General features: G+C 70.9%; 42 protein-coding genes and 1 pseudogene. 24 read left to right on the top strand and 19 right to left on the bottom strand.

Annotated features, from left to right (window positions below):
* Positions 1 to 291: 291 nt before the first annotated feature.
* From ABTU92_RS11850 to ABTU92_RS11840, 3 genes are read left to right on the top strand one after another with little or no spacing between them, the layout of a single operon-like run.
* Positions 292 to 1353 (top strand): FecCD family ABC transporter permease, encoded by a 1062-nt coding sequence (locus ABTU92_RS11850; protein WP_408090807.1) that lies wholly within the window; start codon positions 292 to 294, stop codon positions 1351 to 1353.
* Complete coding sequence (locus ABTU92_RS11845; RefSeq protein WP_408090797.1) at positions 1353 to 2189, top strand: ABC transporter ATP-binding protein; 837 nt, start codon at positions 1353 to 1355, stop codon at positions 2187 to 2189. Before ABTU92_RS11850 ends, ABTU92_RS11845 begins: the two co-directional genes overlap by 1 nt.
* 18 nt (positions 2190 to 2207) lie before the next feature.
* Positions 2208 to 3104: a siderophore-interacting protein gene (locus ABTU92_RS11840; protein ID WP_408090795.1), complete on the top strand. Its 897-nt coding sequence runs from the start codon at positions 2208 to 2210 to the stop codon at positions 3102 to 3104.
* 117 nt (positions 3105 to 3221) lie between these two features.
* Here the strand turns inward: ABTU92_RS11840 and ABTU92_RS11835 are convergent, their stop codons facing one another.
* The 8 genes from ABTU92_RS11835 to phnG are packed head-to-tail and all read right to left on the bottom strand — an operon-like array spanning position 3222 to position 9459.
* Positions 3222 to 4406 carry an alpha-D-ribose 1-methylphosphonate 5-triphosphate diphosphatase gene (locus tag ABTU92_RS11835; RefSeq protein WP_408090793.1) on the bottom strand — a complete coding sequence of 395 codons (1185 nt, stop codon included), beginning with the start codon at positions 4404 to 4406 and terminating at the stop codon, positions 3222 to 3224.
* Positions 4403 to 5113: a phosphonate C-P lyase system protein PhnL gene (phnL, locus tag ABTU92_RS11830; protein ID WP_408090791.1), complete on the bottom strand. Its 711-nt coding sequence runs from the start codon at positions 5111 to 5113 to the stop codon at positions 4403 to 4405. The genes ABTU92_RS11835 and phnL overlap by 4 nt, the downstream gene beginning before the upstream one ends.
* Positions 5114 to 5120: 7 nt before the next feature.
* Complete coding sequence (phnK, locus tag ABTU92_RS11825) at positions 5121 to 5909, bottom strand: phosphonate C-P lyase system protein PhnK (protein ID WP_408090789.1); 789 nt, start codon at positions 5907 to 5909, stop codon at positions 5121 to 5123.
* Positions 5906 to 6427: a GNAT family N-acetyltransferase gene (locus ABTU92_RS11820; protein WP_408090787.1), complete on the bottom strand. Its 522-nt coding sequence runs from the start codon at positions 6425 to 6427 to the stop codon at positions 5906 to 5908. Before ABTU92_RS11820 ends, phnK begins: the two co-directional genes overlap by 4 nt.
* The gene (locus ABTU92_RS11815; protein ID WP_408090785.1) at positions 6420 to 7295 is read right to left on the bottom strand and encodes an alpha-D-ribose 1-methylphosphonate 5-phosphate C-P-lyase PhnJ; all 876 of its coding nucleotides are present in this window, start codon (positions 7293 to 7295) and stop codon (positions 6420 to 6422) included. The genes ABTU92_RS11820 and ABTU92_RS11815 overlap by 8 nt, the downstream gene beginning before the upstream one ends.
* Positions 7292 to 8434 (bottom strand): carbon-phosphorus lyase complex subunit PhnI, encoded by a 1143-nt coding sequence (locus tag ABTU92_RS11810; protein ID WP_408090783.1) that lies wholly within the window; start codon positions 8432 to 8434, stop codon positions 7292 to 7294. The genes ABTU92_RS11815 and ABTU92_RS11810 overlap by 4 nt, the downstream gene beginning before the upstream one ends.
* A gap of 1 nt (position 8435) precedes the next feature.
* Positions 8436 to 9041: a phosphonate C-P lyase system protein PhnH gene (gene phnH / locus ABTU92_RS11805; protein WP_408090781.1), complete on the bottom strand. Its 606-nt coding sequence runs from the start codon at positions 9039 to 9041 to the stop codon at positions 8436 to 8438.
* Between the two features lies 1 nt (position 9042).
* Positions 9043 to 9459, bottom strand: a complete 417-nt coding sequence (gene phnG, locus ABTU92_RS11800; protein ID WP_408090805.1) for a phosphonate C-P lyase system protein PhnG — start codon at positions 9457 to 9459, stop codon at positions 9043 to 9045.
* Positions 9460 to 9645: 186 nt separating this feature from the next.
* On the opposite strand from phnG, the gene phnF reads away from it, so the two are divergent.
* Positions 9646 to 10422, top strand: coding sequence for a phosphonate metabolism transcriptional regulator PhnF (gene phnF / locus ABTU92_RS11795; RefSeq protein ID WP_408090779.1), 777 nt, complete (start codon positions 9646 to 9648; stop codon positions 10420 to 10422).
* A 172-nt stretch (positions 10423 to 10594) separates the two neighbouring features.
* Here phnF and phnE (ABTU92_RS11790) read toward each other — a convergent pair whose 3' ends face one another.
* The 4 genes from phnE (ABTU92_RS11790) to phnC all read right to left on the bottom strand — a co-directional run bounded on the left by phnE (ABTU92_RS11790) (position 10595) and on the right by phnC (position 14188).
* Positions 10595 to 11470, bottom strand: coding sequence for a phosphonate ABC transporter, permease protein PhnE (gene phnE, locus ABTU92_RS11790; RefSeq protein ID WP_408090777.1), 876 nt, complete (start codon positions 11468 to 11470; stop codon positions 10595 to 10597).
* Positions 11467 to 12351: a phosphonate ABC transporter, permease protein PhnE gene (phnE, locus tag ABTU92_RS11785; protein WP_408090775.1), complete on the bottom strand. Its 885-nt coding sequence runs from the start codon at positions 12349 to 12351 to the stop codon at positions 11467 to 11469. The genes phnE (ABTU92_RS11790) and phnE (ABTU92_RS11785) overlap by 4 nt, the downstream gene beginning before the upstream one ends.
* A gap of 65 nt (positions 12352 to 12416) precedes the next feature.
* Positions 12417 to 13331 carry a phosphonate ABC transporter substrate-binding protein gene (gene phnD / locus ABTU92_RS11780; RefSeq protein ID WP_408090773.1) on the bottom strand — a complete coding sequence of 305 codons (915 nt, stop codon included), beginning with the start codon at positions 13329 to 13331 and terminating at the stop codon, positions 12417 to 12419.
* A gap of 44 nt (positions 13332 to 13375) precedes the next feature.
* On the bottom strand, positions 13376 to 14188 hold the full coding sequence (gene phnC / locus ABTU92_RS11775; protein WP_408090803.1) for a phosphonate ABC transporter ATP-binding protein: 813 nt from the start codon (positions 14186 to 14188) through the stop codon (positions 13376 to 13378).
* Between the two features lie 250 nt (positions 14189 to 14438).
* On the opposite strand from phnC, the gene ABTU92_RS11770 reads away from it, so the two are divergent.
* From ABTU92_RS11770 to ABTU92_RS11755, 4 genes are read left to right on the top strand one after another with little or no spacing between them, the layout of a single operon-like run.
* Positions 14439 to 15137, top strand: coding sequence for a chloramphenicol acetyltransferase (locus ABTU92_RS11770; RefSeq protein ID WP_408090771.1), 699 nt, complete (start codon positions 14439 to 14441; stop codon positions 15135 to 15137).
* Complete coding sequence (locus tag ABTU92_RS11765; protein WP_408090769.1) at positions 15134 to 16360, top strand: alpha-D-ribose 1-methylphosphonate 5-triphosphate diphosphatase; 1227 nt, start codon at positions 15134 to 15136, stop codon at positions 16358 to 16360. The genes ABTU92_RS11770 and ABTU92_RS11765 overlap by 4 nt, the downstream gene beginning before the upstream one ends.
* Positions 16357 to 17136 carry a DUF1045 domain-containing protein gene (locus ABTU92_RS11760; protein ID WP_408090767.1) on the top strand — a complete coding sequence of 260 codons (780 nt, stop codon included), beginning with the start codon at positions 16357 to 16359 and terminating at the stop codon, positions 17134 to 17136. The genes ABTU92_RS11765 and ABTU92_RS11760 overlap by 4 nt, the downstream gene beginning before the upstream one ends.
* Positions 17133 to 17750 (top strand): pyridoxamine 5'-phosphate oxidase family protein, encoded by a 618-nt coding sequence (locus ABTU92_RS11755; RefSeq protein ID WP_408090765.1) that lies wholly within the window; start codon positions 17133 to 17135, stop codon positions 17748 to 17750. Before ABTU92_RS11760 ends, ABTU92_RS11755 begins: the two co-directional genes overlap by 4 nt.
* 53 nt (positions 17751 to 17803) lie before the next feature.
* On the opposite strand, the gene ABTU92_RS11750 is transcribed toward ABTU92_RS11755, so the two are convergent.
* The 7 genes and pseudogenes from ABTU92_RS11750 to ABTU92_RS11720 form a co-directional block, all read right to left on the bottom strand.
* Positions 17804 to 18532 carry a response regulator transcription factor gene (locus ABTU92_RS11750; protein ID WP_408090763.1) on the bottom strand — a complete coding sequence of 243 codons (729 nt, stop codon included), beginning with the start codon at positions 18530 to 18532 and terminating at the stop codon, positions 17804 to 17806.
* Positions 18533 to 18679: 147 nt separating this feature from the next.
* Entirely contained in the window at positions 18680 to 19759 is a 1080-nt protein-coding gene (locus tag ABTU92_RS11745) for an ATP-binding protein (protein ID WP_408090801.1), read from the bottom strand.
* Positions 19760 to 20091: 332 nt separating this feature from the next.
* Positions 20092 to 20211, bottom strand: a pseudogene (locus ABTU92_RS11740) (response regulator); the annotation flags it as partial.
* Positions 20212 to 20222: 11 nt separating this feature from the next.
* On the bottom strand, positions 20223 to 22544 hold the full coding sequence (locus ABTU92_RS11735; RefSeq protein WP_408090761.1) for an ATP-binding protein: 2322 nt from the start codon (positions 22542 to 22544) through the stop codon (positions 20223 to 20225).
* A gap of 2 nt (positions 22545 to 22546) precedes the next feature.
* Positions 22547 to 24883, bottom strand: a complete 2337-nt coding sequence (locus tag ABTU92_RS11730; protein ID WP_408090759.1) for an ATP-binding protein — start codon at positions 24881 to 24883, stop codon at positions 22547 to 22549.
* Between the two features lie 130 nt (positions 24884 to 25013).
* The gene (locus ABTU92_RS11725; RefSeq protein WP_408090757.1) at positions 25014 to 25682 is read right to left on the bottom strand and encodes a response regulator; all 669 of its coding nucleotides are present in this window, start codon (positions 25680 to 25682) and stop codon (positions 25014 to 25016) included.
* A 108-nt stretch (positions 25683 to 25790) separates the two neighbouring features.
* On the bottom strand, positions 25791 to 26420 hold the full coding sequence (locus ABTU92_RS11720; RefSeq protein WP_408090755.1) for a MarR family winged helix-turn-helix transcriptional regulator: 630 nt from the start codon (positions 26418 to 26420) through the stop codon (positions 25791 to 25793).
* A 255-nt stretch (positions 26421 to 26675) separates the two neighbouring features.
* Between ABTU92_RS11720 and ABTU92_RS11715 the strand changes: the two genes are divergently transcribed.
* The 16 genes from ABTU92_RS11715 to ABTU92_RS11640 all read left to right on the top strand — a co-directional run bounded on the left by ABTU92_RS11715 (position 26676) and on the right by ABTU92_RS11640 (position 42663).
* Positions 26676 to 27482, top strand: a complete 807-nt coding sequence (locus tag ABTU92_RS11715; protein WP_408090753.1) for an ABC transporter ATP-binding protein — start codon at positions 26676 to 26678, stop codon at positions 27480 to 27482.
* Entirely contained in the window at positions 27479 to 28378 is a 900-nt protein-coding gene (locus tag ABTU92_RS11710; protein WP_408090751.1) for an ABC transporter permease, read from the top strand. Before ABTU92_RS11715 ends, ABTU92_RS11710 begins: the two co-directional genes overlap by 4 nt.
* Positions 28379 to 28392: 14 nt before the next feature.
* On the top strand, positions 28393 to 29844 hold the full coding sequence (locus ABTU92_RS11705) for an amidohydrolase family protein (RefSeq protein WP_408090749.1): 1452 nt from the start codon (positions 28393 to 28395) through the stop codon (positions 29842 to 29844).
* A 37-nt stretch (positions 29845 to 29881) separates the two neighbouring features.
* Positions 29882 to 30934 (top strand): ABC transporter substrate-binding protein, encoded by a 1053-nt coding sequence (locus tag ABTU92_RS11700; protein ID WP_408090747.1) that lies wholly within the window; start codon positions 29882 to 29884, stop codon positions 30932 to 30934.
* A gap of 264 nt (positions 30935 to 31198) precedes the next feature.
* The gene (locus tag ABTU92_RS11695; RefSeq protein ID WP_408090745.1) at positions 31199 to 32407 is read left to right on the top strand and encodes a M24 family metallopeptidase; all 1209 of its coding nucleotides are present in this window, start codon (positions 31199 to 31201) and stop codon (positions 32405 to 32407) included.
* Between the two features lie 117 nt (positions 32408 to 32524).
* Positions 32525 to 33202, top strand: a complete 678-nt coding sequence (locus tag ABTU92_RS11690) for a GntR family transcriptional regulator (RefSeq protein WP_408090743.1) — start codon at positions 32525 to 32527, stop codon at positions 33200 to 33202.
* A gap of 244 nt (positions 33203 to 33446) precedes the next feature.
* Positions 33447 to 34532 carry an ABC transporter substrate-binding protein gene (locus ABTU92_RS11685; RefSeq protein ID WP_408090741.1) on the top strand — a complete coding sequence of 362 codons (1086 nt, stop codon included), beginning with the start codon at positions 33447 to 33449 and terminating at the stop codon, positions 34530 to 34532.
* A gap of 19 nt (positions 34533 to 34551) precedes the next feature.
* The gene (locus ABTU92_RS11680) at positions 34552 to 35385 is read left to right on the top strand and encodes an ABC transporter ATP-binding protein (RefSeq protein WP_408090799.1); all 834 of its coding nucleotides are present in this window, start codon (positions 34552 to 34554) and stop codon (positions 35383 to 35385) included.
* Positions 35386 to 35488: 103 nt separating this feature from the next.
* Positions 35489 to 36313 (top strand): ABC transporter permease, encoded by an 825-nt coding sequence (locus tag ABTU92_RS11675; RefSeq protein WP_408090739.1) that lies wholly within the window; start codon positions 35489 to 35491, stop codon positions 36311 to 36313.
* Positions 36314 to 36436: 123 nt separating this feature from the next.
* Entirely contained in the window at positions 36437 to 37219 is a 783-nt protein-coding gene (locus ABTU92_RS11670; protein WP_408090737.1) for an SDR family oxidoreductase, read from the top strand.
* Between the two features lie 37 nt (positions 37220 to 37256).
* The gene (locus ABTU92_RS11665; protein ID WP_408090735.1) at positions 37257 to 38387 is read left to right on the top strand and encodes a pyridoxal phosphate-dependent aminotransferase; all 1131 of its coding nucleotides are present in this window, start codon (positions 37257 to 37259) and stop codon (positions 38385 to 38387) included.
* Positions 38388 to 38413: 26 nt separating this feature from the next.
* On the top strand, positions 38414 to 39295 hold the full coding sequence (locus tag ABTU92_RS11660; RefSeq protein ID WP_408090733.1) for an alpha/beta fold hydrolase: 882 nt from the start codon (positions 38414 to 38416) through the stop codon (positions 39293 to 39295).
* A gap of 12 nt (positions 39296 to 39307) precedes the next feature.
* Positions 39308 to 40564, top strand: coding sequence for a M20 family metallo-hydrolase (locus tag ABTU92_RS11655; RefSeq protein WP_408090731.1), 1257 nt, complete (start codon positions 39308 to 39310; stop codon positions 40562 to 40564).
* 33 nt (positions 40565 to 40597) lie between these two features.
* Positions 40598 to 41380 (top strand): GNAT family N-acetyltransferase, encoded by a 783-nt coding sequence (locus ABTU92_RS11650; protein WP_408090729.1) that lies wholly within the window; start codon positions 40598 to 40600, stop codon positions 41378 to 41380.
* Positions 41377 to 42075, top strand: coding sequence for a GntR family transcriptional regulator (locus ABTU92_RS11645; protein ID WP_408090727.1), 699 nt, complete (start codon positions 41377 to 41379; stop codon positions 42073 to 42075). Before ABTU92_RS11650 ends, ABTU92_RS11645 begins: the two co-directional genes overlap by 4 nt.
* 300 nt (positions 42076 to 42375) lie before the next feature.
* A complete protein-coding gene (locus ABTU92_RS11640) occupies positions 42376 to 42663 on the top strand; it encodes a hypothetical protein (RefSeq protein WP_408090725.1) in 288 nt (95 codons plus the stop codon).
* The last annotated feature ends 32 nt before the right edge of the window (positions 42664 to 42695 follow it).

Below are 42695 nucleotides of genomic sequence, written 5' to 3'. Positions count from 1 at the left end.
CGATCAGACCAAGGGCTCACTCGCCGGAAAGCTCAGGCAGGCCGGATGGAACGACGACTTCCTCTTCAAGCTCCTCGTCCAAACGCGATAGCCCTGCCCACAAGGGGGGAGGGAGCAGGCCGAAGTGCGACGCGATGCTGTCGCGAAAAGCACGGTGGCCCGTCCGTTTGCCGAGAGGCTCCGGCTCCTGCGTTCCCTCCCCCCTTGTGGGGGAGGGACAGGGAGGGGGGTGAGCCCCGGCCTCGGAACTTTGCCGACATCCCGTGCCCGACTGGAACGCCGTCCGTGACCATGACCGGCACCGCGCCCCTCTCCGCCGTCGCCGAGGCGGCTCTCGCCGCGCATCGCCGGCGGCTGCGCCGGCGGGCCATGATCGTGGCGGCGCTGGCGCTGGCCGGCATTGCCGCCTTCGTGGTCGACCTCGGCACCGGCCCGTCGACCCTGACGGCCCTCGACGTGGTGCGCGGTCTCCTGTTTCCGGACACGCTCGGGCGCGCCGCCGCCGTGATCGTCTTCGACGTGCGGCTGCCGCAGGCCGTGATGGCGATCCTGGTCGGCACCGCGCTGGCGCTCGCCGGTGCCGAGATGCAGACCGTGCTGAACAATCCGATGGCGAGCCCGTTCACGCTCGGCCTGTCGGCCGCCGCGACCTTCGGGGCGGCGCTCGCCATCGTGCTCGGATTCGCGCTGCCCGGCGTGCCGGCCACCTGGAGCATCCCGGTCAACGCCTTCGTGTTCGCCTTCGGCTCGGCGATGCTGCTGCAGTCGCTCGGGCGGCTGCGGCGCAGCGGCGACAGCCTGGTGCTGTTCGGCATCGCGCTGTTCTTCACCTTCAACGCGCTGGTCGCCATCACCCAGTTCGTGGCGAGCGAGCAGGCCCTCCAGCAGCTCGTGTTCTGGACCATGGGCAGCCTGTCGCGGGCGACCCGGGAGAAGGTGACGATTCTCGCCCTTGTCATCGCCTGCGTGGTGCCGTTCTCGTTCCGGGCCGCCTGGACGCTCACGGCGCTGCGGCTCGGCACCGAGCGGGCGCAGAGCCTCGGCATCGATATCGCGCGGCTGCGGATGCTCTCGCTGATGCGGCTGAGCCTGCTCACCGGCGCCGCGGTCGCCTATGTCGGGGTGATCGCCTTCGTCGGCCTGGTCGGTCCGCACATCGCCCGCCTGCTGATCGGCGAGGACCATCGCTTCTTCCTGCCGGCGAGCGCGCTGTGCGGCGCCGTGCTGATGTCGCTCGCCTCGGTCGCCAGCAAGGCGGCCGTGCCCGGCATCGTGCTGCCGATTGGCCTGATCACGTCGCTCGTCGGCGTGCCGATCTTCATCACTCTCGTGCTGACCCGGCGGGGGCATTGATGCGTGCCGCGCTGACGATCGAACGGCTCACGGCCGGCTATCCGCGCCGCCCGGTGCTGCGCGACCTTTCGCTGCCGCCGCTGCCGGCCGGCGCCGTGACGGCGCTCACCGGACCCAACGCGGCCGGCAAGTCGACGCTGCTGAAGGCGCTCGCCGGCCTCGTCAGGGCCGAGGGGCGGGTGATGTTCGGCGACGTCGATCTCCTGCGCCTGCCGCTCGTCGCGCGCGCCGATCTGGTCGGCTTCATGCCGCAGGCGCTGCCGCAGGGCGTTGCCCTGTCGGTGCTGGAATCGGTCGTCGCCGCCTTCGAGGCGTCGCGGCCGGACGGGCTCGCCGACGCCGACGCGACCCGCCGCGCCGTCGCGACCCTCGACCGGCTCGGCATCGCCGACCTCGCGCTCGACGGGCTCGACCAGCTCTCCGGCGGCCAGCGCCAGCTCGTCAGCCTCGCTCAGGCCTTAGTGCGCGAGCCGCGCCTGCTGCTGCTCGACGAGCCGACCAGCGCGCTCGATCTGCGCCATCAGGTCACCGTCATGGAGGCGGCCCGCTCGCTCGCCGCCGAGGGCCGCACCGTCGTCGTCGTGCTGCACGACCTCAATCTCGCGGCGCGCTGGGCCGAGCGTATCGTCGTGCTCGACCACGGTCGCGTCGCGGCGAACGGCACGCCCGCGCAGGCGCTGACCGCCGAGACGCTCGCCGCCGTGTGGGGCGTCGCCGCCCGCATCGCGCCCGGCCCGAACGGCGTCCCGCATGTCGTCGTCGAGGGTGCGCTCGACGCGCCGCCGGTCTTTGCACCTGCCGCCGGCGTCCCGCCGGAAAATTCCACCGCAGCCTGATCGCCACGAGGGACTCTCATGACCGACCCGACCATCGCCACGGCCGGCGCGCCGGCGCGCTTCCGCGGCATCCGCGTGCTCGAGGTGCTGCGCACCGAACGCGTGACGCCGCAGATGCGCCGCCTGATCCTCGGCGGGCCCGAGCTCGCCGGCTTCCGCGACGACGCGCTGAATCTGAAGATCCTGTTCGCGCCGGAGGGCGTCGATGATCCGGGCTGGCCGCTGGAGGGCCCGGGCGGCAAGCCGGTCTGGCCGAACGACCCGGTCCGCCCGATCGTGCGCACCTACACGTTGCGCTGGTTCGACGCGGCGGCGGGCGAGCTCGCCGTCGACTTCGTCCTGCACGCCGACGGCGAGGCGACGCGCTTCGCGCGGCGGGCGAAGCCCGGCGACCGCGTCGGCGTCGGCGGGCCGGGCGGCCGAGCCATCAACCCGGCCGACTGGTATCTGTTCGCCGGCGACCACACGGCCCTGCCGGCGATCGCCGCGATCCTGGAGAAGCTGCCCGACGATGCCGTCGGCCATGCCTTCGTCGAGGTGCCGGACGCGGCCGAGGAGCAGACCTTCCGCAAGCCCGCCGGAATCACGCTGACCTGGCTGCATCGGAACGGCCAGGCGCCCGGCCGCACCACGCTGCTGCGCGACGCCGTGCTGGCGCTGCCGTGGCCCGAGACTGCCGTGCGCCCCTTCGCCTTCATCGCCGGCGAGTCGGCGACCGTGCGGGCGCTGCGCGCCTATGTGCGCGACGAGCGCAAGATGGACCGCCGCCAGATCCACGCCATCGGCTACTGGCGCCTCGGCATGACCGAGAACGCCTATCACGACCATCACGACAACGACCGTGACGAGGACTACTTCAAGACCTGGCGCGAGGAGCTGGCCGCGCGTGGCATCCCGGCCGAGGCGGCGCATTGACGGCGGGCCGGACGAGACGCCGGGCGGGATGGCGGCGGGACAAGGCGTTTGCCGTCGATCCGAGGATCGTCTCGCGCGTGATGTGAGAACGTTCGGTCGCGTCCGTCGCCGCGATCGTCAGGCGACCCGGCGTCCGGCGCTCCAGACGCGACGCACCGCCGCGATCCCGTCCACCCACCGGACCTGGATGAGATCGGCGCGCTTGCCCGGCGCGATCTCGCCGCGATCGGTCAGGCCGACCGCCTCGGCCGGCGTCTTGGAGGCGGTGCGCACCGCCGTGGCGAGATCGAGGCCGGGCACCAGCTCGGGCAGCAGCAGAGCGGCGCCGAGCAGGCTCGACGGCACGTAGTCGGAGGAGAGAATGTCGAGCACGCCGGCGGCGGCGAGGTCGGCGGTCGCCACATTGCCGGAGTGCGAGCCGCCGCGAACCAGGTTCGGCGCCCCCATCATGACCCGCACGCCGGCGGCGTGCAGGGCCATGGCCGCCTCCATGGTGGTCGGAAACTCGGCGATGGCGATGCCGTCGCGGACCGCCTCGGCGACATGATCGAGCGTGGTGTCGTCGTGGCTCGCCAGCGGCACGTCGCGGGCGCGGGCGAGGTCGACCAGCGCCCGGTAGTTGTCGCCGGCATGGGCCGCCTGCAACGCCAGCCGGCGGGCGAACATCACGTCGAGCTCGGCGTCGGTAAGGCCGCCGGCCTTGCCGCGATAGTAGATGCGCAGCTTCTCCTCGTCGCGGAACTGGCGCTGGCCCGGCGTGTGGTCCATCAGCGAGATCAGCCGCACGTCGGGCCGGTCGACCAGTGATCGCGCCTCGTCGACGACGTCCGGCATCGGCACCTCGCAGCGCAGATGCAGCAGGTGATCGATGCGCAGGAGCCCGGCGTCGCGCGCCGTCGAGATCGCGGCCGCGAGCGTCGTCGCCTGGCCGTTGACCGCCTCGGCGCTCTCCTCCCGCCAGACGCGCAGCGAGTCGAGCACCGTCGTGATGCCGCTCGTCGCGATCTGGCCGTCGTAGGAGACGACCGCGGCGGCCGGGTTCCAGTAGACTTTCGGGCGCGGCACGTAATGCGCCTCGATGTGGTCGGTGTGCAGCTCGACCAGGCCGGGCAGCAGGAGGTCGCCGCCCAGATCGTCGCCCTTCTCGGGGGCGGCGCCGTCGCCGACCGCGACGACGCGGCCGCGCGCGATCGCCACCCAGCCGCGCTCGATCACCCTGTCGGCGAGCACGACCCGGGCGTTGGTGAGCAGCCTCTCGGTCGGGTCGCTAGCGTTCGGGTCGGTCACGGTCGGGTCGGTCATTGCGGGCGGGTTCCGGTGAAGCGGGTGACGTCGACGAGGCGGTCCGCGATCGCGTCGCGGACCTCGGCGTCGTGGGCGACGGCGACGACGGCGGTGCAGCGCGCCTTCTTGGCTCTGATCAGATCGACGACGACGGCGCGGTTGGCGGCGTCGAGCGAGGCGGTCGGCTCGTCCAGCAGCAGCAGCGGCCGATCGGGCAGGAAGCCGCGGGCGATGTTGATGCGCTGCTGCTCGCCGCCCGAGAAGGTGGCGGGCGGCAGCGGCCACAGCCGCTCCGGGATGGCGAGGCGGCGGAGCAGATCGGCGGCCGCGGCCCGCGCCGTCTCGCGGGGCTGCCGGCCGGCCGCCTCGGCGACCACGTCGATCGCCGGCACGCGCGGCACCGCGCGGAGAAACTGGCTGACATAGCCGACGACGTCGCGACGCAGCGCCAGGATCTGGCGCGGCGTCGCCCGCGCGACGTCGACCATCGTGTCGCCGACCATCGTGTCGCCGTGCCGGACCATGATGGCGCCGGCGTCGCACCGGTAGCTGCCCCAGATCATCTTCAGGACCGACGACTTGCCGGCGCCGGACGGGCCGGTGAGCACGACGCACTCGCCCGGCGCGACCGAGAGGTCGACGCCGGCGACGACGGGCAGCCGGACGCCGCCCTGGAGATGCATCGTGAAGGTCTTGGCGGCACCGGTGATCTCGAGCGCGAGCATGGCGGCCTCAGGGCGGCAGGATCGAGGCGACGAGGAGCTGGGTGTAGGCCTCGTGCGGGTCGTCGAGCACCTGGTCGGTGAGGCCGGTCTCGATCACCAGCCCGTCCTTCATCACCAGGATGCGATGCGAGAGGAGCCGCGCCACCGCGAGGTCGTGGGTGACCACCACGGCGGCGAGCCCCAGATCGGCGACGAGCCCGCGCAGCAGATCGAGCAGGCGCGCCTGCACGGACACGTCGAGCCCGCCGGTCGGCTCGTCCATGAAGACGAGGCGGGGACCGGTGACGAGGTTGCGGGCGATCTGCAGGCGCTGGCGCATACCGCCCGAGTAGCTGCGCGGCGTCTCGTCGATGCGGTCGGCGGCGATCTCGACGCGGTCGAGCCAGTCGACCGCGGTGTCGCGGATGCGGCCGTAGTGGCGCCAGCCGACCGCCATCAGCCGCTCGCCCACGTTCGCGCCGGCTGACACGCCCATGCGCAACCCGGCGGCCGGGTCCTGGTGGACGTAGCCCCAGTCGGTGCGGAACAGGAAGCGGCGTTCGGCCTCGGCGAGGGTCGCGAGATCGCGGGTGACGCCGTCGCGCATGCGGTAGAGCACGCGGCCGCCATCCGGCGCCATCAGGCCGGACAGGAGCCGCAGCAGCGTCGACTTGCCGGAGCCCGACTCGCCCACCACGGCGAGCACCTCGCCCTCGTGAAGCGCGAAGGAGACGTCGCGGCAGCCGAGCTGGCGGCCGTAGGCCTTGGTGAGACCCTCGGCGATCAGCAGGGGTGCGTCGTCGTCGGGCGCGGTCATGCGGACGCCTCGGCCGTGCGGGCATCTTGGTCGACCGGGGCGGGGACGACGGCGACCCTGAACGAGTAGCCATGGCGCTCGAAGTCGAGCCCCTCGTAGAAGGCGTGCGCGGCGACGCGCCGTGCATTGGACGACAGCATCAGCTTGTAGCAGCCTTTCTCGGCGGCGCGCGCGAGCGCGAAGCGCATCATCGCGGCGCCGATCCCTTCGCCCTGCCGGGTCGGATCGACCGCCACGTCCTCGACGATCGCCGAGGGGGCGCCGCGATGGCCGATATTGTCCATCACCAGGAGCGCGAACGTGCCGACGACGTGATCATTTTCGCATGCGACATGGAGCGTGTAGTCGGGATAGCGCGCGAACTTTTCCAGCAGCGCCTCCGCCTCGTCGAGCGAGAGCACGTCGCCGGCGTCGAAGTCCGGCTGGGCGTAGAGTGCGAGCACGCCGGGAAGATCGGCCGCGGCGGCGGGGCGGATCACGAGGTCCTGCCCACGAGCGGCGAGCGGCGCCTCAGCCATGGGTCGCTTCCTCGACCTGTCCGGTCCGGGCTGCGGCCGCCTCGCGCCGGCCTTCGCAGTAGTCGGTATCGGAGCAGACATACATGCGGGTGCCGCGGTCGTCGGTGACGACCTCGTCGAGGAACGAGACGGTCGCGCCGCACAGCGCGCAACGACCGGGGTGACGATAGGGCTCGAACGGATGGTCCTCGAAGTCGAGCGAGACGACGCGGGTGTGCGGCGGGATCGCGTAGATGCGTTTCTCACGTCCGGCGCCGAACAGCTGGAGGGCCGGGCAGTCGTCGAGCTTCGGGTTGTCGAAGCGCGGGATCGGCGAGGGGTCCATCACGTAGCGGTCGGCGACCTTGGCCGGATAAGCGTAGGTGGTGGCGATGTGCCCGTGGCGGGCGATGTCCTCGTAGAGCTTCACGTGCATGACGCCGTAGTCGGCGAGTGCGTGCATGCGTCGCGTCTCGGTCTCGCGCGGCTCGAGGAAGCGCAGCGGCTCGGGGATCGGCACCTGGAAGACGAGGATCTGCCCCGCGCGCAGCGGCGTCTCCGGCACGCGGTGGCGGGTCTGGATCACGGTCGCCTCGCCGGTGCGCGTCGTCGTCCGCACGCCGGCCGTGCGGGCAAAGAATTTCCGGATCGACACCGCGTTGGTGGTGTCGTCGGAGCCCTGGTCGATCACCTTCAGCACGTCGTTGCGGCCGAGCACGGCGGCCGTCACCTGCACGCCGCCGGTGCCCCAGCCGTAGGGCATCGGCATCTCGCGGCTGGCGAACGGCACCTGATAGCCGGGGATCGCGATCGCCTTGAGGATGGCGCGGCGGATCATCCGCTTGGTCTGCTCGTCCAGATAGGCGAAGTTGTAGGCCGGCGCCGTCATTCGGCGGCCTCCTTCAGGTCGTCGTCTTTCGGCTCGTTTTTCGTCGGGTGATCGTCCTTCGCGTCGCCGCCGTCGCGTTGCGCGAAGAACGACGCCCGCATCTTGCGCACCAGGCCGAGCTCGGCCTGGAAGTCGACATAGTGCGGCAGCTTGAGGTGCTCGACGAAGCCGGTCGCCTGCACGTTGTCGGAGTGCGCCAGCACGAACTCCTCGTCCTGGGCCGGCGCCGTCGCCTCCTCGCCGAGCTCGCCGGCGCGCAGCGCGCGGTCGACCAGCGCCATGCTCATCGCCTTGCGCTCGCCGTGCCCGAAGACGAGCCCGTAGCCGCGGGTGAAGCGCGGCGGCTCGCTCGCCGAGCCCTTGAACTGGTTGATGGTCTGGCACTCCGTCACGGTGATGCGGCCGATCGGCAGGGCGAAGCCGGCCTCCTCGGCGAACACCTCGAGCGCCACCTCGCCCATGCGGATCTCGCCGGCGAACGGATGGGTGCGGCCGAAGCCGCGCTGGGTCGAGTAGCCGAGCGCGAGCAGGAAGCCTTCGTCGCCGCGGGCGAGATTCTGCAGGCGCAGGTCGCGCTCGGCCGGGAAGGCGAGGGCGTCGCGGGTGAGATCGCCCGGCGCCGTGGCGTCGGCCGGCGGCGGCGCCGGCTCCACCAGGTCGTCGGCGGCGAGCAGATCGGTGACGCGCGGCATCGCGTCGGGCAGGGGCTCCGCGGAGGCCGGTTCGGCGGCCACCGTGCCGTCGTCCGGCTCCAGCAGGCGATGCGTGTAGTCGAAGGTCGGCCCGAGCACCTGGCCGCCCGGGAGATCCTTGAAGGTCGCCGAGATGCGCCGTCGCACCCGCATCGCGCCGGTGTCGAGGGGCCGCGTCGTGCCGAGCCGCGGCAGCGTCGCCCGGAACGCGCGCAGCAGGAAGATCGCCTCGATCAGGTCGCCGCGCGCCTGCTTGATGGCCCGTGCGGCGAGCGCGCGGTCGTAGAGCGAGCCCTCGGTCATCACCCGGTCGACGGCGAGCGTGAGCTGGCCGGTGATCTGGTCGAGCGTCAGCTCGGGCACGGCGGGATCGCCGCGCCGTGCATGGGCGAGCAGTCGGTGGGCGTTCTCGATGGCGCGCTCGCCGCCCTTCACCGCGACATACATGTCAGGTTCCCTCGCCGAGCGTCACCGAGCGCGGCAGGGCCGCGACGGCCGTGTCGGTCACGAGCACGAGGTCGATGCCGCAGGGGAACAGTGCCCGGTTGGCGACGAGGCGCGCGGCGATGTCGTCGGGCAGCGGCGTCGCCTGCAGAAGGCGGCGGCCCGGGATGCCGGGACCGGCGAGAATCAGCAGCGGACCGTGCGCGAAATCGTCGACCTGCAGGATCAGGGTCGCCGAACGGTCCGGATAGTCGGGCGTGCCGGGCGCGAAGGAGCCGAACGAGGGCATCGCCGTCGGGTCCGACACGAGGGCGAACGACGCCGCGGCCGGATCGTCGACCACCGGCGCGGCGGTGTGGAAGCGCAGCCATGCGGCGACGGCGGGCGCGGCGGCGAGCGGCGGGTCGAGCCACACCGGCGTGTCCTGGTCGAGGAGCGTCAGCGCGACTGCGGCCGCACCGGTACGCAGCGGCGCCGGTGGGGCGAGGGCAACGGACTCACCGAGCGGCACGGCCGTGCCGGGCCGCGCCAGCGCATCCATCACGGCACGGAACACCGCCTGGGCGGCGTTCACCGGATCGCGAAAGCCGGGCGACAGGCGCGCGTCCATCTCAGTCCTCCCCGCGCACGAGCGTGAAGAAGTCGACCCGCGTCGCTGCCGTGCGGGCCGCCTCGGTCAGCTCCGTCGTCTCGAGCGTTTCGCGCAACGGTGCGACGACTCGCGTCTCGACGGCGGTCCGCCAGACGTCGCTCTGCATCAGCGCGTCGCACAGCGCGACGAGCCGCGCCTTGGCGCCGTCTCGGCCGAGCACGCAGGCAAAGCCGACCTCGCCGTCGGCGAGCCGGACGGCGGCGCGCGTCACCGTCGCCTCGCCGAGATTGAAGGCGCGTCCGTCGCCGCCGATGCGGCCCTGCACCATAACGAGGCCGGCTTCGGGCCGACGCACGACATCGTGCGCCGGCAGCGGGCCGAGCGCGTCGAGGCGCGCGGCGACGTCGGCGGCCGCCGCCTCGACCAGCACGGCCATGGCGGCCCGACGCGCCTCGATCGAGACGGTACCGCGGTCCAGGGTCCGGCCCGCGGTCCGGCTCGCATCGGTCGTGCCGCGCGACGGTGTCGCATCGAGGGGGGTGGTGGTCACGTCGGGATCCGGTGGCGTCGCCGAGTTGTCTATGTTAATAGACAACTCCTAATCCGCAAGCGCGACCGTTTGATGACGACCTTTCCCGTTTCACCGCCGGCGACCCGCACCCGCGGCGGTGCCGATGCGCGCCGAGACGACGAGGACGGCCTCGCATTGTGGCGCCGGGTGGCCGACCATCTCGCCGGCGCGATCGCCCGTGGCACCTATCCGGCCGGCACGCAGCTGCCGACCGAGGCGGCGATCGCGGCGCAGTTCGACGTCAACCGCCACACCGTGCGCCGGGCGCTGGCGGCGCTGCGCGCGCGCGGGCTGGTGCGGGCGGCGCGCGGCAGCGGCACCTTCGTCGAATCGACGCGGCTCGCCTATCCGATCCGGCCGCGCACGCGGTTCTCGGAGAATGTCGGGGCGAGCGGCCGTCAGCCCGGCGGCCGGCTGATCGCCACGGCGACCGAGCCGGCCTCCGCCGAGGTGGCGCGCCGTCTCGGCCTCGCCGCCGGCACGCCGGTCGTGCGCCTCGAGCTGTCGCGTCACGCCGACGGCGTCGTCCTGTGCGTCGCCACGTCGTGGCTGCCGGCGGCGCGCTGCCCCGAGGCCGGGGCGGTCTACGCCGCGAAGCGATCGATGACCCGCACGCTGGCGCATTTCGGCATCGGCGACTATCGCCGCGCCGGCACGCGGGTGACGGCCGGAGAGGCCGACCTTCACGACGCCGTCCATCTCGACCTCGCGCCCGGACGGCCCGTGCTGGTGGTCGACAGCGTCGACGTGGACGCCGACGGCACGCCCGTGGTCGTCACCCGCACGCGCTTCGCGGCCGAGCGGGTCGAGCTGGTGATCGAAAGCTGACGCGCACTGATCATGTAGACCGGGCCGATCGATCAGCTCGTCGTCATTCCGGGGCGCGGCGGAGCCGCGAACCCGGAATCCAGGGTCGAGCTCGTCATCCCCGGCTGGATTCCGGGTTCGGCGCGGCGCGCCGCCCCGGAATGACCACCGGTTCGATCGACCGGACCAAGGCTCAGTCGATCACCATGGCGCTGCGGCCGATGATCGCGAAGCGCAGCCGGCTCGACACCGCGTCGATGGCCGCGACCGTGACCAGGATCATCAGCACCAGGAACGCCACCTTGCCCCATTCCAGCACCCGGATCTGCTCGGCGAGATGGAGGCCGATGCCGCCGGCGCCGACGATGCCGATGATGGTGGCCGAGCGGGTGTTGGATTCGAAGTAGTAGAGCACCTGGCTCGCCATCACGGGCAGCACCTGCGGCAGGAGCCCGTAGCGCACCGCCAGCACGGGCGAGGCGCCGGTGGAGACGACCCCGTCCACCGGCTTGCGGTCGGCGTTCTCGATCGCCTCGGAGAACAGCTTGGCGAGCGAGCCGGTGTCCGACATCGCGATGGCGAGAATGCCGGCGAACGGCCCGAGGCCGACGACGTTGATGAAGATCAGTGCCCAGATCAGCACGTCGACGCCGCGGATGGTGTCGAGCCCGCGCCGCACGGCGAAATGCGCGAAGACGTTCGGGATCATGTTCTTGGCGGCGAGGAAGCCGAGCGGGGCGGCGAGCAGGGCGCCGCCCAGCGTCCCGAGCAGCGCGATCGCCAGGGTCTCGGCCAGGGCGTGGAGGAACACGGCGAGATGCGTCCCCGGGGTCGGCGGAAACATCGCCCCGAGAATGCCGACGATCTGCACGAGCCCGGTACCGAGCCGCGCCACCGAGATGTCGAGGCGCCAGATCGCGACCGCGGTCACGGCGAGAATCACGACGAGCACGGCGGCGCCTGTCGGGGTCCACATGCCCGCCGGCGCGAAGGCCCGGGGATGCCGTCGGCGCAGCGCGGCGAGGTCGGTGGCGGTCGCGGCGCGCGGCGGCAGATCCACCGGGTTCATGCGCGTCGCTCCCCGCCGATCAGCCGATGCCGCAACCGCTCGGTGACGAGATCGATGATCATCACGGTGGCGATGATCAGCACAAGGATGGCGGAGACGTCGGTGTAGTAGAACTTGCGGATCGCCACCATCAGGTCCTGGCCGATGCCGCCGGCGCCGACGAAGCCCATCACGGCGGCGCTCCGCACGTTGATCTCGAAGCGCAGCAGTGCGTAGGAGGCGAAGCTCGACAGCACCTGGGGCAGCACGGCGAGCCGAATGGCGGTGATCCGCGTCGCCCCGGCCGCCGTCGCGCCCTCCACCGGCTTCATGTCGATGTTCTCCACCACCTCGGCGAACAGCTTGCCGAGCGCGCCGGTCGAATGGATCGCGAGCGCCAGCACGCCGGGCAGGGCGCCGAGCCCGAAGGCGATCACGAACAGGAGCGCGAACACCATCTCGGGGACGGTGCGGCAGAATTCCAGAAGCCGCCGGGTGACGACTCGAACGATCCCGCGCCGCTCGAGATTCGCGGCGGCCAGGAAGCAGAGCACGAAGGCTCCGATGCCGCCGGCGAGTGTGCCGAGCCAGGCGATCAGGAGCGTGTCGACGAGGAGCCCGAGCCAGTCGTCGATATTCCAGAACCACTCGGCGAGATCGGCGCCGAGATTGCGCCAGGTCAGCGGCGGCACCAGGTTCCAGACATAGGCCGGCAGGCGATGGGCGTTGGCCGCGAGCTTGCCGGGATCGACCTCGCCGGCCACGGCCGCGAGCCCGATCGCGACCGTCAGGATCGCGAGGCCGAGCAAGGTCCGCAGACGCCGCGCCGCGACGGCGGCGCGGTACTGCGCCGCCGCGCGTTCGAGCTGCTCGGGACCGAGGATGACGACGGCGGAGACCATGGCGGACGTTTCGGGCGGGACGTTTCGGGACCGGGGGCCGTCCGGGGACGGCCCCGGTCCGCGGATCAGGAGGCCTTCTTCTTCTTGCGCAGGTCGTCGACGAACCGCACGAGCTCGATCACCGGCTCGTAGTCCTTGTGGCTGACCGCCTGGAACGGGAGCTGCTTGCCGTCGTAGATGGCGTCGAAGGCCGCCTTGTCCTTGGTCGCGACATTGAGCACCGCGTCGCGGATCGCCGCCTTGAGGCCCGCCGGCAGCGCCGTCAGATAGGCCATCGGCGAGTTCACGATCAGATCGGACTTGAAGACGATGCGGAAGTCCTCGGCCTTTGCCATGCCCTTGCGGGCCATGCGCTTGAGGTTCGACTCGGTCTCGTCGTTCCACCAGTTGAAGGCGGCGTCGCAGGTGCCCTGCTGCACGCCGATCACCGCGTTCTCGTGGCTGCCGGCATAGACCACCTTGGCGAAATAGGTGTCGGGGTCGAGCCCCATCTTGTGCATGGCGTAGCGCGGCACGTTATTGCCGGAGGTCGAGTTCGGGTCGACCAGGCAGAGGTTCTTGCCCTTCAGATCCTGGATGCTCTTGTACGGGGACTCGGCCTTCACGTAGAGCACCGAATAGTAGCCCTTGGTGCCGTCGGCGCTGACCTCGATGGCGAAGGGCTCGATCTGAGCGCCGGTGATGACGGCGCGGGCATACGAGGCCGGGCCGTACATGGCGATGTGGATGTTGCCGGCGCGCTGGCCCTCGACCACGGCGGCGTAGTCGTTGGCGATGCGCAGCGTCACCTTCACGCCGAGCTCCTTGGCGAGATAGTTGACGAACGGCGTCCAGCGGTCGGTGGTGCCGGAGGCGTTCTCGTCCGGGACCTTGGCGAAGATCAGCTCCGGAACCTGCGCCTTGTAGTCCTGCGCCAGCGCCGCGGGTGCGGCGAGCGCGGCGGCGAGCGCGCCGGCGAGAACGATGCGACGGTCGAGCATGCGACGTCTCCTGTGGTCGTCGTCAGGGGAAGAGCGGGAGGGGGTCAGGCCGCGGCGGCTTCGCCGACCGGCGCCCCGGGGCGCAGCGGGTCGAGCCCGGGGGCGTGATCGATCACGTCGGCGGCTTCGAGACCGTAGATCTCCCGCGCCAGCGCGTCGGTGAGCTGCGCCGGCGCGCCGTCGAACACGACGGCGCCGGCCGCCATGCCGATCAGCCGGTCGCAATAGTCGCGGGCGATGTCGAGCGAATGAAGATTGCACAGCACCGTGATGCCGAGATGCTTGTTGATGCGCAGCAGCGCGTCCATCACGACACGGGTGTTGCGGGGATCGAGCGAGGCGATCGGCTCGTCGGCCAGAATCAGCTCCGGCTCCTGCACCAGGGCGCGGGCGATGGCGACGCGCTGCTGCTGGCCGCCCGAGAGCGTCTCGGTGCGCTGCGCCGCGAGGCCGGCGATGTCGAACTGTTCCAGCGCCGAGAGCGCGATCGCCTTGTCGGCGTCCGGCCAGGCGCCGACCACGGCGCGCCACGACGGCACCGTGGCGACGCGTCCCATCAGAACGTTGGTCAGCACATCGAGTCGGCCGACCAGATTGAACTGCTGGAAGATCATCGCGGCGCGGCGGCGCCACAGGCGCAGGTCGCGCCCCGACAGCGCCGTCACCTCGACGCCGTCGAACACGATGCGGCCCTCGCTCGGGTCGATCAGCCGGTTGATCATCCGCAACAGCGTCGACTTTCCGGCGCCCGAGCGGCCGATGACGCCGACAAACGCGCCACGCTCGATCTCGAACGACGCGTCCGCAACCGCAGTGTGGACGCCGAAACGACGGGACAGGCCTTCGACGACGAGCATCAGCGACCCCTTCGTGCGCCGGCCCATCGATGAGACGTCCGATGGGACGGCCGATGCATGCGGCGGATGATCGGCTTCCGATGTGACAGGCGTGCGTCGCATCGGGACGACGATATCGCGTGCCGCCTCGCGGAAGGCCTTGCGGACCGGGTGAAATCGGGGAAGGTCAGCGTTTCGTCATCGCGCCGATATCGGCGTGTCACGACACCGTGTCCAGCGTTCCGGCCGCCCGGCCTCGAAGGACCCCGCCATGAGCAAGACGCTGTCTCCGGTTCCGCTGATCGACCCGAGCGCCGACGTGCGCGACAGCCGGCTCGGTCGCTTCACCGAGGTCGGTCCCCGGACCAAGCTGCTGGAGACCGTGCTCGGCGACTACTCCTACGTCGTCAACGACAGCGACATCGCCTACACGACGTTCGGCAAGTTCTGCTCGGTCGCGGCGATGACCCGGATCAATCCCGGCAACCATCCGATGCAACGCGCCAGCCAATCGCACTTCACCTATCGGGCGAGCGCCTACTTTCCCGGCGAAGCCGACGAGGCGGCGTTCTTCGCGTGGCGGCGCAGCCGTCACGTCACCATCGGGCACGACGTGTGGATCGGCCACGGTGCCGTCGTCCTGGCGGGCCGCAGCATCGGCACTGGCGCCGTGGTCGCGGCCAATGCGGTGGTCACCAAGGACGTGCCCGACTACGCGATCGTGGCCGGCAATCCGGCCCGGATCGTGCGCCGGCGGTTCGAGGACCACATCGCGGCGAGGCTGATCCGCCTCGCCTGGTGGGACTGGAGCCACGAGGCGCTGCATCTCGCGCTGCCGGATTTTCGCGCGCTGTCGATCGAAGCCTTCCTCGACACCTACGAGAGCCGGTCCGCGGCGGCGCCGCGGGCGGTGACGACCGGCAGCGGCGGCGATCAGGGCGGCCGCGGCCAGAGCGAGGTGACGGCGTGACGAGCGCTGCGTTTCCAGGGCGTGACGAAGCGCCTGCCGGCCTCGTGGTCACGGGCGGCGCCGTCCTGATCGACGGGCGCTTCACCGACGCGACCGTGAAGGTCATGCAAGATGGATCGATCGCCCCGGCCGGGCGCGACAGCGGCGGGCCGACCCTCGACGCGACCGGGCTGCTGGTCCTGCCCGGCATCGTCGACATTCACGGCGACGCCTTCGAGCGCCAGATCATGCCGCGGCCGGGCGTCGACTTTCCGCTCGACGTCGCCCTCCACGAGACCGACCGCCAGGTTGTCGCCAACGGCATCACCACGGTGTTCCACGGCGTCACCTGGTCGTGGGAGCCGGGATTGCGCGGTGCCGACAATGCGCGGCGGCTCGTCGCCGCCATCGAGGACCTGCGTTCCGGGCTCGCCGCCGACACCCGCCTGCACCTGCGGCACGAGACGTTCAATCTCGACGCCGAGGCCGAGATCGCCGACTGGCTCGCGGCCCGCCGGATCGACATCCTCGCCTTCAACGACCACATGACCCTGACCGTGGAGGCGACCGGCCGTGCCGCCAAGCTCGCCCGCATGGTCGAGCGGTCCGGCCTGTCGCACGAGGCGTTCATGCAGCTCGTCGCGCGTGTGGTGGCGCGGCGCGACGAGGTCCCGGGCTCGATCGAGCGCCTCGCCGGCGTCGCCCTCGCGCACGGCGTGCCGCTGCTCTCGCACGACGACACCAGCCCGGAGCAGCGTGCCTGGTACCGTGCGCTGGGCTGCCGGGTCGCCGAGTTCCCGACCACCGTGGAGGCGGCCGCCGAGGCCGCGGCGCATGGCGACGAGATCGTGTTCGGCGCCCCTAATGTGGTCCGGGGCGGCAGCCACACCGGCTGGACGAGCGCGACCGAGATGATCCGGCTCGGCCTCTGCACCGTGCTCGCCTCCGACTACTACCATCCGGCGCCGCTGCTGGCGGCGTTCCGCCTCGACGCCTCCGGCACGCTGCCGCTCGCCGCCGCGTGGTCGCTGATCGCCGAGGCGCCGGCCCGCGCGGCCGGGCTCGCCGACCGCGGCCGCATCGCGCCGGGCTGCCGTGGCGATCTCGTGCTGATCGATCGCCGCCATGCGGCGGCGCCCCGGGTGGTCGCGACCGTCGTGGCGGGCCGCGTCGTCCATCTCGCCGAGCCCGGTCGGTTCCGGCATGCTGCCGCCTCGCTGCACCGCATCGGGACCTGCGCATGACCCCGTCCGTCCGAGAGCCACGTCCGGATCGGTCGCCCCGCTGGGCGATCTATGTCGTGCCGTCCGCCGACAGCCTGCTGTTTCGCCTGGGTAGCGCGCTGCTCGGCTACGACTGCCGCAGCGGTGACGATCTCGCACCGCCCGGCGGCGTCGACCTGCCGGCCGACTGGGCCGCGCTCGTCGCGCCGGCGCGGCGCTACGGCTTTCACGCCACCCTCAAGGCGCCGTTCCGTCTCGCCTCCGGTTGCGACGCGGACGGGCTCGTGCGGGCCGTCGACGCGCTCGCGCGGGAGCCGCGCGTGCCCGTGGTGATCCGCCCGGTGGTGCGCGCGCTCGGCGACTTCGTCGCCGTCGTGCCGGCGGTCCGTGACGCCGCGCTCGACCGGCTCGCCGCCGACTGCGTAACCCGGCTCGACGCCTTTCGCGCGCCCCTGAGCGATGCCGAGCGGGCCCGCCGGCTCGCGGCGCCGCTGTCGCCGCGCCAGCGCGAGCATCTCGATCGCTGGGGCTATCCCTATGTCTTCGACGACTTCCGCTTCCACATGACGCTCACTGGACCGATCGCGGCGGACCGCCGCGATGCCGTCGTCGCGACGCTGGCGGCGCTGCTCGCCCCGGTGACCGACGCCGGTGCGCTGCCCATCGACCGCATCGTGCTGTCGCGCCAGGACGGAGCCGACGCGCCGTTCCGGGTCGTCCACGACGCCGTGCTGTCCGGTACGGGCGCAGATGCGGCTCACGTCACGATCCCTCGCCTCGGAGAGCACACTGCATGACGACGTTCATCGCCACGGTCGCCGAGCTCGAGGCGTTGTACGGAACGCCGGGCGAGACCTCGACCGCCAAGGAGGTCGACCACATCACGCCGGAGTATCGGCAGCTCATCGCGGCGTCGCCCTTCGTGGTGCTCGCCACGGTCGGCCCCGAAGGCGCCGACTGCTCGCCGCGCGGCGACCGCGCCGGCGAGGTGGTCCGCATCCACGACGCCCGCACGCTGATGCTGCCCGATCGCCGCGGCAACGACCGCATCGACTCGCTGCGCAACGTGGTGCGCGATCCGCGGGTCGGGCTCCTGTTCCTGATCCCGGGCGTCGGCAACACGCTGCGGGTGAACGGCCGCGCCCGCCTCACGGCGGATCCGGCGCTGCTCGCGTCCTTCGCGGTCGACGGCAAGCCGCCCCGCACCGTGATGATCGTCGACGTCGAGACGGTGTTCTTCCAGTGCGCGCGGGCGATCGTCCGCTCGGCCCTGTGGGATCCGGCCGCGCAGGTGGATCCGGCGACGCTGCCGTCCCCCGGGCGCATCCTCGCCGTGCTCAGCGAGCAGCGCGTCGGCGGCGACGCCTACGACCAGGCGTGGCCCGAGCGGGCCAGGGCCTCGCTCTGGTGAGAGCCGTCCCGGCTCCGTCGCGCGGCGCGCCGAATCGAGCCGAAGGGCCGGGTTCAGAGCCGAGAGATGCGGGCGCCGAGCGCGATCGCCTGCATTCGGCTCTTCAGGTCGAGGCGGCGCAGGATCGCCGAGACGTGGAGCTTGACCGTGTTCATCGAGATGCCGAGCTGCTCGGCGATCTCGGCGTTGGATTGTCCGATCCCCATGAGGCGGAGGATCTCGCGTTGCCGCGGGGTCAGGAACTTCAGGATCGCCACGTGAGTATCGTCGTCGGCGGCGGGCGACGCGGGGGCGCGGCAGGCGTCCGCCCGTACGGTGCGCGAGCCGATGGCGGTCTGGATCGTGTCCTCGATGGTGCGCACGAGCAGATCCATCACGAAGCGTGGCTCCGGGATGCTGGCGGACCCCAAATCTCCGCCGACCGGATCGATCGGCAGCAGGCCCTGCATGCTCAGCCGGAGCAGGGTGAGGGCATGGGGCGGTTCCGCGCCGCGCGGCATCGCGACCAACAAGGTCCGGCCCGCCGCCGCGTTGTCGTCCTGGAGACAGGTGAACAGCTTGCAGCGACCGGCGATCACGTCGCGGAAATGGTGCACCTGATCGATCCAGGTGCTCCGCAGGAAGGCGGAGTCGCCACCAACGGCCAAGCCGCCACGGCCGGGCGCGAGGTCCATGCTCCGCCACGCCGCGTTCCGCTCGACAAACGTTCCGTCCGGCGTCAGCACGGCGATGCCGACGACCAGCGTCTCGGGCGGCGATCGGACTCTCGCGTCCCCACTCATACTCAGCTCCGGAGATGCCGGACCGCGCCTTCGAACAGACCCGGATCCTGCATCGTCGTGCAGCCGACAATACGGGTTGGGGCTCGGCGGAGTAGGGACCTCCGCCCTTACTCCCAAAGGACGAGTATGCCTAGCTGCCGGGACTATTCAGGGCCGGGGCGGGACCGATCGGAGCGGCACGCGGGCGAACAGGGTGCTGCCGCGCCCGCGCTTCGATTCGATCTCCAGCGATCCGCCGACCAGCGAGAGTCGCTCGCGAATCCCCAGCAGCCCGAGCCGCCGCGATGGCGCGCCGGCCTGCGCCGCCTCCTCGCTCGGGAACCCGCGGCCGTCGTCCTCGACGATCAGCCGGACCTCCTCGGGGGTTCCGTCGAGTATGATGCCGATCCGGCTCGCACCAGCATGTCGCACCACGTTGGTGATCGCCTCCTGCACGACGCGGTAGAGCGTGGTCTCCACCTCGGGCGGGAGGCGCCGGTCGAGCGCGAGGTGCGTCTCGAAGGCGAGGTCGCAGCGCGACTGCCACTCGGCCGGCACTTGGCGGATCGCCTCCTGCAGGCCGAGATCGTCGAGCGCGGTCGGACGGATCTCCCAGGCGAGCCGGTTCACGTCCTCGCTGACCCGGACGCTGAGCTCCCGCAGCGAGGCGATCTCGCGGCGGATGTCGCCGTCGCCGGCGAGCGTGCGCGCCATCGCGTCGAGGCCGAGCTGCAAGAGCGTGAGCGACTGACCGAGGCTGTCGTGCAGCTCGCGCGCGAGCCGGCGCCGCTCGGTCTCCTGGTCGTCGACGATCCGCCGCAGCACCTCTGACAGCTCCGCCTCGGCACGAGCCCGGCGCTCGGTCTGTATCTTGAGCTCGCGGGTCGCCCGCTCGCTCTCGGCGAGCCGGCGATCGAGCTCGATGAGGTCGCGCGCGCTCCGCTCGGCGTAGCGGATCGTGCGCTCCAGGAGCGCGTGGTCGAACTCGCCCTTGACCAGGTAGTCGTTGGCGCCGGCCTCGGTGGCCGCACGGTCGACCTCGTCGCTGCCGAATCCTGTGAGCACGATCATCGGCTTGAGGATGCCGCGCCGGCGCGCCTCGCGGATCAGGCCGAGGCCGCTCTCCGGGCCGAGCCGGATGTCGACGAAGTAGAGGTCGTGCGCGTCCTGCTCGACAGCGGCGAGCCCGGCCGCGTAGCTCGCGACCCAGTCGAGCGCGCGCCGCCGTCCCGGCAGCCGGCGCAACATGCGCACGGCCGGCCCTCGACGGCGGGCAGCGAGGCGGCCGACATCCAGAAGCCCCACAGCGAGGAGATCTTCGCGACATAGTCGGGAATGTTGGCGGGCTTGACCAGATAGGCGTTGATCCCGCTCGCATAGGCCTCGGTGATGTGCTTCGGGCTTTCCGAGGTCGACAGCGCGATGACGGGCAGGTGGCGCAGGCTCTCGTCGGCGCGCACGAGCCGGATCACCTTGCGACCGTCCAGCCGCGGCATGTTGAGGTCGAGCAGCACGAGGCTCGGCGGCGGCGCCGCACCCGGCGCCGCGAAGGCGCCGCGCCGGTACAGGTAGTCGAGCATCTGCTCGCCGTCGCTGACGAAGCGCAGGTCGGCCCGCACGCCGGCGCGCGAGAAGACCTCCTGGAGAATGAACTTGTCGTGGTTGTGGTCCTCGGCGACCAGCACGGTCGGCGGGGCCATCTCGCGGCACGTCACGGTCGGTCTCCGTCCTCGAGGCTGCGGATCGGCAGCGTGAACCTGAAGGTCGCGCCGGCGCCGGCGACGCTTTCGGCCGAGATCGTCCCGCCGTGGCGCTGGACGATCTTGCGGCAGATGGCGAGCCCGATGCCGGTCCCCTCGTACTCGTCGGGACCGTGCAGCCGCTGGAACGGTTCGAAGATCTGCTCGCGATACTTCTCGTCGAAGCCGATGCCGTTGTCCGTCACGGCGATCCGCACGTGCCGGTCCGGCTCGCCGGTCGCCGGACGATCATGGTCGACCGCCGCGCCGGCCTCGATCGCCCCGCTCACCGCGACCGCGGGCGCGCGCTCGGGATGACGGTACTTGAGGGCGTTGGAGATCAGGTTCTGCAGGACCTGCCGGATCTGGCTGCGATCGCAGAGCACCACCGGCAGGCTGTCGGCCGCGACGCGCGCGCCGGTCTCCTCCAGCACCGGGCGCAGGTCGGCCAGCACGTCGGCCAGCACCTCGTCGAGCGGAACCGCGGCGAGCGGCCGGGCCTGCCGTCCAACCCGCGAATACTCGGCGAGGTCGTTGATGAGGGCGCGCAGGCGGCGCGACGAGGTCTCGATGCCGCTCACCATGGCGCCGAGCCGGCCTTCCGAGTCCGGCGGCAGCGACTCCTTCAGGAGGCCCGCGAAGGCCTCGATGTGGCGCAGCGGCTCCTTGAGGTCGTGCGACGCCACATAGGCGAAGGATTCGAGCTCGTCGTTGCTGCGGGCGAGCTGGCGATTGACCCCTTCGAGCTCCTCGGCCTTGCTGAGGATCACGTCGACGACGAGATCGCGGATCTCGATGGCGGCGACGATCTCGTGCGGCTGCCACGGACGGGAGCGGCCCCGCACCACCTCGCGCCATGCATCGAAGGAGGCGCGGGTCTGCAGCCGCTCCCCGAGCGGCCCGATGCGCACCGGCTTGTGCGGGTCGCCGCCCCAGGTGACCGTCTGGGCCACCTCCGGCCGGAACCAGAGCATGTAGTAGGTCGAGGCGCGGCCGAGCGGCACCGCGAGCACGCCGCTCACCCGCGTCGGGTCGGCCGCGACGGCCGGGATGGCGGTGTCGAGGCAGTCGGTCTCGAAGACGTCGCGGGCGTCGCCGCGCGACAGCGCGCCGATCAGCGTCGTGATCTCGGTCCGCGAGAGGGTCTGGCCGTGGGTGGTGACGCCATCGAAGCCGGACAGGGCGAAGCCGGCCGCGTTCATCAGCGACAGCATCTCGTCGGCGCCGCGGGCGAGGGCGGCCGGCAGATCCTTCTGGCTGCCGAGCCCGTGCAGGAGACGCTGCTGGACGGCGCGCACCCGCACGCTGTGGCGGACGATCGCGGCCTCCTCGAGCACGGCGATCTGCCAGGTCAGCACCTGGGCGATCAGCTCGCAGGCCTGCCGGATCTCGTAGGCGACGAAGCGCGGCAGCGTGTTGTGGCACGAGATCAGGCCCCACAGGCGCCCCTCGCGCAGGATCGACACCGACATGGCGCCATGCACCGCCATGTTCGTCATGTACTCGATGTGCACGGGCGAGACGCTGCGCAGCACCGCATGGCTGAGATCGATCGGCCCGCCGGTGAGCGGGTTGCGGTCGGGCACCAGCGGGGCCGGCACATAGCCGATGTCGGGGATGATCCGCACCGGATTGGACGTGTAGAGGGCGCGCGACTGGGCCGGGATGTCCGAGGCCGGGAAGTGGAAGTCGAACAGCGACGGGATGCTGTCGGTCCGATCCTCGGCGATGACCTGGCCGCTCCAGTCGGCGGCGAACCGATAGATTTTCACCCGGTCGAAGCCGGTGATTCGGCGCACCTCCTCGGCCGCGATGGCGCAGACCGTCGCGAGGTCCGTGGCGGTCTGCAATCGCCGGATCGCCGCCCGGATGCCGCGGAAGAACGCGCTCGACGGGCGAGGCGTCGCGTCACGCGGCTCGAGCTCCAGGATGGTGAGCCCGTCGTGCCGGTGCACGATGCCGTCGACCTCGCGCTCGCCGTCCGCCATGCGCATCGCCATGGCGATCGGGTTGGCGGCGGCCGGATCGTCGCCGGCCAGCACGGCGCCGAGGCGATCGAGGCTCGGCGCGGTCAGGCAGGCCGCGAGCGGCGCCTCGCGCACCGCCTCGACCGGCAGCCCGGCGAAGCTCTCGACATTGGCGCTCACCGCCACCGGGCGCAGCGTCGGCTCGACGAAGGCGAGCAGGACGCCGTGCGGCTGGATCAATCCCGGGATGTGGATCGGCTCGCGGTCGCAGCTCGTCAGATCGACGGCCGGTCCGGGGGCGCCTTCGGGGTGCGGACGATCCTCCATGGTCACACCTGATCGATGCCGGACGAAGCGCCCGGCCGCGCCGCGCCGCGGTCCGGGCCGGTGGCGAGCGGCAACGAGAACCAGAAGGTCGCGCCGGCGCCGGGCGCGGTCTCGACCCCGACCTTGCCGCCGTGCCGCTGGATGATCTTGCGGCAGATCGCGAGCCCGATGCCGCTGCCCTCGTACTCGTCGGGCCCGTGCAGGCGCTGGAACGGCTCGAACACCTGCTCGGCGTATTTCGGATCGAACCCGATGCCGTTGTCTTCGACGAGCACCCGGACGAAGGCGTCGGCGTCGCGATGCGGACCGTCGGTGTCGATCGCGGCGGAGAGTCGAATCGTGCAGGGGCGGTCGGGGTGCCGGTACTTCAGCGCGTTGGCGAGCAGGTTCTGAAGCACCTGGCGAACCTGGTTGCGATCGCACTGCACGGTCGGCAGCGGTTCGCACGTGACGGTCGCCCGGGTCTCGTCGATCCGTTGGCGCAGGTCGTCCATGACCTCGCGCACGATCTCGTCGAGGGCGGTCGGGGCGGGCGGCTGGGCCAGGCGGCCGAGCCGCGAGAACTCGGCGAGGTCGTTGATCAGGTTGCGCAGCCGTCGCGACGAGCTCTCGATGCCGCCGACCATGGCACCGAGCCACATGTCTCCGGACCGGCTGATGGATTCGCTCAGCAGGCCGGCGAAGGCCTCGATGTGACGCAGCGGCTCCTTGAGGTCGTGCGACGCCACATAGGCGAAGGATTCGAGCTCCTCGTTGCTGCGCGCGAGCTGGACGTTGACGCTCTCCAGCTCCTCCGCCTTGCGCAGGATCACGTCGATGACGAGCTCGCGCAGCTCCACGGCGGCGACGATCTCGTGCGGCTGCCACGGGATCGCGCGTCCGCGCGATTCCTCGGTCCAGGCCGCGAACGACTTGCGCGGCTGCAGGCGGGCGCCGTCCGGACCCGGCTCGACGGCCTTCTCCGGGTTGCCGCCCCAGCGCACCGTCTGGGCGACCTCGGGGCGGAACCACAGCATGACCCGGTGCGGCGGCGAGCGCGACAGCGGCACCGCGAGGACTCCGGCGGCGACGTCCACGTAGTCCTGCGCCTCCGGGAACAGCAGCGGCAGGCGGTCGGTCTGGAACAGCTCGGCGCCCTCCGCCCGGATCGCCCAGTCGACGATCCGCTCGATCACGGCGGTCGGCGGCGTGCGCCCGATCGTCGTCACGCCGTCGCGGCCGTAGAGGCAGAGGCCCGAGGCGCCCATCAGCTCGAGCAGTGCCTCGCTGTTGCCGATCAGGCCGGCGCGGTGATCGCGCAGCTCCTCGATGTCGCCGAGCAGCCGGCGCTGGATCGCCTTGCCCTTGAGGCTGTGGCGGGTGACGGCGTCCTCCTCCATCACGCCGATCTGCCAGGCGAGCACCTGGGCGACCATCTCGCAGGCCTGGCGTGCGTCGTGGCCGACATGGCGCGGCAGCCGGTTGTGGCAGGCGATCAGGCCCCACAGCCGGTCGCCGCGCAGGATCGACACCGACATGGTCCCGCGGATGCCCATGTTCCGCATGTATTCGAGATGGATCGGCGAGACGCTGCGCAGCACCGCGAACGAGAGGTCGATCGGCCGTCCGGTCGAGGGATGGCGGTTCGGCGCCATCGGGGCGGGCCGATAGGCGATGTCCGGAATGATGCGGACCGGATTGAGGGCGTAGAGGGCGCGCGCCTGGGCCGGGATGTCGGAGGGCGGGAAGTGCAGGCCGAGAAACGACTCGATCGCCTCGTCGCGGCTCTCGGCGATCACCTCGCCGCTGAAGTCGGCGGCGAAGCGGTAGACCTTCACGCGGTCGAAGCCGGTGATCTGGCGGACCTCGCGGGCCGCCGCCGCGCAGGCGTCGGCGAGCGTGCGGGCCGCCTGCAGGCGGCGGATCGCCCCGCTGGTGCGGCGGAAGAAGGCGTGGGCGCCATCGCTCGGCTCGCCGCGCGGCTCGAACTCCAGGAGCACCAGACCATCGTGCCGGTGGACGATGCCGTCGAACGCGAACGGGCCACCGGTGCGGAGCTGCATGGCGATCGGGACGCCGGCGGGGCCCTCGCTCTGGCGCAGCGCGACCCGGAGTTGCTCGACGCTCGCCGGCTCGAAGGTCGCCTCGATCGGCCGGTCGAGCACCGTCTCGGCGCCGAGGCCGAGCAGATCATGCAGGTTGGCGCTGACGCTGATGGTCCGCAGGTCGCCTTCCGCGAAGGCGAACAGGAGACCGTGCGGCTGGATCGCCCCCGGCACGTGAATGGGCTCGCGATCGCAGCTCGCGAGATCCGCGGCGCCGGTGTCGTCCGGCCCGCCCAGCGCGCGCGCGTCCTTCATGGTGATCCTTCGAGCGCCCCGCCGACCTGGCGGATCGCCATGCTTAGGCCCGGCCCGGCGGCGCGTCCATCCGGCCGAACCCGACGATCGCCCGGGCCGGCGCGCCGAGCCTGATTCGTCTCGGGCCGCATCAGTCCTCGGCCAGCCAGTTCCGGCCGAGCGCATAGCGGACGATCTCGACCCGCGTGTGGAAGCCGAGCTTGGCCATCGCCCGCGTCTTGTAGGTCTCGACGGTCTTGACCGCGATCTGGAGCCTGTCGGCGATGGTCTTGTTGCTGTAGCCGGCGGCGGTGAGCCGGAGCACGCGGATTTCGCGCTCGCTCAGATCCGCGTCCGGCAGCCCCGGCGGGATCGCCGGGCTCGCCGGCTTGGGCGAGCCCTGGCCGGTGACGCGGGCGCGGAGCGCCGGATCGACATAGACGCCGCCGGCCGCCACCGCGGCGATCGCCCGCATCAGCTCCTCGCTCGCCGAGCGCTTGAGGACGTAGCCGACGCCGCCGACCTCGAGCCACTGGCGCAGATAGGCGCCGTCCTCGTGCACCGTGAGGGCGACGACCTTGCAGCTCGGGCAGAGCGCACGGATGCTCCGTGCCAGCTCGATTCCGTTCAGGCCCGGCATCGACAGGTCGATGACGGCGATGTCGGGCGTGCGCTCGACCGCCATGGCGAGCGCGGCGCGCCCGTTGCGGGCCTCGCCGACGATCTCCAGGTCCGGATCCGCGACCAGCAACGCCTTGATGCCGGCCAGGACGACCGGGTGGTCGTCGGCGAGCAGGATGCGCAGCCTCGATGCGGACACGCCGGACTCCCTCGTGCAGGGTCGCCATGGTACTGCGGAAGCGCCCCGATAGGCGAGCCTCCGCCACGCGACCCCGCCTCCCGCGAATCCGGACCGTCGGCGGCCGGCTCAGGCCCGGTCGACGCGCTCCGCGTCCAGCGGCTTGCGGGGCGGCCTGTGGGAGCGAGCCGGCCGGCCCTTGGCGTCCGGCGGCTCGGCCGCGGCCGCGCGTTGCCGGCCGCGCCGCGCCCCCCCGACGCGCTGCTCGGTCGCGGCGAGGAGCTTCGTCAGCAGCGCGGCGAGCTGGCGCTGTTCGGCGCCCGACAGCGCCTCGAGCAGGCCGTCGACCCCGCCGACGTGATCGGCGATGGCGCGGTCGGCGAGCCGCTTGCCGGCCGGCGTGAGGCGGATGATGGCGCCGCGCCGGTCGCGCGGGTCGGGGCGCCGCTCGACCAGGCCCAGCGCCTCGACCTTGTCGATGCGGTTGGTGATGGCGCCCGAGGTGAGCAGCGACTCGGCGAGCAGGTCGGTCGGCCGAAGCTCATACGGCTTGCCAGAGCGGCGCAGCGTCACGATCAGGCTGAACGCCTCCCAGGAGAGCCCGAGCGGCACCAGCCAGCCCTCGGATCGGCGCAGGAAATGCGCGGCGAGCCGCATGACGCGGCCCTGGATCCCGATCGGCGAGGGGTCCAGGTCGGGGCGTTCGCGGCGCCATTCGGCGAGCAGCTTCGCGACGGAGTCGGCATTCTCGGTGGTCATCTGGCCTGCGCTCGAAGGTCCCGTGCCGATGCTCGAAACACGATGCTCGAACCATGATGCTCGTAACACGGTGTGCGACCGCGAAGGTCGCCGCCGTCGTTTGCGGCACTGCGCACGCATAATGAGCTTGACGAGGCGGGCGCGCAAATGAAAAGCTCAACGTTAAGATAATCAATGTCGAGCGGTTTGGCGGCCTCGTGCCCGCACGCGGCTGCCGCTCTCCTCCGCTCGGCACCTTCCTGCGAGCCCCCGCGCATGGACATCTTCGTCGAGAATCTCGTGCAGGTGTGGGACGACGGCGGCGACGGCGTGCGCGCGCTCGACGGCATCACTCATCGGTTCCGCTCCGGCACGCTCACCTGCCTGCTCGGCCCCAGCGGCTGCGGCAAGAGCACGCTCGCCCAGATCGTCGGCGGCATCGAGACCGCGACCTCGGGCACGATCCGCATCGTCGATCCGAAGACGCCGGGCGCGCCGCCCGCGGCGCCCGGGCAGTGCTCGGTGATGATGTGGCAGTCGCTCAACCTGTTTCCGTGGCGCAACGTCATCGACAACGTCGCCTTCGGTCTCGAGATGGCCGGCGTGCCGCGCGAGGCGCGCTACGCCCGTGCCCGCGAGCTGACCGCCCTGGTCGGCTTGCGGAACTTCGAGGAGAAGGCGTGCAGCCAGCTCTCCGGCGGCATGCGCCAGCGCGTCGCGCTCGCCCGCGCCCTCATCATGGACCGGCCGATCCTCCTGATGGACGAGCCCTTCGCGGCACTCGACGCGCAGACCAAGATCGTCATGCAGGAGGAGCTCACCCGCATCTTCGAGCGGCTGCGCAACACCATCCTGTTCGTCACCCACGCGATCGACGAGGCGATCCTGCTCGGCGACGAGGTGGTGGTGATGACGGCGCGTCCGGGCCGCATCAAGGAGGTGATCCCGATCGACCTGCCGCGGCCGCGCACCCAGGAGATGGTCGGCACCCAGGAGTTCGGCGCGCTCTACGACCGCATCCTGCACCTGATCCGCGAGGAGGTGCTGAACGCCATGCGTCAGCAGGACGAGGCCCTCGCATGATCCCGAGCGGACGCGCCATGTTCGGCGGCTGGAGCCGCCGCGCCGCCACCGGCTTCGCCGGCCGCGGCGGTCTCGCGAGCGGGCGTGCGAAGAGCGGACGCGCGAGAAGCGGGCGGCCGCGCCGGCGTAGCGATCCCTTGTGGATTCGCGTCCTGCCGGCACTGTCGGTCGTCCTCTTCCTCGCGGTCTGGGAGGCCGCGGTGCGGGCCGGCGAGGTGGCACCGATCATCCTGCCGGCGCCCTCCAGCATCGCCCGCTATCTGGTCGCGATGATCGTCGACGGCACGCTGCCGTACAATCTCGCCGTGACGTTCCTGCGCATCATGGCCGGCTTCGTCGTCGCCGGCCTGCTCGGCGTGCTGGTCGGCGTGCTGATGGGAATGTCGCGGATCGCGGCAAAAGTCCTCGATCCGTGGATCGCGGCGCTCTATCCGCTGCCGAAGATCTCGCTGATCCCGCTCCTGATCATCTGGCTCGGCACCGGCGAGGCCTATATCCTCACCATCAGTGCCGTCACGGCGTTCTTTCCCGTGGTCATCAGCACGTTCGCGGGGATCCGCCAGACCAGCCAGGAGCTCGTCAAGGCGGCGCGCGATCTCGGCGCCAGCACCCGGCAGATCCAGATGCACGTGGTGATCCCGGCGGCGATCCCGAGCATCTTCTCCGGCCTCCATCTCGGCATGGGCGTCACCATCATCCTGGTGGTCGCGGCCGAGATGATCGGCGGCTCCAACCAGAGCGGCATGGGCTATCTGCTCATCCGCTACGGCCAGGTGATGGAGACCGAGAAGGTCTTCGCCGCCCTGGTCGTCCTCGCCGTGTTCGGCGGCGTCATCATCAAGGCCCAGCAGGCGATCGACCGTCTCGTCGCGCCCTGGGCCTTCGGCAAGCCTTGAACAGGGGCCGCGACATGGCACGCATCCTCATCGAGAACGGCCTGGTGGTCACGGTCGACGGCGCCCGCAACATGTATCCGGGCGGCGCCGTGCTGGTCGACGACGGCCGCATCGCCGCGGTCGGCGCCAGCGTCGATCCGGAGGTGCGGCGCGGCGTCGACGAGGTGATCGACGCCGAGGGCTGCCTGGTGATGCCGGGGCTCGTCAACCTGCACCAGCACCACTGGTATGTGCTGTTCAAGGGGCTCGCCGACGGCATGCTGCTGGAGGACTGGATCACCGATCTGGTCTTCCCGCTGGTGTCGCGGCTCGATGCGCAGGCGATGCGGGTGGCGAGCTGGCAGTGCGGGCTCGAGATGCTGGCGACCGGCACGACCTGCTCGCTCAACCACTCCGTCACCGTGACGACGCCCGAGATCGTCGAGGCGATCGTCGCGCCGCAGGCCGAACTCGGCATCCGCCAGATCTTCGCCAAGGAGCTGCGCTGCCGCAACCCGCGCTTCGCCGCGCATCCGCTGACTCTCGACGAGTCGCTCGCCGCCTTCGCCGAGGAGGCGCGGCGCTGGGACGGCGCCCATGGCGGCCTCGTGCGCATGGGCATGGTGATCGAGGCGAACGCCCACTGGACCGCCTCGGGCATGAGCACCGAGGAGCTGATCACGCGCGGTTATCAGCTCGCCCGCGATCTCGACCTCAAGATCTCGAGCCACATCGCCGGCGGTACCTTCTCGCTCGAAAAAGGCTTCCTCAAGCATCTGCGCGACACCGGCCGCACCGATGTCCGCTACCTGATGCAGCTCGGCGTGCTCGACGAACGCTGGATCCTCGCGCACGGCATCCACTGCACCGAGCTCGACCTCGAGCAGATGGCGCATGTCGGGGCGAGCCTCGTCTATACGCCGACGAGCGAGTCGATCCGCGGCGGCGGCATCGGACCGATCGCCAACGCGGCCCGGCTCGGCATCGTCACGGCGCTCGGCACCGATGGGCCGATGGTCGACTACACCGACGACATGCTCGAGCAGATCAAGGCCTGCGTGCTGTTCCAGCACCAGCGCCACCTCGACCCGACCCGCATCTCGGTCGAGCAGGCGATCGAGATGGCGACCATCGGCGCGGCCCGTGCCGCCGGGCTCGACGCCGAGATCGGCTCGCTCGAGGTCGGCAAGCGCGCCGACATCGCCGTGTTCGACATGCGCCGGCCCCATGTCGGGCCGCTGCTGCGGCCGCTCTCCGCCTTCGTGTGCGCCGGGAAAGGCTCGGACGCCAAGGTCGTGCTGGTCGACGGCGAGATCGTCTATCGCGACGGCGCGTTCCCGCGCTGCCCCGACCATCGCGAGGTCTTGCGCGAGGCCGAGGCGATCGGTCGGTCGATCGCCGAGCGTGCGGGTCTTTCGGCCCGCATGACCTCGCCCTGGCCGTCGCACGCGGCGCCCGCCGCGCGGCGCCATCCCGAGCATGTCTAATAAATCTCCGCAGCCCCCACGGAAGAAGGACACGGTCATGAAGGCGTCTGGCAGAGTTCTGGCGATCGTCGCCGCGGTGCTGGGTTTGGCGGGAGCGACGACCGCGTCGCGCGCCGCCGACGTGCTGCGCATCGGGGAGGGGCCCTTCATCACCGGCGGCGGCTTCCTGGTCGCCGACGAGAAGGGCTACTTCAAGAAGCTCGGCATCACGATCGAGAAGCGGATGTTCATCGACGGCCAGCAGGCCGTGCCGGCGCTGATCGCCGGCGAGCTCGACCTCACCTTCATGACAGCGAACGCGAGCCTGTTCAACTCGATCGCGCGTGGCGCGCCACTCGTCGTCGTGCTCGACCGCGGCAACAACAAGGCCGGCCGCGGCTACACGGTCATCAATGTCAGCAAGCCGATGGCGGAGGCCGGCATCAAGACGGCGGCCGATCTCGGCAAGCTGAAGGGCAAGAAGATCGGCGTCAGCGGCACCGGCAGCATCAACCAGTACGTCTTCTCGCTGGCGCTGCAGAAGGTCGGGCTCGATCCGCGCAAGGACGTCACCTGGGTGCTCAACGTGCCGCAGCCCGACCTGATGAAGATGCTGGGCCAGAACCAGGTGGACGCGACCGACCTCGCCTATCAGTTTGGCTTCTTCGCCGAGAAGAACGGCTGGGGTCCGATGATCGCCACGGGCGACAAGATCGATCCGGATGGTCCGATCGGCGTCTACGCCACCCGCCAGGCCTTGCTGCGCGAGAAGCGCGACGTGCTGGTCCGCTTTGCCATGGCCTATCTGCAGGGCGCCAAGGAGTTCAACGCCGCCGCCGCGGCGCCCGACCAGCATCCCGAGATCGTCGACATCCTGGCCCGCACCACGGCGCTGCAGAAGCCTGAGACCGTCAAGGCGATCGCGCCCAACTGGTCCTACACCAACGAGGACGGCGTACCGAACGTCGCCTCGATCATGAAGATGCAGGACTACTGGGCCGACTATTACGACTTCGTCGAGAAGAAGGTCCCGGCCGAGCGGCTGTTCGATCTCTCCATCGCCAAGGAGGCCGTGGCGCGGCTCGAGAAGGAGAAGCCTTTTGGGAAGTGAGGTGTCCGTGCGGGGTCATTCCGGGGCGCGGGCGTAGCCCGCGAACCCGGGATCCATGCCCGGTGTCACACCGCCGCGCGCTGGCATTGACTCACCCCTCATGGTGAGGAGCGCGACGCAGTCGCGCGTCTCGAACCATGCGGCCCCGGAAAATCGCGGTCTAGGGCCGTCCTCGCCCTTCGAGACGCGCCCTTCGGGCGCTCCTCAGGGTGAGGCCGGAGCACGTCGGGTCCAGCCGGATCAATCTGAATGCGAAAGTCTCCCATGCCGTCACGTGCGATCTTCGAGGCCGAGCTGAAGTCTCGCTACAGCGACCTTCTGGACGTGGACTATCCGCGCGTCTCGGATGCCGAGATGGAGCGCCGCGCGACGGCCGTCGCCGGCATGATGGCGGCGCACGGGCTCGATGCCCTGATCGTCGCCGAGGCGATGCGGGCCGGCAGCGCGACCGGCTGGATCACCGGCTGGCCGGTGACGGCGGAGGCCGTGACCGTGATCGTGCCGGGCGTGCCGCGGCGCATGTTCATTCAGCACTACAACCATCTGCCGCTGGCGCGCCGCATCGCCTGGCACACCGAGGTTGCCTGGGGCGAGGGCAGCGCGATCGGCCGCGCCGCCGAGGCGGTCGCGGCGGCGACCAGCGACGCTGCGATCACGGGCCGCGCCACCGTGGGCGTGATCGGCCGTCTGCCGGCGGGCGAGGCGGAGCGGCTCGCCGGACGCTTTCGCGTGGTCGACATGAACCGGGCCTATGCGCAGCTCCGCATGATCAAGTCGGACGAGGAGCTGCGCTGGCTCTCGCTGGCCGCCGGCCTCACCGATCTCGCCGTCATGGCCTTCGCCGAGAACGCGACGGCCGGGACGAGCGAGCGCGATCTGATCGCGCGGGTCCAGGAGAGCTACCTGGCGCTCGGCGGCACCAACTTCATCCATTACGTCCATTCGACCGGCATGGACGCGCCGGACGTCGCGGTGCCGCGGCAGTATCCGTCCGGTCGGGTGCTGCGCACCGGCGACGTGGTGAGCTGCGAGCTGTCGGTCGACTACTGGGGCTGGACGGGCCAGATCCTACGCACCTTCTTCCTCGGCGCCGAGCCGAGCCCGCTCTATCGCGAACTGCACGCCGTCGCCGACGCGGCCATGGACGCCGTGCTGGTGCAGGTGAAGCCCGGCACCCATGCGCGCGAGCTGGTCGAGGCCTCGCGCGGCATCGAGGAGGCCGGCTTCACGGTGATCGACGATCTCGTCCACGGCTACGGCGGCGGCTACCTGCCGCCCGTGCTCGGCACCGCGAGCCGCCCCTCCGCCGGCATCCCGGACCTGACGCTCGCCGCCGGCATGGCGCTCGTCGTCCAGCCCAACGTGACGACCCGCGACGGCACGGCCGGCGTGCAGACCGGCAACCTCGTGCTGGTCATCGAAGACGGCTGGCGCCCGCTGCAGCAGTTTCCGCGCGGCTATCAGGTGCTCTGAAGGACGCCGCCCCGCGTCCGGTCGCGCCCGCATCGACAGCCGCTGTCTCGCCGGCCTATGCTGCGCCGCGGTGTGCGGGCGCCTCGCGTCGCGCGCCACGGCCCGTCGAGGTGAGGCTTGAAGACCAGTCAGTTCCGGGTGCCGATGCCGGCGGCCGCGACCCGCACCGAGCGGCTGCGGCTGAAGCTCGAGGAGGAGATCCTCGCCGGCCGGCTGCGCCCCGGCACCCGTCTCGACGAGGAGGGCATCGCGCGGCGCTTCGGCGTCTCCCGCACGCCGGTGCGCGAGGCCTTCAAGGCGCTCGCCTCCGCCGGCCTCGTCGAGATCCGGCCGCACCAGGGCGCCCATGTCGCGGTGCTCACCCTCAAGGACATCGTCGAGATGCTCGAGCTGATGGGGGTGTTGGAGGGCGCCTGCGCCGAGTTCGCCGCCCGCCGCCACACGGCTGCCGACCGGGCCGCCGTGCTGGCCGCCCGCGAGGCCTGCGAAGCGGCGCGCACGCCGTCCGACTACTACGCCGCCAATGCCCGGCTGCACGAGGCGATCTACGCGGCCGCCCACAACACGTATCTGGCCGGCCAGACCGTGGCGCTGCGCCATCGGTTGGAGCCCTATCGCCGCCAGGTGACGACGCTGCCGGGCCTGATCGAGACCTCGAACCGCGAGCACCGCGCCGTGGTCGAGGCGATCCTGCGGGCCGACGGCGAGGCCGCATCGAGCGCGATGCGGGCCCATGTCGCGACGCTGCGCGACGACATCGCCGCGATGGTCGAGGCGGTGGCCATTCCGGCCTGACCGCGCGCACCCGCGGCCTCCTAAACCCTGCGCAACATCGCCGCACCGCGCCGCCCAATCCTCGGGCAAGGCGCCTCGATGCGCCCTCCAAGGGTCTGAGCAGCCGAGCGAAAATCCGACTGCCCACAGAGGTGCGCCGTGGCGGAAAAAACTGCATGCATCTACGAAGGAATTCCATACAATGGCAGGCAAGACGCTGAAATCTCGCGTCTTCGATCGAAAGGGGGTCTCCGTGAAGCGCTCGATGTCCCGCCGCGGCGTGCTGCGTGCCCTGGGGAGTGCCGGGCTCGCCGCCGGCGTGCTGCCGCTCGCCACCCCGGCGATCTCGCAGGGGCTCACCAAGGTGTCCTTCACCACCTCCTGGATTCCGGAAGGGCCGAACCTGTTCGCCTATGTGGCGCGCGATCGCGGATTCTGGAAAAAGCTCGGCCTCGACGTCAGCGTCGCGCGTGGCTCGGGCTCGGGCGCGGCCGCCCAGGCGGTCGGCGCCGGCACGTTCGACTTCGGCATGGCGGCGACCCCGACCGTCATCGTGCAGGCGGCCAAGAAGCTGCCGATCACCTGCATCGGCCAGATCAACTACGACGCCCTGATGGGCATCGGCGTGCTGGCCGGCTCGCCGATCAAGACGCCGAAGGATCTCGAGGGCAAGAAGCTCGGCGCCAGCGTGTCGTCGGGCGAGTATCCGTTCCTGCCGCTCTATGCCGAGAAGTCCGGCGTCGACTTCTCCAAGATTCAGCTCGTCCAGGTCGACGGCAAGGTGCGCGAGCGCTCGCTGGTCGAGAAGCAGGTCGACGCGGTCGCGGCCTTCGCGACCTCCACGGTGCCGTCGCTCGCCTCGATCGGCACCGACGTGCGCTTCATGCTGTTCGCCGTCGCCGGCCTGCAGTTCTACGGCCAGTCGCTGATCACCCAGCCGAAGCGCGTCGCCGACGATCCGGCGCTGTGCGCCGCCGTCGTCGAGGGCGCGCTCGAGGCGATCAAGTTCACGATGACCAATTTCGACGAGGCCGTGGACATCTTCCTCAAGGCCAACAGCGAGGTGGCGATGTCCTCCTCCGGCAAGGAGTACACCCGCATCGGCCTCGGCCTCACCACCATCACCAATCTGGTGCCGGAGGTGAAGGAGCAGGGCTTCGGTTTCGCCGATCCGGCCAAGGTGAAGACGATGGCGGATCTGGTCGTCAAATACGCGGCCGGCGACGGCGCCGCGGCGCCCGACCTCGACGCGCTGTTCACCAACAAGTTCGTCGGCAAGGTGAAGCTCTCCGCCGCCGAGCTGGCCGCGGCCGAGAAGGCGGCGCAGCCGTTCCGGCGCTATCTTGTCTAGGAGCGCCGCCGTGCTCGCCATGACGCCGCCCGCGGCGCTCCCGCCGCTGGTCTCGGTCGACGGGGTGCAGAAGACGTATCTGGGCCGGCAGGGCGGGGCGATCCAGGCGGTCGCCTCCGCCACGCTCGCGGTGCGCAAGGGCGAGTTCGTCTCGCTGCTCGGCCCGAGCGGCTGCGGCAAGAGCACGCTCCTGATGATGGTGGCCGGCCTCGAGCCGGTCACGGCCGGCTCGATCGCGCTCAACGGCACGCCGGTCACCGGTCCGCGCCGCGACATCGGCATCATCTTCCAGGACGCGACCCTGCTGCCGTGGAAGAGCGCGCTGGAGAACGTGCTGTTTCCGGTGCGCATCCTCAAGCTGCCGGTCGACAAGTACATCGACCGGGCCCGCGAGCTCCTGCGCATGGTCGGGCTGTCCGGCTTCGAGACCAAGAAGCCGGCCGAGCTGTCGGGCGGCATGCGTCAGCGCGTCGCGATCTGCCGGGCGCTGGTGCACGACCCCGACATCCTGCTGATGGACGAGCCGTTCAGCGCGCTCGACGCGATCACGCGCGACCAGATGAACGTGGCGCTGTCGGAGATCCTCGAGACCTACCACAAGACCGTGATCTTCGTGACGCACTCGATCCGCGAGGCGGCCTTCCTGTCCGACCGCGTGCTGGTGATGGGCGGACGACCCTCGACCATCATCCTCGACATGGAGATGCCGTTCGCCCGTCCGCGGCGCTTCGACATCGAGGAGACGGCGGAGTTCACGGCGGTGTGCCGCACGCTCCGCCTGAGCATCGAGGACGCCCACGCCGACGCCGGCGCCAGCCGCGGCCCCCGCGCCGCCGGCTCGCGCGGCGAGTGAGCGGCGGCGCCGCCGCCGGGGACGAGACGCGCCGACGAGACGCCACGATGCGATGCGGCGCCCTGTCCGCGGCGCGCCAAAAAGACCATCCGAGGAGACCGCCATGGCCAACGCCACCATCGCCACCGAGACCGGCACCAGCCTGAAGGTGCCGACCGCGGGCGTCGCCGGCCGCAGCCTGCGCACCATCGGCCTGCCGCTCGGGCTCGCCCTGGTGGTGCTGACCATCTGGCAGGTCGCCGTCACGGTCGCCGACGTGCCGGCCGTGATCCTGCCGTCGCCGATCGCGATTCTGCGCTACATCGTCTCGCGCTGGGACATCCTGATGATGCACGCGATCCCGACGACGCTCGAATCGGCGGCCGGCTTCGTGCTCGCGACTGTGCTCGGCATCGTGCTCGCCGTGATCATCACCTACTCGACGCTGGCGCGTGACGCGCTCTACCCGAACCTGGTGTTCTTCCAGCTCATCCCCAAGATCGCGCTGGCGCCGCTGTTCATCATCTGGCTCGGGGTCGGCAGCCAGTCGCGCGTCGCCTTCTCGGTGTTCATCGCGTTCTTTCCGATCGTCATCGCGACGGCGGCCGGCTTCATGAACGTCGACCGCAACATGCTGCGGCTGTGCCGCTCGCTCACCGCGACCGAGTGGCAGGTGTTCACCAGGATCCGGTTTCCCTCGGCGCTGCCCTACATCTTCAGCGGCATGAAAATCGCGATGACGCTCGCCATCATCGGCGTGATCATCGGCGAATTCATCACGGCGCAGGCCGGCCTCGGCTACCTGATCATCTTCGCCACCGCCCGGGCCGACACCGAGGTGTCGATGGCGGCGATCGTCGTCCTGTGCGTCGCCGGCCTGCTGCTCTACGGGCTGGTCGCCGCCGGGGAGTGGTTCGCCAACCGCGTCTATTCCACCGAGGCCATGTGAGCGGACGGTGATCTGTCGGGTGATCCCACGAAATCCAGACGGCGCTGCAGGGTCCCCCGCACCGAGCGAGGAGCGGGCAGGGCGGCTCGGTCCGGCGCCGACGAGACGTCAACGGAGAAGAAAATGGACTTGCACCTGAAGGGGAAGAGCGTCCTGATCACGGGCGCCTCGAAGGGGATCGGACTGTCGTCGGCACTCGCGTTCGCGGCGGAGGGGTGCTCGTTGCATCTGTCGGCGCGCTCGGCCGAGCAGCTCGAGGCCAATCGCGACCGCATCGTGAAGGAATTTGGCGTCGAGGTCGCCATCCATCCGGCCGACCTCTCCGACACGGCGGCGATCGAAAAGCTCGCGGCGACCTGCGGCGACGTCGACATCCTGGTCAACAATGCCGGCGACATCCCCTCGGGCGATCTCTTCGCCGTCGATGCGGCGGCGTGGCGGCGCGGCTGGGACCTCAAGGTGTACGGCTACATCGATCTCACCCGCCTGATCTATCCGCGCATGAAGGCGCGCGGCGCCGGCGTCATCGTCAACGACATCGGCAACTCCGGCGAGAACTGGGATGCCAACTACATCGCCGGCGCCTCCGGCAACGCCTCGCTGATGGCCTTCACCCGGGCGCTCGGCGGCGTCAGCCTCGATCACGGCGTGCGGGTGGTCGGAGTCAATCCCGGCCCGGTCGCCACCGACCGCATGATCAAGCTGATGAAGCGTCGCGCCACCGAATGGTACGGCGACGACAGCCGCTGGCAGGAGCTCAACGACAAGTATCCGGGCAAGCGCCCGGCGACGCCCGAGGAGGTCGCCGACCTGATCGTCTTCCTCGCTTCGCCGCGCGCCGCCTACATCACCGGCACGATCGTCACCATCGACGGCGGCATCGCGTCGCGCCGCTCGATCATCTGATCCAGCTCATGAACGAATCTCGGCCGGAGCCGCGTCGATGAAGGACTTCGAGATCCGCAACCGGCATTTCGACCGGTTGATGAGCACGCCCGGCCTGCGCTGGATGGGCCAGAACACCAACCATTATCCGTCGCACCCGGCGGTGCGCCAGGCGCTGGTCGCCTGCATCGAGGGCGAAAGCTATCACGCCTATGCGCCGCCGGCCGGCCTGGAGGAGCTGCGCGATCTCGTCGTGCGCGACCTCGGGCTCGACGGCCTCTCGGCGCTGATCACCGACGGCGCCGTCGAGGGGCTCTATCACGTCTGCCGCACGCTGTGCGGGCCGGGCGATCAGTTCGTCACCACGGACCCGACCTGGGCGTGGCCGATGGCCTTCGCCCGCGCGGCCGGCGCCGAGGTGATCCAGATCCCGATCTACGGCCCCGAGCACGGCTGGCGGCTCGATCCGGAGCGCCTGCGCCGGGTGGTCACGTCGCGCACGAAAATCATCTACATCGTCGACCCGAACAATCCGATCGGCTGCTGCTGCACGGCCGACGAGATCGCCGCCATCGTCGACATCGTCCGCTCGGTCGGCGCCTATCTGATCCACGACTGCACCTACCGGGACTTCGCCTTCGACCATCATCTCGCGGCGAAGCTCTACCCGGAGCGGACCATCACGACGTGGAGCTTCTCCAAGTGGCTCGGCTTCGCCGGGCTGCGCATGGGGGCGCTGGTGACGCATCCGGACGTCGCAGAAAAGCTCGCGGCGGCGCCGCCCAACAATCTCGGCTCCAGCATCCTGGCGCAGCGCGGCGCCATCGCCGGCCTGAAGGTGAAGCACGAGTGGTTTCCGGGCGTCCTGGCGGCGCAACGTGACAGCCAGGCGCGGGTGCGCGACGTCGCGCAGCGCTGCGGCCTGCATCTGCCGGTGTTCCCGTCCAACGGCAACTTCCTGGTCATCGAGGTCGACAAGGCGGGGCTGCGGCCGGAGGCCGTGTGCGTCGCCATGGGCAAGCGCAACATCCAGATCCGGCACGGCGGCTACCACACCAAGACGTTCGGCGACCGCTTCATCAAGGTGAGCGTCAGCGTGCCGGCCGAATGGGTCGACGAATTCTGCGCCGCGCTCCCCGAGGCGGTCGACGAGGCGCGCGGCATGAACGAGACGCCGGCGCTGTTCTGAGGGCGGCGCGGCGGAAGGAGAGGGCGATGGGTTACGTCACGGCCAGCGACGGCGTGAAGCTCTATTACGAGGAGGCGGGCACCGGCACGCCGATCGTGTTCGTGCACGAGTTCGGTGGCGACCACCGGAGCTGGGAGCCGCAGATGCGGTTCTTCGCCCGCCGCTATCGCTGCATCACCTTCGCGGCGCGCGGCTACCCGCCCTCCGACGTGCCGGCCAACGTCGCCGCCTACTCGCAGGCGCGCGCCACCGCCGACATCGCGGATGTGATCACCGGGCTCGGGCTAGGCAAGGCCCACATCGTCGGCCTGTCGATGGGCGGCTTCGCCACAGTGCATTTCGGCCTCGACCACGCCGACAAGGCGCTCTCGCTCGTCATCGCCGGCGCCGGCTACGGTGCCGAGAAGCAGCACGAGACCTACTTCAAGGGCGTCTCCGAGAACGTTGCCAAGAATTTCCTCGAGCAGGGCGCCAAGCAGTTCGCCGAGATCTACGCGCTCGGCGCCTCGCGGGTCCAGTTCCAGAACAAGGACCCGCGCGGCTGGCGCGAGTTCGCCGACTGGCTCGGCCAGCACGACGAGACCGGCGCCGCCAACACGATGCGCGGCGTGCAGGCGCAGCGCCCGTCGCTCTACGACCTCGAGGACCGCCTGCGCGCCATGCCGGTGCCGAGCCTCGTGATCTCGGGCGACGAGGACGACCACTGCCTGCAACCCGCCCTCTACATGAAGCGGGTGATCCCGGCCTGCGGCCTGCTGATCCTGCCGAAGACCGGCCACACCATCAATCTGGAGGAGCCGGCGACGTTCAACGCGGCGCTGGCCGAGTTCTTCGCCATGGTCGAGGCTGGAAAATGGCTGCCGCGCGATCCGCGCGCCAATCCGGCCCAGGTCATGCGAACGGATTGAGATAGAGCGACCATGACGGTGCGACCCGGGACGATCGCCGCGCATGTCGATGCCGAGCGGCTGTGGCGGCGGCACATGGAGCTGGCGCAGCACGGCGCGACGGCGAACGGCGGGGTCGACCGCCAGGCGCTGTCGGCCGAGGAGATCGCGGCGCGCCGCACGCTCGTCGCCTGGGGCGAGGCGATCGGTCTTTCGGCGTCGAACGACGACGCCGGCAATCTCTTCCTGCGGCTCGCCGGGACCGAGCCTGATCTTGCACCTGTGATGATCGGCTCGCACATCGACAGTCAGCCGACCGGCGGCAAGTTCGATGGCGCCTTCGGGGTGCTGGCGGCGCTCGAAAGCGTAGAGGCGATCGTCGCGTCGGGCGCAAGACCGCGCCGGCCGATCGACGTCGTCGCGTGGATGAACGAGGAGGGCTCGCGCTTCGCCCCCGGCATGATGGGCTCGGCCGCCTTCACGGGCGCCCGAAAGCTCGCCGACGTTCTCGCGGTGCGTGACGCCGCCGGCGTCAGCGTCAGTGACGCGCTCGCCGCCGTGCTGGCGGCCGAGCCGCAGCTGCCGCGCCGCCCGCTCGGCACGCCGGTCGCCGCCTTCGTCGAGGCGCATATCGAGCAGGGGCCGATCCTGGAGGCGGAGGCGCGCACGATCGGCGTCGTCACCGGCATCCAGGGCAAGCGCACCTTCCGGGTCACCGTGACGGGCGAGGAGAACCACGCCGGCACGTCGCCGCGCAGCGCCCGGCGCGACGCGCTGGTCTCGGCCGTCGCCATGGTCCAGGCGCTGCAAGACGCGATGTGGGACGAGGCCGACGTGGTGCGCTTCACCATCGGCCGCTTCGAGGTGACGCCGAACGCGCCCTCGGTGGTGCCGGCCCGCGTCGTCTTCTCGATCGACCTGCGCCACCCCGACACGGCGATGCTGCGCGACCTCGGCGATCGCATCCCCGGCCTGTGCGAGGCCGCGGCGGGGCGCTGCACCGTGGATGTGCGGGAGCTCCTGCACGATCCGCCCCTCGAATTCCCGGCGGCGATTCGCGATCGCATCCGCGCCGCCGCCCAAGACCTCGGGATCACCTGGATGGACATTCCGTCCGGGGCCGGGCATGACGCGCGCTATCTGCACTATCATGGCCCGACCGGGATGATCTTCATTCCGTGCAAGGACGGGCTGAGCCACCACGAGGCCGAGAGCGCGACGCGAGACGACATCGCGGCCGGCGCCCGCGTGCTCGCCGAGACGGCGTTCGGGCTTTCGGTCGCGGAGTGACGTGATGCGCCAAGCGAGCCGCGGAGTGACGCGATGCGTCCGGTGATCCATCCCGCCGCCGGCCTGCCGGTCGGCCCGCTCGACGACGGCGTGCCGGCTCGGCATCCCGGCCGGCCGCGGCTCGACGGCCGCTTCGTCACGCTGGTGCCGCTCGACCCGGCCGCGCACGGCGACGACCTCTACGCCGCCTCGCAGGGGCCGGACCGCGAGGCGCTGTGGCTCTATCTCAATGCCGGGCCGTTCCCGGACCGCGCCGCGTTCGACGCGTATCTCGCCAGCGTCGCCGGCCGCGACGAGCCGGTGACGTTGGCCATCGTCGACAACGCCACGGGACGTGCCGTCGGCAAGCTCGCCCTCATGCGGATCAAGCCGGCCCACAAGGTGATCGAGGTCGGCAGCATCCTCTACACGGCGGCACTGTCGCGAAAACCCGGCGGCACCGACGCGATCTATCTGGTCGCCCGACTGGTGTTCGAGACGCTCGGCTATGTGCGCTTCGAATGGAAGTGCAACGCCCTCAACGTGCCGTCGCGGCGCGCCGCGCTGCGCTTCGGCTTCACGTTCGAGGGCGTGTTTCCGCGCCACATGATCCAGAAGGGCCGGGCGCGCGACACCGCCTGGTTCTCCATGCTCGCCTCCGAGTGGCCGGCCCGCAAGGCGGCGCTCGTGGCGTGGCTTTCGCCGGAGAATTTTGGCGCGGACGGCCGCCAGAGGACCACCCTCGGCACGCTGATGGCGGAGGCCATGCGCCGCTTCCCGAGCGACGAACGCGAGCCTGTCGCAGGCAACGCCACCCCGACGGAGGGCGCGCCATGACGGCGGGGCGCGGGACCGCGCTCGTGCGGCCCGGCCCGGCGCTGCGCGCCGCCGGCCGGACCCTGACCGAGACGCTGCGTCGCGAGCTGGAGGAGGCGATCGTCAAGGGCACGCTCGCGCCCGGCGACCGGCTGGAGGAGAACGACATCGCGCAGCGCTACGGCGTCTCGCGCACGCCGGTGCGCGAGGCGTTCCGGCTGCTCGGGGCGGACGGGCTCGTCGAGCTGAAGAGCCGCCAGGGCGTCGTCGTGCGCAAGATCAGCATCGCGACGCTGATCGAGATGTTCCAGGTGATGGCCGAGCTGGAGGGGCTGTGCGCCCGGCTCGCGGCCCGCCGCATCGCGCCGGCGCAGCTCCGTGACTTGGAAGCGATCCACGCCCGCCTGACGGCGGCGGGCCGGGAGAGCGACGTCGAGCGCTTCTACGGCGTCAACCAGGAGTTCCACGAGCTGATCTACGACGCCGCCCGCAACGCCTTCCTGGCCGAGCAGGTGCGCCAGCTGCGCAACCGCGTCGCCCCGTTCCGCCGCCGCGTCACCTACAAGCCGCACCGGTTCGACAAGACGCTGGTCGAGCACGAGGCCGTGCTGGCCGCGATCCGGGCCCACGACGCCGACCGCGCCGACGTGCTGATGCGCGACCACGTCAACCTCCTCGGCGACGACCTCGTCGACTTCGTCGCCGTGTGGGAGTGAGGGGGCGGGGCGGGCGCGGGTTCGCATCCGGGGCCGGGCGCTCGTGGCGGCGCTTGTCTCGACAACAGCCAGAGATCCTCGATCGCGTTCCGCGCAATGTCTGTAATGCTCGCAGTGGTCCTCAATAACGAGATGACGGTTGGGATATGGGGCCACGTGGCCTTTACGACGGTGCCTGTCTGGCGGGGGATGGTGCAGAAGATCGTTAAGATTGTATCGGTTTCTATTTGTCGAACTCGGGCGAAATCGTTAGCGGATTCTTAAGACATTTGGTCGAACCCTCGTCATGAGAGGTGTTCGATGTTCGCCTGTCTCGTCGTGTCGGTTCTCACCGGTGCCGTCCTCGGTATGCGGTACGGCGTCTTGAGCGTCGTTCCGGTGACCCTCGTCGCCTGGATCGGCCTCGTGGCGTTCGCTGTCTCGAACGACCTTCCCATAACGACCCTGGTCGCTTACTGCGTCGGCGTCGCCCTCGCGCTTCAGTCAGGCTACCTGGCAGGCATCACGGCCCAGTATCTCCTGGTCGTGTCACGGGCCCGAACGATGACCAGACCCGACACCACTCGCGTGCCCGCCGCTGAAATTTGAGCGCCGCACACGACTGAAGTGGACCCCGGTTT

It is taken from the genome of Rhodoplanes sp. SY1 (assembly GCF_046000175.1).
Lineage (GTDB): Bacteria > Pseudomonadota > Alphaproteobacteria > Rhizobiales > Xanthobacteraceae > Rhodoplanes.
This window is presented reverse-complemented; position numbering and strand designations above follow the sequence as displayed.

Excerpts from the sequence above, each read along its gene's own strand:
- ABTU92_RS11850 (WP_408090807.1), top strand. The coding sequence starts at position 292 with ATGACCGGCACCGCGCCCCTCTCCGCCGTCGCCGAGGCGGCTCTCGCC.
- ABTU92_RS11845 (WP_408090797.1), top strand. The coding sequence starts at position 1,353 with ATGCGTGCCGCGCTGACGATCGAACGGCTCACGGCCGGCTATCCGCGC.
- ABTU92_RS11840 (WP_408090795.1), top strand. The coding sequence starts at position 2,208 with ATGACCGACCCGACCATCGCCACGGCCGGCGCGCCGGCGCGCTTCCGC.
- ABTU92_RS11835 (WP_408090793.1), bottom strand. The coding sequence starts at position 4,406 with ATGACCGACCCGACCGTGACCGACCCGAACGCTAGCGACCCGACCGAG.
- phnL (WP_408090791.1), bottom strand. The coding sequence starts at position 5,113 with ATGCTCGCGCTCGAGATCACCGGTGCCGCCAAGACCTTCACGATGCAT.
- phnK (WP_408090789.1), bottom strand. The coding sequence starts at position 5,909 with ATGACCGCGCCCGACGACGACGCACCCCTGCTGATCGCCGAGGGTCTC.
- ABTU92_RS11820 (WP_408090787.1), bottom strand. The coding sequence starts at position 6,427 with ATGGCTGAGGCGCCGCTCGCCGCTCGTGGGCAGGACCTCGTGATCCGC.
- ABTU92_RS11815 (WP_408090785.1), bottom strand. The coding sequence starts at position 7,295 with ATGACGGCGCCGGCCTACAACTTCGCCTATCTGGACGAGCAGACCAAG.
- ABTU92_RS11810 (WP_408090783.1), bottom strand. The coding sequence starts at position 8,434 with ATGTATGTCGCGGTGAAGGGCGGCGAGCGCGCCATCGAGAACGCCCAC.
- phnH (WP_408090781.1), bottom strand. The coding sequence starts at position 9,041 with ATGGACGCGCGCCTGTCGCCCGGCTTTCGCGATCCGGTGAACGCCGCC.
- phnG (WP_408090805.1), bottom strand. The coding sequence starts at position 9,459 with ATGGCCGTGCTGGTCGAGGCGGCGGCCGCCGACGTCGCCGCGCGCCTC.
- phnF (WP_408090779.1), top strand. The coding sequence starts at position 9,646 with ATGACGACCTTTCCCGTTTCACCGCCGGCGACCCGCACCCGCGGCGGT.
- phnE (WP_408090777.1), bottom strand. The coding sequence starts at position 11,470 with ATGAACCCGGTGGATCTGCCGCCGCGCGCCGCGACCGCCACCGACCTC.
- phnE (WP_408090775.1), bottom strand. The coding sequence starts at position 12,351 with ATGGTCTCCGCCGTCGTCATCCTCGGTCCCGAGCAGCTCGAACGCGCG.
- phnD (WP_408090773.1), bottom strand. The coding sequence starts at position 13,331 with ATGCTCGACCGTCGCATCGTTCTCGCCGGCGCGCTCGCCGCCGCGCTC.
- phnC (WP_408090803.1), bottom strand. The coding sequence starts at position 14,188 with ATGCTCGTCGTCGAAGGCCTGTCCCGTCGTTTCGGCGTCCACACTGCG.
- ABTU92_RS11770 (WP_408090771.1), top strand. The coding sequence starts at position 14,439 with ATGAGCAAGACGCTGTCTCCGGTTCCGCTGATCGACCCGAGCGCCGAC.
- ABTU92_RS11760 (WP_408090767.1), top strand. The coding sequence starts at position 16,357 with ATGACCCCGTCCGTCCGAGAGCCACGTCCGGATCGGTCGCCCCGCTGG.
- ABTU92_RS11755 (WP_408090765.1), top strand. The coding sequence starts at position 17,133 with ATGACGACGTTCATCGCCACGGTCGCCGAGCTCGAGGCGTTGTACGGA.
- ABTU92_RS11750 (WP_408090763.1), bottom strand. The coding sequence starts at position 18,532 with ATGAGTGGGGACGCGAGAGTCCGATCGCCGCCCGAGACGCTGGTCGTC.
- ABTU92_RS11745 (WP_408090801.1), bottom strand. The coding sequence starts at position 19,759 with ATGTTGCGCCGGCTGCCGGGACGGCGGCGCGCGCTCGACTGGGTCGCG.
- ABTU92_RS11735 (WP_408090761.1), bottom strand. The coding sequence starts at position 22,544 with ATGGAGGATCGTCCGCACCCCGAAGGCGCCCCCGGACCGGCCGTCGAT.
- ABTU92_RS11730 (WP_408090759.1), bottom strand. The coding sequence starts at position 24,883 with ATGAAGGACGCGCGCGCGCTGGGCGGGCCGGACGACACCGGCGCCGCG.
- ABTU92_RS11720 (WP_408090755.1), bottom strand. The coding sequence starts at position 26,420 with ATGACCACCGAGAATGCCGACTCCGTCGCGAAGCTGCTCGCCGAATGG.
- ABTU92_RS11715 (WP_408090753.1), top strand. The coding sequence starts at position 26,676 with ATGGACATCTTCGTCGAGAATCTCGTGCAGGTGTGGGACGACGGCGGC.
- ABTU92_RS11710 (WP_408090751.1), top strand. The coding sequence starts at position 27,479 with ATGATCCCGAGCGGACGCGCCATGTTCGGCGGCTGGAGCCGCCGCGCC.
- ABTU92_RS11705 (WP_408090749.1), top strand. The coding sequence starts at position 28,393 with ATGGCACGCATCCTCATCGAGAACGGCCTGGTGGTCACGGTCGACGGC.
- ABTU92_RS11700 (WP_408090747.1), top strand. The coding sequence starts at position 29,882 with ATGAAGGCGTCTGGCAGAGTTCTGGCGATCGTCGCCGCGGTGCTGGGT.
- ABTU92_RS11695 (WP_408090745.1), top strand. The coding sequence starts at position 31,199 with ATGCCGTCACGTGCGATCTTCGAGGCCGAGCTGAAGTCTCGCTACAGC.
- ABTU92_RS11685 (WP_408090741.1), top strand. The coding sequence starts at position 33,447 with ATGTCCCGCCGCGGCGTGCTGCGTGCCCTGGGGAGTGCCGGGCTCGCC.
- ABTU92_RS11680 (WP_408090799.1), top strand. The coding sequence starts at position 34,552 with ATGACGCCGCCCGCGGCGCTCCCGCCGCTGGTCTCGGTCGACGGGGTG.
- ABTU92_RS11675 (WP_408090739.1), top strand. The coding sequence starts at position 35,489 with ATGGCCAACGCCACCATCGCCACCGAGACCGGCACCAGCCTGAAGGTG.
- ABTU92_RS11670 (WP_408090737.1), top strand. The coding sequence starts at position 36,437 with ATGGACTTGCACCTGAAGGGGAAGAGCGTCCTGATCACGGGCGCCTCG.
- ABTU92_RS11665 (WP_408090735.1), top strand. The coding sequence starts at position 37,257 with ATGAAGGACTTCGAGATCCGCAACCGGCATTTCGACCGGTTGATGAGC.
- ABTU92_RS11660 (WP_408090733.1), top strand. The coding sequence starts at position 38,414 with ATGGGTTACGTCACGGCCAGCGACGGCGTGAAGCTCTATTACGAGGAG.
- ABTU92_RS11655 (WP_408090731.1), top strand. The coding sequence starts at position 39,308 with ATGACGGTGCGACCCGGGACGATCGCCGCGCATGTCGATGCCGAGCGG.
- ABTU92_RS11650 (WP_408090729.1), top strand. The coding sequence starts at position 40,598 with ATGCGTCCGGTGATCCATCCCGCCGCCGGCCTGCCGGTCGGCCCGCTC.
- ABTU92_RS11645 (WP_408090727.1), top strand. The coding sequence starts at position 41,377 with ATGACGGCGGGGCGCGGGACCGCGCTCGTGCGGCCCGGCCCGGCGCTG.
- ABTU92_RS11640 (WP_408090725.1), top strand. The coding sequence starts at position 42,376 with ATGTTCGCCTGTCTCGTCGTGTCGGTTCTCACCGGTGCCGTCCTCGGT.